Source organism: Seminibacterium arietis, assembly GCF_042675725.1.
Lineage (GTDB): Bacteria > Pseudomonadota > Gammaproteobacteria > Enterobacterales > Pasteurellaceae > Seminibacterium > Seminibacterium arietis.
Genome location: NZ_JBHTJN010000004.1, coordinates 230,687 through 288,357, shown reverse-complemented (window position 1 = coordinate 288,357; position 57,671 = coordinate 230,687). Strand labels below are relative to the sequence as shown.

The window sequence follows — 57,671 nt, the reverse complement described above, 5'->3', positions numbered from 1 at the left end:
GTATTATTGCGATTCCGTTATCAATGGCGTTGGCTATTGCAAGTGGAGTTGCACCGCAACATGGGCTATATACCGCAATTGTAGCAGGCATTGTGATTGGAGTAACGGGTGGCTCACGGTTTAATATTTCGGGTCCAACTGCCGCCTTTGTGGTGATTTTATATCCAATTACTCAACAATTCGGATTAAGTGGCTTGCTAATGGCAACTTTGCTATCAGGTATCATTTTGATTCTAATGGCATTACTTCGTTTAGGGCGATTAATTGAATATATTCCGCTACCTGTCACTTTAGGATTTACTTGCGGTATTGGTATTGTCATTGCAACCTTACAAATCAAGGATTTTTTAGGCTTACAGGTTACACAGCTACCCGCAGATTATATCGGTAAAACACAAGCGATTTTTACCGCACTTCCAACTGTCAACTGGGCAGATGCAATAGTGGGTGGCGTTACATTATTAGTGTTAACACAATGGTATAGATTGCGTTTACGAATACCAGGACATTTGATTGCGGTAGTAATTGGTACATTGCTTTCGTTGTTGTTAGCGTCAATGGGATTTGAAGTAAAAACGATTGGCACCGCCTTTAGTTACACTTTATCCGATGGCACAACAGGCTACGGCATTCCCGATGTATTGCCTGAATTTGTGTTGCCATGGAATATTCCCAACTCGCAAGGAGAAACGATTAATTGGGATTTGCACAGCATCCAAACCTTATTACCTGCCGCTTTTTCGATGGCAATCTTAGGGGCGATAGAATCTTTACTATGTGCGGTGATTTTAGATAATATGACAGGTACTAAACATCATTCTAATAACGAATTATTAGCACAAGGATTAGGCAATATTGTATCGCCTTTTTTAGGCGGAATTACTGCAACTGCCGCGATAGCACGTTCTACGGCAAATGTGAAATCGGGCGGATTTTCACCACTTTCAGGCGTGATACATGCTTTGTTGGTGCTGTTTGCCTTGTTGTTTTTTGCTCAAGCCTTATCTTATTTGCCACTATCTTCTATGGCAGCATTATTGTTATTAGTGGCATGGAATATGGCGGATATTCCACAAATCATTCAATTGATTCGCCGTTCTGGTCCTAATGAAGTTGCGGTATTGATCACTTGTTTAATTTTAACAGTGATATTTGATATGGTCATTGCGATTACTGTTGGTGTGTTGTTTGCGAGTTTATTATTCATTCGCACTATTGCGGAAATGACGAAATCTTTAGAACAAGCCGTGCCAGAAGATCTGGCTGAAACAGTAATATATCGTATTAGTGGTCCTTTGTTTTTTGCGGCTGCTGATAACTTATTTGCAGATTTACACGAAAAAACTTGCACTTCTTCACACTCAATTAAACATATTGTATTGCAATGTGATGCGGTGACAGTATTAGATATGGGAGGTATTCAAGCTCTTACTCGGTTTGTACAGCATATGCAACCACAACAGCAGCTTTATATGTGCAATATGCAGTTTCAACCGCTACGCATGATTGTACGTTCTAATAAAATAAGTGAAATTAATCGAATAAATTTTGCCTCTAATCTTGATGATGTGTGCAATAAAATTCGATCTTTACAGTAAGTTTTTAGTTTGGCGTAAAATACAATTTTGCTAGTTTACTAGTTTGTATTTTACTGTTTTTTTAAACAGTATGTTCTTGCAAATATTGTAATTTACGCTACACTAGCCCGCAATTAAATAAATATTGAAAAGCACCGCACTTTATGAGCTATTTTAATCTTAATATTCCAACTCAAGCGAAAGATCACAAAATTATTGCTAATGTGATCGCCAGCAGTGAAGCCTTAACTATTACCGAAATCGCCCAACGCTATAAAGGTTTGACTGTAGTTGTTACTGATGAAGTAAAAAGTGCGGTACATTTAGAAAAAGTGTTGCGAGAGCTGTCAGATTGTCAAGTGACGCTATTTCCAGATTGGGAAACATTACCTTACGACAGTTTTTCGCCTCATCAGGAAATCATTTCGGCTCGCTTAAGTGCGTTATTTCATCTACAACAGAGTAAACAAGGCGTGTTTATTGTGCCTATTACTACGCTAATGCAGTTAGTTTGCCCGCCTGAATTTTTACAACACAATGTGCTGTTAATTAAACGTGGTGATACTTTGGTAATCGATAAATTGCGTTTACAGCTTGAAAATGCTGGTTATCGAGCAGTAGAGCAAGTGTTGGAACATGGTGAATATGCGGTGCGAGGAGCGTTGTTAGACTTATTTCCTATGGGAAGTGACGAGCCTTTTCGCTTAGACTTTTTTGATGATGAAATTGATAGTATTCGCACTTTTGACGTGGATTCACAGCGTACTTTAAAAGAAATTAATGCTATTAATTTATTGCCAGCAAGAGAATTTCCTTCTGATAGTAAGGGTATCGAATTTTTTCGTGGTAAGTTTCGTAGTACTTTTAGTGAAATTCGCCGTGATCCTGAACATATCTATCAGCAAATCAGTAAAGGTACTTGGGTGTCAGGAATTGAATATTGGCAACCTTTATTTTTTGATCGTATGGCAACATTATTTGAATATTTGCCAGCGGATACATTGTTTGTTAATTATGAGCATAATCAAACTCAAGCAGAGCGTTTTTATCAAGATATTTGTAAACGCTATGAGAGCTATCGAGTCGATCCTATGCGACCTTTACTTGAACCTAATCAGCTTTGGATTAACATTCAACAAATTCAGAGTTTGTTGAAAAATTATCCTGTTATCAATTTACGAGCAGAAAAAATTGTACGTCAATCAATCAAACAAAAGAATTTACCTGTTTCTCCATTGCCTGATGTGGCTTTACAATCTCAACAAAAAGAACCGCTAAAAGCATTACGCCAATTTATTGAACAATTTGAGGGGAATATTATTTTTGTTGTGGAAAGTGAAGGAAGACGTGAAACGTTACTTGACTTACTATCACCACTCAAATTAAAACCAAAACAGCTTCAACAACTAACAGCAAGTGAAACAAAGTGCGGTCTATTTATCGCAAGTTTAGAAAAAGGTTTTATTTTACATGCTGATGAAAATGATCTTGCGATAATTTGTGAAACGGATTTATTGGGTGAGCGGGTACAACAACGTACGAGAGATAAACGTAAAATAGTAAATCCTGATACATTGATTCGTCATCTTGCGGAGTTGAAAATTGGGCAGCCAGTGGTGCATTTAGATCATGGCGTTGGTCGTTATGGTGGTTTAGTTACATTAAAAAATAGCGGTATTAATGCAGAATTCTTATTATTGGAATATGCAAATCAATCTAAACTTTATGTGCCTGTTACTTCATTGCATTTGATTAGCCGTTATGTAGGTGGTTCAGATGAAAATGCTCCGTTACATAAATTAGGCAGTGACGCTTGGGTACGAACTCGTCAAAAAGCAGCGGAAAAGATTCGGGATGTAGCGGCAGAATTACTTGATGTGTATTCTCAAAGAGAAGTGCAAAAAGGCTTTGCTTTTCATTACGATCGTGATGAATTTTCACAATTTGTAGCCACTTTCCCTTTTGAAGAAACCGCAGATCAAAAAATGGCAATTAATGCGGTAATTTCTGATATGTGTCAAGCAAAAGCAATGGATCGCTTAGTTTGTGGTGATGTTGGATTTGGTAAAACAGAAGTAGCAATGCGAGCAGCTTTTTTAGCTGTAATGAATCACAAGCAAGTGGCAGTATTGGTCCCTACTACTTTATTAGCACAACAGCATTATGAAAATTTTAAAGATCGCTTTGCTAACTTGCCCGTTAATGTAGAAGTCCTTTCTCGTTTTAAAACAGCAAAAGAACAAAAACAGATTTTACAGAACGTTATTGATGGCAAAGTGGATATTTTAATTGGCACACATAAGTTAATTCAAAATGATGTCAAATTTAGCGATCTAGGATTGCTCATCATTGATGAAGAACATCGTTTTGGCGTACGACAAAAAGAAAAAATCAAACAATTGCGTGCTAATATCGATATTTTAACGTTAACGGCTACGCCGATTCCACGAACTTTAAATATGGCGATGAACGGTATTCGCGATTTATCTATTATTTCTACTCCACCCGCTCGTCGTTTAAGTATTAAAACTTTTGTGCGACAAACAGATGATTTAATTATTCGTGAAGCTATTTTGCGAGAGATTTTGCGAGGGGGACAAGTTTATTATTTACATAACGATGTTGCCAGTATTCAAAATTGTGCAGAAAAACTGACCGCACTTGTGCCAGAAGCTCGCATTATTATTGGTCATGGGCAAATGCGGGAACGTGAACTTGAACGGGTTATGTCAGATTTTTATCATCAGCGATTTAATGTGCTAGTTTGTTCTACTATTATTGAAACAGGGATCGATGTACCCACTGCGAATACCATTATTATTGAACGAGCGGATCATTTTGGATTAGCTCAATTGCATCAATTGCGTGGAAGAGTGGGGCGTTCTCATCATCAAGCCTATGCTTATTTATTGACACCACATCCAAAAATGATGACAAAAGATGCAATAAAACGTTTAGACGCTTTAGAAAATTTAGATAATCTTGGGGCTGGTTTTGTGTTAGCAACTCATGATCTTGAAATTCGAGGAGCAGGAGAATTACTTGGTGATGAACAAAGTGGTCAAATTGAGAGCATAGGTTTTTCTTTGTACATGGAATTACTAGAAAGTGCGGTTGATACATTGAAAGCAGGAAGAGAACCCTCCTTAGATGAACTCACTCGCCAGCAAGTTGAAATCGATTTACGAATACCAACGCTTTTACCTGAAGATTATTTAGGTGATGTGAATATGCGTTTGTCTTTTTATAAACGTATTGCAGGAGCAGAAAGCAAGCAGGAACTAGATGATCTCAAAGTTGAATTAATTGATCGTTTTGGCTTATTACCAGAACCTGCAAAAAATTTATTAAAAGTGGCAGAAATACGTTTATCAGCAAAATCACTTTTAATGACAAAAATCGACTTTACTGCACAAGGTGGATTTATTGAATTTAGTGCTAACGCAGAACTAGATCCAATGAAATTTCTACAACTAATTCAACAAGATCCTAAGGTGTATCGATTTGATGGTCCAACTAAATTTCGTATAAATAAAAATTTAGAGAGTCATCAAGAGCGGTTGAATTTTATTGCAGATTTAATACAAAAATTAGCTGATTAAGCCTAAATATGTACTGTGAGTGAATAGAACAATCAAATCAGTAAGAAAAAATGTTGATAGATCGCAATACAGGAATAGTTTAAAATGATTTCGCTTAGTTATAATCCTTTGTTGGGAGAAGAGAATGTATTTAACTCAAATTAAAGCAGAACTTGTGGAAGCACAAGAAGTATTAGCTCAATTTGTCAATGATGAGAACAATATCCGTTTAATTCAGCAAGCGGCGTTGTTGATTTCAAATAGTTTTAAACAAGGTGGAAAAGTGCTGTCTTGTGGTAATGGCGGTTCTCATTGTGATGCAATGCACTTTGCCGAAGAATTAACAGGACGTTATCGAGAAAATCGCCCAGGGTATCCAGCGATCGCTATTTCTGATGTTAGTCATTTAAGCTGCGTAAGTAATGACTTTGGTTACGAATATGTATTTTCTCGTTATGTAGAAGCAGTAGGACAAGCTGGCGATGTGCTGTTTGGTTTGTCAACGTCAGGTAATTCAAAAAATATTTTGAATGCGATTGCAGCGGCAAAACAGAAAGGAATGAAAGTAATTGCTTTAACAGGTAAAGACGGCGGTAAAATGGCAGGGTTAGCCGATGTTGAAATTCGTGTGCCACATTTTGGATATGCAGATCGTATCCAAGAAGTGCATATTAAAGTGATTCATATTTTGATGATGTTAATTGAATTTGAAATGGCTAAATAGAAATCATGTATTGATGTTAAAAGTGCGGTAAGTTTTGAGAAAATTTACCGCACTTTTTATATTTTAGTTCACAGGAATAATGACAGCTGGGGCGTCTGCCGCCTCAATTTTGTCAATTTGTTTTTGTAGTCCGTAATCGTTTTGATCTGCTTGATTGCTGAAAAGATCAATATTTGTATTGAGTAATGGATTTTTAATACCAATCCAATTTGCGATACCGTCGGTGAAATTTAGACCTGATTTAAACACATGATACACTTTTCTTTGCTGATCATCACTAGAGATTTTAAACAGCGGTATATTAAAATGTCGTTTACTTTTTCCATTGCTATTGTGAATTGAAATATTGTCTTCCGTAATTTGATGAGCTAAACCATGATCAGAAAAATAGATTATTGAAAAAGTGCGGTTATTTTTTTGATAATTATCAGTAAGCTTTTGATAGACTCGTTTAAGGAGTTCATCTGTTTTTTTAATAGAAGAAATATAACAATTTACATTGAAGTACTTTTTAGCAATTTTATTATCATCATAAATTTTATGGTAATCAGTTAGACGATCACAAGCAATAGGATGTGAACCATATAAATGTAAAATGATAAAGCGTTTTCCTTGATGCGGTTGTTGAATGAGCTGTGTAAACTTAGGCAATAATTCAAAATCGCTTATATTCTGGTTTTGAAAATCACCGCTCTTTAGAAAAATTTTTTCATCACTTTTATCTGCAATAGCAGAAATAGGAGTGTTAAATTGTCCAAAATACCCTTGATTAGATAACCAATAAGTTTTTATCCCAGCGGATTTAATTAGATCAATTAACGTTAAACTATAATTTCCTTCCCAATTTTTTGTATCAGCTTTAGTAAGCATTAATTTAAGTGAAGCAATAGTGTTTGTTCCTCCAGAAGTAAAACCATCAATTAATGTTCCGTTAGCAGAAGACATAAAAGGCGTATTTTCTATAGGATACCCATAAGCATGATGATAATCTTTTCTTGCACTTTCACCTATGATTAGAATGTAATCATCATATTTAGTTTGTTCGCTTAATTCTGATTTTCCCCAGCGACTTTCAATGCTTAAACTATTGAGCATAGACAATTCGTTTGTAACTTTATTGCCTGCTAAAATAGCCTCTTTCAATGGCGTAAAAGGAACATTGTCGAATAAAGCAAAAATAATTAACGCCGCAAGAAATATTTTATTTTTATGTAAATAGAGATGGAATTTTTGGGTACAAAAACGGAAAACAAACACTAAGCTAATGATTGCGATTGGCATTAAATAATTTATGACAGAAAGTTGTAAGAAAAACTCTTTACTTTCTTGCAAATTAGTTGCAAAGACAGAAGCAATATATTGATAAGATGGTGGTCCAAAATCTAAACCAATAGGTGAATAAAGTGCATAAACTAAAATTATTGGTAACAGAATAAGATAAAATAAGTGTTTTGATGAATTTAAGATAATAATTAAAGAAGCAAATAGCAGAATATTTGATAATGATGGATTCGGAAAATGACCCGATCCCATCAACGCTAATTTACTTGCAAAATACAAGGCGGTTAGTCCAATTATTGACATGATAAATCGGATTGCTAGCTTGTTTGTGTAATCGCTTTTCATTTTCTTTGTACTCAACAGAAAGATTAAACCGTTCGCTATTCTACTTGATTTTTTTCTGTGACTCTATGGGTTATTTTTGTCGGTCACCTATTTTCACAACGGAGATGTTGCTCTATAATAGGCGGAATTTTATATCCGATTTTTGTGAGGAAGAAATGAGCAAACCTGTCTATAAACGTATTCTACTTAAATTAAGTGGAGAGGCTTTACAAGGTGATGAAGGCTTTGGTATCGATCCTTCTATTTTAGATAGAATGGCTATTGAGATTAAAGAATTGATTGCAATGAATGTAGAAGTTGGAGTTGTATTAGGGGGAGGAAATTTATTCCGTGGTGCAAAATTAGCAAAAGCGGGTATGAATCGTGTGGTTGGCGACCATATGGGGATGTTGGCTACAGTAATGAATGGTTTAGCGATGCGTGATGCATTGCATCGTGCTGATGTTAATGCAAAACTGATGTCGGCTTTTCAGTTAAATGGAATTTGTGATACTTATAACTGGTCGGAAGCAATTAAAATGTTGCGTGAAAAACGGGTTGTCATTTTTTCTGGTGGCACTGGTAGTCCATTTTTTACGACTGATTCTGCAGCCTGTTTGCGAGGTATTGAAATTGAAGCAGATGTAGTACTGAAAGCAACTAAAGTTGATGGTGTTTATAATTGTGATCCAACAAAAAATGCTTCAGCTGTATTGTATCCTCATTTGACTTACGCTGAAGTAATTGACAGAGAGTTACAAGTAATGGATTTAGCAGCATTTACTTTGGCACGGGATCACGGCATGCCAATTCGTGTGTTTAATATGGGTAAAGCAGGGGCGTTACGCAAAGTCATTTTGGGTGAAGCTGAAGGTACGCTAATTTGTAATAAAAATTAATTAAGATTTAAGGAAATATTGTGATTAACGAAATTAAAAAAGATACGCAACAGCGTATGGAAAAAAGTCTTGAAAATTTTAGACATCATATTGCGAAAGTGAGAACAGGGCGAGCTCAACCAAGTTTGTTAGACGGCATTCAAGTGGAATATTATGGTTCTCCAACGCCATTACGTCAATTAGCAAATGTAGTTGCAGAAGATGCCAGAACATTAGCAGTTACCGTATTTGATCGTAGTTTAATTAGTGCTGTTGAAAAAGCGATTTTAACTTCTGATTTGGGTTTAAATCCATCTTCTGCTGGAACAACGATTCGTGTGCCGTTACCTCCGTTAACAGAAGAACGTCGTCGTGATTTAATCAAAATCGTGAAAGCAGAAGCAGAACAAGGCAGAATCGCGGTGCGTAATGTTCGCCGTGATGCTAACGATCAAATTAAAGCTTTATTAAAAGATAAAGAAATTAGTGAAGACGAAGAGCGTAAAGCACAAGACGAGGTTCAAAAACTAACTGATTCATATGTGAAAAAAGTTGATGAAGTGCTAGCAGATAAAGAAAAAGAGCTACTAGCCTTCTAATTTTAATAACGCTCAGAGGGGACGCTGTTGCGTCCTTTGTTTTGTCAGCATGAGATACATTGAAAATCAGAAAGTGCGGTGAAAATTAATGAAAAAACAACAAATTGTGATTTTAGGATCAACTGGCTCAATTGGTAAGAGTACCCTTTCAGTGATTGAACATAATCCTGAAAAATATCAAGTCTTTGCTTTAGTTGGAGGTCGAAATGTTGATCTTATGACTGAACAATGTATAAAATTTCAACCGCACTTTGCTGCTTTAGATGATAAGTTGGCTGCTAAAAAATTATCGGAAAATTTGACCGCACTTAATTCTAAAACGCAAGTGTTGTCAGGGCAGCAAGCCATTTGTGAATTGGCGGCTCATGATGAGGCAGATCAAGTAATGGCGGCTATTGTTGGAGCAGCAGGTTTGTTACCAACGCTTTCCGCTGTACAAGCAGGTAAGAAAGTGTTGCTGGCAAATAAAGAAAGTTTGGTGACTTGTGGGCAGTTATTTATTGAAGAAGTGAAAAAAAATAACGCCAAGTTATTGCCTGTAGATAGTGAACATAATGCAATTTTTCAATCTTTACCTCCACAAGCTCAGCAACAAATTGGTTTTTGTCCTTTATCGCAGTTAGGGATTAGCAAAATTGTGCTGACGGGATCAGGAGGACCTTTTAGAAATAGAACGATAGATACATTTGATAACATTACACCAGAACAAGCAATAGCTCATCCTAATTGGTCTATGGGGAAAAAGATTTCTGTCGATTCTGCTACGATGATGAATAAAGGGTTGGAATATATTGAAGCTAGATGGCTATTTAATGCTGATGCTGAACAAATAGAAGTGATCATTCATCCACAATCTATTATCCATTCTATGGTTCGATATGTTGATGGTTCAGTGATTGCCCAAATGGGTAATCCTGATATGCGAACGCCTATTGCGGAAACTATGGCATATCCTGATCGTATTTTCGCAGGAGTAGAACCACTTGATTTTTATCAATTGAACGGATTGACTTTTTTACAACCAGATTTTGCTCGTTATCCTAACTTAAAATTGGCAATGGATGCTTTCGCCGCTGGGCAATACGCTACTACCGCTATGAATGCTGCAAATGAAGTGGCAGTAGAAGCATTTTTAAATAGACGGATTAAATTTACTGATATAGCTAAAGTTAATCGAACTATAGTAGAAGAAATACCCGTACAACAAATTTACAGTATTGATGATGTACTTGATGTAGATTATAGAGCAAGAAAAATGGCATTAGCATTGTGTTAATTTTGAGCAATGATAACGGCTTGTACATAGCCACTATAGTGAAGTTGTGATATAGTCGTGAATAATTAACTTGATATAGAGTTTGTAGTAAATAATGACAAATATAGCTGTAGAGCCTATTCCCCAACATGTTGCTATTATTATGGATGGTAATGGTCGTTGGGCTAAACAGAAAGGAAAAATGCGTGTTTTTGGTCATAAGAATGGAGTGATTGCTGTACGAAATGCAGTTTCTTATGCTCGAAAAATTGGCGTTAAATTTTTAACTTTATATGCTTTTAGCAGTGAAAACTGGAATCGTCCCGAGCAGGAGATCACTGCGTTAATGACATTATTTATGCAAGCGTTAGATCTTGAAGTAAAAAAGTTACATCAAAATAATATACGTTTGAAAATTATTGGTGATACGTCTCGTTTCAGTGAAAGTTTACGTCGTAAAATTGCTAGGGCGGAAAAATTAACTGAAAATAATACCGCACTTGTGCTAAATATTGCCGCTAACTATGGTGGACAGTGGGATATTGTGCAAGCGGTTCAGAAAGTGGCTAATATGGTAAAAGATCAACAATTAGAAGTGGATCAAATTTCACCACAGTTGTTTGAACAATATCTAGTGACACAAGATCAACCAGCTGTGGATTTATTAATTCGCACGAGTGGTGAATTGCGAATTAGTAATTTTTTATTATGGCAAATTGCTTATGCGGAATTATATTTTTCACAAGTATTATGGCCAGATTTTAATGAAGAAGAATTTGAACAAGCAGTACAGGCTTATCAAAAGCGTCATCGCCGTTTTGGTGGGATAGAATAAAGGAGTAAATTGTGCTTAAACAACGCATTATATCAGCTGTCGTACTAATTGTTGCAGTATTGATTGCTTTAATTTGGTTTTCCCCTTTTTACTTAGCTTTGACTTTGGGTGTCGTTGTTACTTTAGGGGTGTGGGAGTGGACTCAATTCGCTCAGATTAAGACGGGCTTTTGGCGATTATTAATTGCAGGATTAGTAGGTTGTTTTTTATTTATTTGGATTTTCGGTGAAGCTCGTTATTTACGAGTTGGACGAGTTTTTGAAAATTACTCTGCTTTATTGCTACTTTCCTCTGTTTTATGGTGGGCAGCAGCATTAATTTTCGTCGTTAACTATCCAAATAGTGCGAATATTTGGGGAAAATCTGCGTTTTTACAATTAATTTTTTCTTTTCTCACTTTAATTCCTTTTTTTACAGCTGTTTTACGTTTACGTTTAGAGCATTATTATGTCGAGCAATATCAGGGATTATGGCTATTGCTTTATGTATTTATATTGGTTTGGGCAGCGGACTCAGGAGCATATTTTGTAGGTAGGAAATTTGGTAAACACAAATTAGCACCAAAAGTCTCTCCAGGGAAAACTTGGGAAGGTGTATTTGGAGGGTTAATAACCGCTGCAGTTTTAGCAACTCTTTTTGTTCAGCTTACACCACAAAATTTATTTCGTTTACCAACCGCACTTTTTATAGGACTCTCTGTTTGTACTGTCGCAATTTCTATATTAGGTGATTTAACAGAAAGTATGTTTAAGCGAGAATGTAAAATTAAAGATAGTAGCCAGCTTATACCAGGGCATGGTGGCGTGTTGGATCGCATTGATAGTTTAACCGCGGCAGTTCCCTTTTTTGCCTATTTTTATTTTTACGTGTTATAGAGAGTTATAAGATATTTATGTCATTTTTGTGGTCTTTGTTTTCATTTTTGATAGCCATCTCTATTTTAGTTTTTGTTCATGAGTATGGTCACTTTTGGGCTGCAAGAAAGTGCGGTATTAAAGTAGAACGTTTTTCTATTGGTTTTGGTAAAGTGCTATGGTCTAAAATTGATAAAAAAGGGACAGAATTTGCAGTTTCAATTATTCCGCTTGGTGGATATGTAAAAATGCTAGATGAGCGGAATCAGAGTGTACCTACAGAATTAAAAGCTCAATCTTTCAATAATAAAACGGTATTACAACGATCCTTTGTGATCGCTGCTGGTCCGCTTGCGAATTTTATTTTTGCAATTTTTGCTTATTCTATAGTGTATTTGATCGGAATTCCTTCCGTTAAACCTGTTATCGAACAAATCCGACCTCACTCTATTGCTGCTAAAGCTGGAATGCAAGCGAATGTTCAAATTTTAGCGGTTGATGGTACACCAGCTCCTGATTGGGAAACTATCAACATGCTATTAGCTACTAAGTTGGGTGAGTCATCAGTTCAATTATCAGTGTCTCCCTTTGGTTCGAGTGTTGAACAATATAAAGTATTAGATCTCACAAATTGGCAATTTAATCCAGAAAAACAGAGTGCCTTTGATTCTTTAGGTATTGAACCTGTAAGAACTAAAGTTGAAATGAGAGTGTCTAACGTTGCAGAAAATTCACCAGCAGCACGAGCTGGAATATTAATTGGTGATCAGTTGTTCAAAGAAGATGGATCTTCCCTTGAATGGATGGAATTTGTTAAAACTGTTCAAGAAGGTAAAACGATTAAGTTGCAAGTTGAGCGAGCGGGTGAATTTTTTAAAATACTATTGCAGCCTGAATTAAATGCTAAAAAGAAATATTATGTTGGTATTTCACCTACAGTGCAACCGATTGCTAATGAGTATCAAACCGAAATAAAATATGATATGCTTGATTCTCTTTTGAAAGGGGTTGAGAAAACATTTCAGCTATCTTGGCTGACAATAAAAGTTATAGGTAAATTGTTTACTGGTGATTTGTCGGTGAATAATTTGAGTGGTCCGATTTCTATTGCAAAAGGTGCGGGAATTTCTTCACAAATTGGTTTAGTGTATTATCTTAGTTTTATGGCGTTAATTAGTGTTAACTTAGGTATAATGAATTTATTCCCTTTACCAGTATTAGATGGAGGACACTTGATATTTTTATTAGCCGAAGCTGTGAAAGGAAAACCTATCTCAGAATCTGTGCAGAATGTTGCATATCGGATTGGTGCGACGTTGTTGTTAATGCTAACTGCTTTAGCATTATTTAATGATTTTTTACGTCTATAATTTATTTTTAATAACAAGGACAAAGGTAACGATGAAAAAACTTTTGATTGCTAGTCTTCTGTTGGGTTCGACGGCTACTATTGCTGCACCTTTCGTGATACAAGATATTCGGATTGATGGTATTCAATCAGGAATGGATGATAATGTCTTGTCTAGCTTACCTGTTCGAATAGGACAGAAAGCAACGGATAATGATATTGCTAATGTAGTAAGAACTTTATTTTTACGTGGCTATGAGAATGTCAGAGCTACAAGGGAAGGGAATACGTTATTAATTTCTGTACAACAACGCCCGATTATCAGTGAAGTTGTATTGGAAGGAAATGATTCAATTCCAAGTGAAGCAATTAAAGAAAACTTAAATGCTAATGGTTTTGCTATTGGAAATGTATTGGATCGTGATAAATTAGAAGCGTTTCGCCAAAGTATGCTAGATCATTATCGTAGCGTAGGACGGTACAATGCAACTATTGAAACTATTATTACGCCAATAGCAAATAATGGTGCTGAATTAAAACTAAAATTTAAAGAAAATGACGTTGCACTATTAAAAGACATTAAATTTGAGGGCAACAAGGCTTTTAGTGCAGGAAAACTAGAAGAACAAATGCAATTGCAATCTGATGCTTGGTGGAAGTTTTTTGGTAATAAATTTGATTCTGTACAATTTGGTAAAGATTTAGAAGCATTACGTAATTTCTATCTTGAAAACGGATATGTAAAATTTCAGATTTCTGGAACGGATGTTCAATTGAATGAAGATAAAACGGAAGCTAGAGTTCGAATAGCAATTAATGAAGGTGAGCAGTATCGAGTCACTAATGTTCGAATTGTAGGCGATGTTGGAGGCATGTCGGAAGAATTAGAACCATTACTGAAAAAAATTAGAATGAATGATACTTATCGTGTCAGTGATGTTTCCTATGTAGAAAATGCTATTAAAGCAAAATTAGGTGAGCAAGGTTATGCAACCTCGACAGTGAACATTAGTCCTCAATTTAATGAGAATGATAATACGATGTCAATAACATTTGTAGTTGATGCTGGTCGTCGTTACTCTGTTCGTCAAATTCGTTTTGAAGGCAATACAGTAAGTGCGGATAAAACTCTACGACAAGAAATGCGTCAACAAGAAGGAACATGGCTGTCTTCTCAACTAGTTGAATTAGGTAAATTGCGATTAGAACGCACGGGATTTTTTGAAACAGTAGAATCTCGTACTGAAACAGTACCAGGTGTTTTTGATCAACTTGATGTTATTTATCGAGTAAAAGAACGTAACACAGGTAGTTTGAACTTTGGTATCGGTTATGGTACGGAGAGTGGATTCAGTTATCAAGCAAGTGTTAAGCAAGACAATTTCTTAGGAATGGGATCATCTATTAGCCTTGCTGGTTCCCGTAACGACTATGGTACTAGTTTGAATTTAGGTTATACTGAACCTTATTTCACCAAAGATGGCGTTAGTTTAGGTGGAAATATCTTCTTTGAAGATTATGACAATTCAAAAAGTAAAACCTCTTCTACTTATGGTCGAACCATGTATGGAGCGAGTGTAAATTTAGGTTTCCCAGTAAATGAAAATAACTCTTATTATATTGGTTTAGGTTACATCTACAATAAACTAAAAAATATTACACCAGAATATAACCGCTCTTTATATATGAAATCCATGAATTTTGACACATGGAAAATTAAAGCGAGTGATTTTGAGCTTTCTTTTGGTTGGAATTATAATAGTTTGAATAGAGGTTACTTCCCAACTAAAGGAACAAGAGCTTCTGCTAGCGGTAAAGTGACTATTCCTGGATCAGATAATAAATATTATAAGTTGAGTGCTGATGTACAAAGTTTCTATCCATTAGATCGTGATCACACTTGGATTGTATCCGCTAAGGCAACAGCTGCTTATGCTGATGGATTAAGTGGTAAACGCTTACCTTTCTATCAAAATTATTCTGCTGGAGGAATTGGTAGTTTACGTGGTTTTGCTTATGGTGCAATTGGACCAAATGCAATCTATTTAGCACAAAATTGTCAAAATAGCACGGCGGGCTATTGTAATGTGAGCAAAGATATTATTGGTGGTAATGCGATGGTTACAGCAAGTGCTGAATTGATTGTGCCAACGCCTTTTGTTGCTGATAAGAATCAACGTTCAGTGAGAACTTCATTGTTTGTTGATATGGCTTCTGTGTGGAATACTCGTTGGAAAGCAGAAGATAAAGCGAAGTTTGCTAATCTTAAATTACCAGATTACAGTGATCCTAGTCGTATTCGTGCATCTGCTGGTGTCGCATTCCAGTGGCAATCACCAATAGGACCTTTAGTATTCTCTTATGCGAAACCAGTTAAAAAATATGAAGGTGATGAAATTGAGCAATTCCAATTTAGTATTGGTGGCTCATTCTAACCCGAACTTATATTAGATCTAAAAGTCTAATTTTGAAGTTACACCACTACTTGTCAGTGGTGTAACAGCAAGTAGTTTAAATTAATTTTTAAGGAAAATTTCAGTATGAAAAAAGCAGTAAAATTGACCGCACTTTCTTTAGCATTAGCATTAGGTTCATCTGTTGCAATGGCTGATGATAATATTGGATTTGTTAATGTGGATTATTTAATTATTAACCACCCTACACGTCCAGCAGAATTAGAAAAATTTAATGCGGAAATTAAAGCACCATTGGAAAAATTGAAAAATTCAGAAAAAGCGTTACAAGAGAAAAAAATGTCTTTCGAAAAAGAAATCGAAGGAAAAGTTAAAGCATTAGAAAAAGATGCAAAAAAATTACGTCAAGCAGATATTAAAAAGCGTCAAGATGAAATTAATAAGTTAGCTGAAAAACGTAATGCTGAATTGAATGCTTTAGTAGCAGAACATCAGAAAAATGTAGCTAAGTTTGATCAAGATAATCAGAAACGAGATCATGAACTAACAAAACGATTTTTGAATGATATTGCCGAAGCAACTAAAAAAGTAGCAAAAGAGAAAAATTTCACTGCGGTTTTAGAAGAAAGAAATGCTGTGTATATAGCTGATGGCAAAAACATCACTCAAGATGTTTTGAAAGCACTTCCAGCTCCAGCTAAGGCAAAATAATGCAACAATATTCACTTAGAATATTAGCGGAAAAAGTCGGCGGCACTATACGAGGTAACGCCGATGTTTTGGTTGATAGCATTGCTCCGCTAGATAAAGCATTGAAGAATCAGCTTACTTTTATTTCCAATCCTAAATTTCGTGAGCTATTGCGTGATTCCCAAGCAGGGATTTTAGTTGTAGCTCAAAGCGATGTCGATTTTTGTTCCTCAGATAGCAATTTATTAATTGTTAATGATCCTTATGTTGCTTATGCGGTGTTAGCTCAATTTATGGATAATACGCCAAAAGCTGCTTGCGAAATCGCATCGAGTGCGGTCGTTTCATCAACTGCAAAATTAGGTTGTAATGTATCAGTTGGAGCAAATGCTGTAATTGAAGATAATGTCGAATTAGGCGACAATGTAGTGATTGGAGCTGGTTGTTTCGTCGGCAAGAATGCAAAGATTGGTTCGAATACTCAGCTTTGGGCGAACGTAAGTATTTATCACAACGTACAAATTGGTAATAACTGTTTAATTCAATCAGGGGCAGTGATTGGTAGCGATGGATTTGGTTATGCTAACGATCGTGGTCGCTGGATAAAAATTCCTCAAACAGGTACAGTGATCATTGGTGACAATGTAGAAATAGGTGCCTGTACTTGTATTGATCGTGGAGCATTAGAGGCCACTGTAATTGAAGACAACGTGATTATTGATAATCTTTGCCAGATTGCTCACAACGTACATATTGGTACTGGTACGGCGGTGGCTGGTGGGGTAATTATGGCTGGTAGTTTGAAAGTAGGTCGTTATTGTTTAATTGGTGGTGCTAGTGTCTTAAATGGACATATGGAGATCTGTGATAAAGTTACTATTACGGGTATGGGGATGGTAATGCGTCCAATTACTGAACCAGGAATATATTCATCAGGTATTCCATTGCAAACTAATAAACAATGGAGAAAAACAGCTGCACTTACATTAGATATAGAAAAAATCCATAAGCGATTGAAAACATTAGAGAAGAAACTAAGCTAAAGTTAATATGTGATGTTGTTCTAAGATAGCTTTTTTTGTATTGATTAATTAAATATCGTATAATTTTCTTCAAGCTAGTTTTTATTATTTTTATTCGAAGGATATTATTTTGAAATCTGAACGTACCCCAAGAATTATTGAAGCCAAAGAAATTATGTCATTGCTTCCTCATCGTTATCCTTTTTTACTTGTTGATCGTGTAGTAGATTTTGATGAAGGAAAATGGTTAAAAGCAATCAAAAATATAAGTGTTAATGAGCCTTGTTTTACGGGGCATTTTCCAGAGCAACCTATCTTACCTGGTGTCTTAATTTTAGAAGCACTTGCTCAATCAATGGGTATTCTTGCATTTAAAACGCATGAATTAAAAGGCGATGAATTATTTTATTTTGCAGGCGTTGATGAGGCTCGCTTTAAACGCCCAGTTTTACCTGGTGATCAAATGGAATTATACGTTGAAGTGATTAAGGAAAGACGAGGAATCACTGCATTTACTGGTGTAGCTACTGTAAATGGAGAAGTTGCCTGTGAAGCTAAATTAATGTGTGCCCGTAGATAAGGAGTAGCTATGATTCACCCAAGTGCAAAAATCCATCCATCTTCAATTGTGGAAGAGGGAGCAAAAATTGCTGAGAATGTTGTTATTGGTCCATTTTGTATCGTAGGAAACCAAGTTGAAATTGGTAAAGGCACAATATTACACTCTCATGTAGTAGTGAAAGGCGTTACTACAATCGGTGAAGATAATCAGATTTTCCAGTTTGCTAGCATTGGTGAAGTGAATCAGGATCTAAAATATCGTGATGAGCCGACAAAAACTATTATTGGTCATCGTAATCGTATTCGTGAGAGTGTAACTATTCATCGTGGAACTGTTCAAGGTGGTGGGGTTACTCGTATTGGTGATGATAATTTATTTATGATCAATGCTCATATTGCTCATGATTGTAAAATTAAGAATCGCTGTATTCTAGCTAACAACGCAACTTTAGCTGGACATGTGCAAATGGATGATTTTGTTATTGTTGGCGGTATGTCAGCAATTCATCAGTTCGTAGTAATTGGTTCGCATGTGATGCTTGGAGGAGGAACAATGGTGAGTCAAGATATTCCGCCTTACGTACTTGCTCAAGGGAATCATGCTCGTCCGTTTGGAGTGAATATTGAAGGATTAAAGCGACGTGGGTTTGAGAAGCCAACTATGCGTGCTATTCGTAATGTGTATAAACTGATTTATCGTAGTGGTAAAACTCTCGAAGAAGTTATTCCTGAAATTGAACAATATGCACGTACTGAAAGTGCGGTAAGTTTCTTTTTGGATTTTTTCAAACGCTCTACTCGCGGTATTATTCGCTGATAAAATTGAGAATCTCACCGCACTTTTTAGAAATATAAAAGTGCGGTGTTTTTTTATAAGGATTAATGAAAATGCGGAACAATCCAACAATTGCAATTGTTGTGGGAGAAGTATCTGGTGATATTTTAGGAGCAGGGTTAATTCGTAGTTTAAAAGCACATTATTCAGAAGCTCGTTTCATTGGTATCGCAGGTAAACAAATGCTTGCTCAAGGCTGTGAAACTTTAGTTGATATGGAAGAGCTGTCAGTTATGGGGTTAGTGGAAGTCGTTAAGCATTTACCACGTTTGTTGAAAATTCGACGCTCAGTAATTGACTATATGTTGCAACAGAAGCCAGATATTTTCATTGGCATTGATTCCCCTGATTTTAACTTAGATATCGAATTAAAAATGAAAAAGAACGGTATTAAAACCGTACACTATGTTAGTCCTTCAGTATGGGCGTGGCGACAAAATCGAGTGAAAAAAATTGCCGCTGCAACTAACTTAGTGCTTGCTTTTCTACCTTTTGAAAAAGCCTTTTATGACCGATTTAACGTACCTTGTCGTTTTATCGGACATACTATGGCAGATGCTATTCCAATTGAACCAGATCATCTTGCAGCTTGCCAATTTTTACATCTTGATCCTAATCAACGTTATGTATCTTTATTAGTAGGCAGTCGTAGTTCGGAAGTAGAGTTTTTAGCTGAACCTTTTTTACAAGCAGCTCTTTTACTTAAACAAAAATATCCAGATTTGCAGTTTTTAGTACCTTTAGCCAATTCAAAACGTCGCCAGCAATTTGAGCAGATTAAAGCAAATATAGCACCTAATTTAGCGATGATTTTATTAGATGGATGTGCTAGACAGGCAATGATTGCTAGTCAAGCCACATTACTAGCTTCAGGAACCGCAGCTCTAGAATGCATGCTGTGTAAATCTCCAATGGTTGTTGGCTATAAAATGAAACCTTTTACTTATTTTTTAGCTAAGAGATTAGTAAAAACATCTTACATTTCACTACCGAATTTACTGGCGAATGAATTGATTGTACCCGAACTAATCCAACAAGATTGTGAACCAGAAAAATTAGTAGAAAAACTATCAATATATTTAGATCAAAATCAACGAGCGATACGGCATCGTAATAATCTAATTCAGCGTTTTACAGAGCTTCATCGCTTAATTAAATGTAATGCAGACGAGCAGGCCGCTCAGGCAGTGATAGAATTACTGGAGAGTAAATAGTGGCTGAGTTTGTTTATCCTAATTATGAATTGATAGCAGGTGTGGACGAAGTAGGAAGAGGACCTCTAGTAGGGGCAGTTGTTACTGCCGCCGTCATTTTAGATCCTAGCAATCCTATTATTGGATTAGCAGATAGTAAAAAATTATCAGAAAAAAAACGTTTGTTGCTAGCTAATGAAGTCAAGCAAAAAGCACTCGCCTGGTCGCTAGGACGTGCTGAAGTAGAAGAAATTGACGAACTTAATATTCTACATGCAACAATGTTAGCGATGCAAAGAGCGGTAAAAAATTTAAAAATTCAACCGCACTTTGTGTTGGTGGATGGCAATCGTATCCCTGATTTGCCTATGCCTGCTCAATCAGTAGTAAAGGGTGATAGTCTTGTCGCAGAGATTAGTGCTGCTTCTATTTTGGCAAAAGTGGCGCGGGATCAAGAAATGATAGCATTAGATCAACAATATCCTCAGTATGGTTTTGCACAGCATAAAGGTTATCCTACTAAATTACACTTAGAAAAATTGCAGCAATTTGGTGTTTTGCCTCAGTATCGTCGCAGTTTTGCCCCTGTTAGAAAATTATTAGAATCATTATAATAGAGCCAATTACACTCAAATTTGGAGTAAAAATGTCTGAATTATTTAATTATGCTTATCAGCTCATCTTCTCAAATGCTTTATTTTGGGTTGTTTTTTTCTTAGCAATAACAATTTTTTTGTTCGTTCGCAGTAAAGTAAGAATGGATGCTGTAGCATTATTAGTGATCTTAGCTTTCAGTTTGAGCGGTATCTTAACTACAGAGGAAGTTCTTTCAGGATTTAGTGATCCAAATATTATTTTGATTGCTTTGTTATTTATTATTGGGGAAGGACTAGTGCGAACAGGGATTGCTTATCAGGTAAGCGAATGGTTAATGACAGCATCAAAGAATAGTGAAACTAAAGTTTTAGTGCTATTAATGCTTGCTGTTGCTGGTTTAGGATCATTTATGAGTTCTACTGGTGTAGTAGCGATTTTTATTCCTGTAGTGTTGATGATTTGTCGGCAAATGAATATTTCAACAAGACGCTTGATGATGCCTTTAAGCGTAGCTGGTTTAATTAGTGGTATGATGACTTTAATTGCAACTCCTCCCAATCTTGTTGTTAATGCAGAATTAATACGTGAGACTCATCAAAGGTTGAGCTTTTTTTCCTTTACACCAATTGGAGTTTTTATTCTTGTCATTGGTATTGTTTACATGTTGTTTGTTCGACATTGGCTAGCTGGAACAGAATCAGAAAAAGGCGAACAACCAAATCAATATTCTATGAAAGAATTGATAGAAGGCTATCAATTAAGTGATCGTATTAAGCGTGTAGTAGTACGGACAGGTTCAGACTTTGTAGGTAGGAATCTTGAAGAATTAAAACTGCGGTCACTTTATTCAGTAAATGTTTTAGCTATTGAACGTTGGAAGCATTTTCGTCCTGTATTTTATTCTTCTGAATTAGGTAAACGAGAAGTCAAAGAAAAGGACATTTTGTTAATTGACATTAGCGATCCTAAATTTGAACTTAGTCAATTTTGCCAATACCATAATTTAGAAGCAGCAGAAATTCGTAGGGCGAATTTTAGCAACCAATCTAAATCTATGGGGATGGTTGAAATAACCCCAAAACCTGAAAGTAATTCACTTGGAAAAACTTTAGCTGAACTACAGTTTCGTTCACGTTATGGTTTGAACGTAGTTGGAATTAAACGTAATAACGAAGTTTTAACAGGCAATCTAATTGATTTGCCGATTACAGCAGGAGACTTATTGTTAGTCGTTGGTGCATGGAAGTTGATTCAAGACATGCGGAGCAAAGCGAGTAGTTTTTTTATGCTTGATTATCCTGCGGAAATTGAAAGAGCTGTGCCTGCACAAAGTCAGGCACCACATGCTATTTTTTCAATAGCCGTGATGGTGGGGTTGATGGTGACAGGTATTGTACCAAATGTTGTAGCAGCATTAATTGCTTGCTTATTATTAGCAAAATTTCGTTGTATTGATGCGAAAAGTGCCTATAATTCAATTCATTGGGCTAGTATTATTTTAATCGTAGGCATGATGCCATTTTCGATTGCACTTGAAAAGACGGGAGGAATTAAACTGATTGTAGATTTTATGGTGCATACAGTAGGAACAATGGGAAAACATTGGATTTTAGTAAGTTTGTTTACTCTCACTGCTGTAATTGGGTTGTTTATATCTAACACAGCAACTGCAATTTTGGTTGCACCTATTGCGATTAGTTTGGCTCAATATCTACAATTATCACCAGTGCCTTTTGCAATGACCGTAGCAATTGCAGCCTCTGCTGCTTTTATGACGCCAATTTCATCTCCTGTAAATACTATGGTTTTAGGTGCAGGCAATTATAGTTTTAGTGATTTTGTAAAGATTGGTGTACCTTTTACTATTTTGATTATGCTGGTCACAGTTTTTTTAGTGCCAGTGCTTTTCCCATTTTAAAAGAGAGAAAAAAATGACCGCACTTTTGAAAATTGGTTTAGTTTCGGTGTCAGATCGTGCATCACAAGGTATTTACCAAGATCAAGGTATTCCTGAATTGATAGATTGGTTACAGAACGTATTAACTGAACCCTTTGAGGTTGAAACTCGTTTAATTCCTGATGAAAAAGAAGTGATTGAACAAACATTATCCCAATTAGTGGATGACTATCACTGCCATTTAATTTTAACTACAGGAGGGACAGGACCTGCTAAGCGAGATGTGACTCCAGATGCTACATTAGCTATAGCTGATCGTGAAATGCCAGGATTTGGTGAACAAATGAGGCAAATTAGTTTGCATTTTGTTCCTACTGCTATTTTATCTCGTCAAGTAGGTGTCATTCGTAAAGAATGCTTGATTCTGAATTTACCAGGTCAACCGAAAGCGATTAAAGAAACCCTTGAAGGGGTAAAAGATAAAGAAGGTAATGTATTAGTAAAAGGTATTTTTTCAGCTGTGCCATATTGTTTGCAATTACTTAGTGGAATTTATATTGATACGAAATCTGAGATTATTGCTAGTTTTCGACCTAAATCAGCAAAAAAATAACTTTAACATGAATATTAAAATGTTGAAGATTAAATATCATGGAGAATATGAAAATGAAAAAAATCGAAGCTATTATTAAGCCTTTTAAACTTGATGATGTACGTGAAGCCCTATCCGATATTGGTATTACAGGTATGACGGTAACCGAAGTCAGAGGTTTTGGACGACAAAAAGGGCATACTGAACTCTACCGTGGTGCTGAGTATATGGTGGATTTTTTGCCTAAAGTAAAAATGGAAATCGTGATCGCTGATGAGTTAGCTGGACAATGTATTGAAACTATTATTGAGGTAGCTCAAACTGGTAAAATTGGTGACGGAAAAATCTTTGTTTATGACGTAGAACGTGTAATTCGTATTCGTACAGGTGAAGAGAACGAAAATGCGGTGTAATCTATGAAAAGAGAATTCAGTTTTACCCGTTTTTTAATGGCAACCGCTGCAATTGTAATTATCTTCGCTGGAATAAAGCTGGCTAGTGAAATAGTTGTTCCTTTTTTACTTTCATTATTTATAGCGATTATTTGTTCGCCTGTTATTCGTTTCATGACTGAACGTAGGATTCCTCGTTGGCTAGCTATCAGTGTGCTATTTCTATTAATCGTTATTGTTTTCTTCTTATTAGTAGGTTTAATTAATAACACTATTCATGAATTTACTCAATCAATTCCTCAATATCGAATTTTACTTTCTGAGCGACTTAAGGATCTTAGTGTAATTGCAGAACGCTTTCATTTGTCGCTTGATGTTTATCGAGAACAAGTTATTGAGCAATTTGACCCCAGTGTAATGATGAACCTAGTAAGTAAATTGCTACTGAGTTTTTCGGGAGTGGTGACTAATGTGTTTGTTTTATTTTTAGTAGTGATTTTGATGCTATTAGAAGCACCTAGTGCAAAACATAAATTTTCTGTAGCATTTAGTCGTCAAGATCAAATTGTTCAGCAGGAAAATTACATTGATCGTATTTTACAAGGGGTAATTAATTATCTGGGAGTAAAAACTATTATCAGCCTAATCACAGGTGTAGTACTATTTATACTGTTAAAAGTTGCTAACGTACAATATGCTATTTTATGGGCAACACTAACGTTTTTACTTAATTACATTCCTAATATTGGGTCAATCATTGCGGCTGTTCCAATTATTTTACAGACTTTACTGCTAAACGGTTTTGCTACTTGTTTTGGCGTCTCTGTTGGTATTATTGTTATTAATATTGTGATTGGTAATATCCTTGAGCCTAAGATGACAGGGCGATCACTTGGTTTATCAACTTTAGTAGTATTTCTTTCCCTTTTATTTTGGGGCTGGCTACTAGGTACTGTAGGAATGCTCCTTTCAGTTCCGCTAACGATGGTGTTAAAAATAGCACTTGAGGCTAGTCCAAGTACACTAAAATACGCTGCTTTACTTGGCGATGTAGAAGAATCGTAAAAAAATGACCGCACTTTTTATTCATATTGCGATCTAGATCGTAAAAAAGAGCGGTCATTTTTCATTTTCTTTGTAATAACAGTGAAAACTGCTAGATTAATAGGTACGAAGTCAGTACAATCGCAACCTAATTTTTATTGCCATAAAGTGTAATAACGAGGCACAGATGTCAGATAAAATAAATCTAATGAATTTAACTCGTCAACAAATGCGAGAATTTTTTAAAGAATTAGATGAGAAACCTTTTCGTGCGGATCAATTAGTCAAATGGATTTATCATTTTGGTGAAGATAATTTTGACAATATGACCAATATAAATAAAAAGTTACGTGATAAATTAAAAAGTGTAGCAGAAATTAAAGCTCCTGAAGTAGCAGTAGAACAGCGTTCTACTGATGGCACGATCAAATGGGCAATGCAAGTGGGAGATCAACAAGTTGAAACCGTGTATATTCCAGAAGTCGATCGTGCAACTCTCTGTGTGTCATCACAAGTTGGATGTGCATTAGCTTGTACTTTTTGCTCTACCGCACAACAGGGTTTTAACCGTAATTTAACGGTGTCTGAAATCATTGGTCAAGTATGGCGAGCCTCAAAAATTATTGGTAATTTTGGTGTGACAGGGGTAAGACCTATTACAAATGTGGTAATGATGGGAATGGGAGAGCCACTGTTAAATGTAGCAAATGTTGTTCCAGCAATGGAAATTATGTTAGATGATTTTGCTTATGGTTTATCTAAACGGAGAGTTACTTTATCCACTTCAGGAGTTGTACCCGCATTGGATAAGTTGCATGAGATGATCGATGTTGCCTTAGCAATTTCATTGCATGCACCAAACGATGAATTACGTGATGAAATTGTACCGCTTAACAAAAAATATAATATTAAGATGTTGATGGACGCAGTAAATCGGTATTTATCAGTGTCAAATGCGAATCATGGGAAAGTAACAATTGAATATGTTATGCTCAATCAGATAAATGATAGCGTTGAACATGCTCATCAACTAGCAAAAGTATTGAAGAATACACCATGTAAAATTAATTTAATTCCTTGGAATCCGTTTCCACAAGCACCTTATGCGAAAAGTTCAAATTCAAGAATTGATCGTTTTCAAAAAACTTTGATGGAGTATGGGTTTACTGTCATTATACGAAAAACAAGGGGTGATGATATTGATGCAGCTTGTGGGCAGCTGGCGGGTGATGTGATTGATAGAACTAAGCGAACAGCTCAGAAAAAACAATTTGGTCACTCTATTTCAGTTGCACAAGTGTCTTAGTTAAACTAAATAAAGATATAAAGGAGAAAGTAATGAAAATGATGAGATTTAACCTATTGATTTCACTTTCTCTTTCTATTTTTCTTTTCGGTTGCGTGAGTTCGAAAGATAGTTCTCTTTTTGACAGAAAATTAGCAGCTAAAGCTCGTGTAGAATTAAGTTTGGGTTATTTATCTCTAGGCGATACGGCACAGGCTAAATTAAATTTAGATAGAGCTTTGTCTTATGCACCAAATTACTATTTAGTGCATGGTGCGTTAGCATATTTTTATCAATTGCAAGGCGATAATGAAAAAGCACAAAAAAGTTACCAACAAGCTATTAAGCTAGATAATCAGCAAGGTGATCTATTTAATAACTATGGAGCTTTTCTTTGTTCACAAAGACAATTTAAGCTTGCTTATCAGCAATTCCAGACCGCACTTTCCATTGCTACTTATTATCATCAAGCAGATACTTATGAAAATATTATGCTTTGTGCTTTATCAGAGAATAATAGTCCGCTTTATCAAAAATACTATTATTTATTAGAAAAAATTGCCCCTGAAAGAGCAAAAAAGTATAAAAAATTATGATCTAAGTCTTAATTTAAGATCCGAATAGATTTATTTTGAATAAAGGTTGCAAAACAAAGCATTCAACTTTAAACTTTATCAGTTAAATAAAACGTAAATATTGGGTAGATTTGTTATGAATATTGCAACTGAACAAGAGCAAACGCAGTTAACTTTAGGTGAACAACTACGTCAAGCGAGAGAAGCACAAAATCTTTCTTTTGAACAAGTATCTGAGCAAATTAATTTACGACCTTCAGTTTTGCAGCATATTGAAAATAATGAGTTTTCTCAAAAATTTATCCCACCTGCTTTTATGAAAGGATATGTGCGTAATTATGCTAAATTTTTACGTTTGCCTGAACATATCTGGTTGCCTGCTTTAGAAGTTATTGATGCAGATATGCAAGTGGATTTAAATAAAAGCAGTAAAGTGAAAAAAGTAACTAATAAACATAGTCATAATCATCGTTGGATTGGTTGTTTAACTATTATTATTTTAATTATTTTATTTGGATTGACCGCACTTTGGTGGTGGGAAAATCATCAAAAGACTACAGCAGAACGTGAAACATTGGTGCAAAATTATATGACTACTAATGAAAAGAACAATAATGATACAAATAAATTAGCTGTGGATATACCAGTGCAAAATCAGCATAGTACTGTGGCTTCAGAAGTAAGTGAAGTAGAGATGGCTAAAACCTCCGTTAATGAACAAAAAGACCAACAAAATCCAAAACAAGAAAATTTAGTGAATAACTTAGTTGTTGATTTAAAATCAAACGAACAGTCTGTTGAAAATAAAAATAATGTTGCAACCAACTCAGCAAATTCAGCTCAAGAAAATATAGAGAAAACTAATCCAAATCATCTTAATGATGATGTAAGTGCGGTAGAAAATTCAGCTGTTTTGAACAGTAATTTAGTTATTGAGATCACTAATGCCAGCTGTTGGCTTAGTGTAAAAGACAGTAAAGGTAAAGTATTAGCTGAAAAAGAATATAAAAAGGGTGAAATTTTAACTTTTAATCAATCAGCTTATTCGCTGATTATTGGAGCACCTGCTAATGTAAAAATTACTTATAAAGGGCAATCGTATCCATTAACAGTGGATGGACGTGTAGCAAAATTTAGATTGCAATAAGGATTTCAACGATTAAAGAGAAAATATGTCAATAAAATCAACTATTAAACGTCGAGAATCGACAAAAATTTTTGTTGGAAATGTGCCGATTGGAGGAGATGCTCCTATAGCTGTACAATCAATGACTAATACTCGTACTACTGATGTAGAAGCTACAGTGAATCAAATTAGATCGTTAGAACGAGTGGGAGCTGATATTGTTCGAATTTCCGTTCCCACAATGGATGCAGCGGAAGCGTTTAAAGTTATTAAGCAGAAAGTAAGCGTTCCCTTGATTGCAGATATTCATTTTGATTATCGAATCGCCTTAAAAGTCGCAGAGTACGGTGTAGATTGTTTGCGGATTAACCCAGGTAATATTGGACGTGAGGATCGTATTCGTGCAGTAGTGGATTGTGCTAAAGATAAAAATATTCCTATTCGCATAGGTGTAAATGCAGGCTCACTAGAAAAAGATATTCAAGAAAAGTATGGTGAACCCACTGCTAAGGCTTTACTAGAAAGTGCATTACGGCATGTGGAGATTTTAGATCGTTTTAATTTCGATCAATTTAAAGTTAGTGTAAAAGCATCGGATGTTTTTCTAGCAATAGAAAGTTATCGTTTATTAGCTAAATCTATTAAACAGCCATTACATTTAGGTATTACTGAAGCTGGTGGAGCAAGGGCTGGTGCGGTGAAATCTGCAATTGGCTTAGGGATATTACTTGCAGAGGGTATTGGCGATACTTTGCGAGTGTCACTGGCAGCAGATCCTGTGGAAGAGATAAAAGTTGGGTTTGATATTTTAAAATCATTGCGGATACGTTCACGTGGTATTAATTTTATAGCTTGTCCAACTTGTTCAAGACAAGAATTTGATGTGATTGGGACGGTTAATGCATTAGAACAGCGTCTTGAAGATATTATTACTCCTCTTGATGTGTCTATTATTGGTTGTGTAGTAAATGGACCTGGTGAAGCTTTGATTTCAGATTTAGGAGTAACAGGCGGTAACAAAAAGAGTGGTTATTATTTAAATGGTGAGCGGCAAAAAGAGCGGTTCGATAATGATGCACTGATCGAACAGCTAGAAGCTAAGATCCGAGCAAAAGTTTCTCGGCAGGATCCAAATAAACGAATTATTTAAGGAGTAAGGTGTGGCAAAAACGATTCAGGCAATTAGAGGAATGAATGATTGTCTGCCAGTAGAAACCCCATTGTGGCAATGGGTAGAAGATAAAGTCCGTAATACCATGTCGTCTTATGGCTACAATGAAATCCGTATGCCGATAGTGGAGAAAACTCCATTGTTTGCACGAGCTATCGGTGAAGTTACTGATGTAGTAGAAAAAGAAATGTTTACTTTTGAAGATAGGGATGGGGAAAGCTTATCTTTACGTCCAGAAGGAACGGCAGGTTGTGTTCGGGCAGGTATTGAACATGGTCTACTTTATAATCAAGAACAACGCTTATGGTACATGGGATCGATGTTTCGTTATGAACGCCCACAAAAAGGTCGTTATCGTCAATTTCACCAAGTTGGCGTGGAAGTTTTTGGTATTCCAAATGCGGAAATTGATGCTGAACTTATTTTATTAACCGCACGTTTATGGAAAGAGCTAGGTATTTTTGAACATGTTACTTTGCAGCTCAATAGTATTGGCTCATTAGAAGCTCGTAAAAATTATCGTCAAGCATTAGTTGATTTTCTGCAGAATCATCTAGATATTTTAGATGATGACTGTAAACGTCGTCTAACTACTAATCCATTACGGATTTTAGATAGTAAAAATCAGGTGGTGCAGGAAGTATTAAATAATGCTCCTAAACTGCATGATTATTTGGACGATGAAAGCCGTGAACATTTCCGTCATCTTTGTACGTTGTTAGATGCAGTAGGTATCAGATATGAAATAAATCAGAAACTCGTACGTGGTTTAGACTATTACAATAAAACAGTATTTGAATGGGTAACTCAAAGTTTAGGTGCACAAGGAACGGTTTGTGGTGGTGGACGATATGACGGATTAGTCGAGCAACTTGGCGGACATGCTACTAGTGGAGTTGGGTTTGCAATGGGATTAGAACGTTTAGTTCTACTCGTTCAAGAAGTAAATAAAACTATTGACTTGCAGAAAACAGTAGATGTTTATTTGATTCATTCGGGACAAAATACTACGACACCAGCATTTGAACTAGCCGAAAGAATTCGTTCTACACTACCACGTTTGCGAGTACAGTTAAACTGTAGCGGTGGAAGTTTTAAAAAGCAATTTAAACGAGCAGATAAGAGTGGTGCAAAATTAGCTTTAGTGATTGGTGAAGCGGAAGTACAACAACAACAAGTTATTATTAAAGATTTATTAAATGATACAGAGCAACGTAGTATTGAGCTAACCAAAATAACAGATTATTTAAGAAACTATTTTAACGGAGAAAAAAATGGCTTACAGTGCTGAAGAAGAACAAGAACTGAATGAACTAAAATCTTGGATTAAAGAAAATTATAAATCTATGATTGTCATTTTTGTATTAGTTTTTGGTGGCGTATTTGGATGGCGTTATTGGCAAGATTATCAAGTGGCAAAAATGCAACAAAGTTCTGTAGAATATAATCAATTGATTCACTCTAAAAACAAAAATAATCAAATTGAACAATTTGGGATTCAACATTCTGGAACGGGTTATGCGGTATTTGCTTATTTAGATGGTGCAAAATCTGCAGTACTTGAGCAAGATTTCAAAAAGGCAGAAAAATTACTACTTCTTGCGTTAAAAGATCCTGCTGTAACAAATAATGAGATTCTTTTATCAATTACTGCGTTACGTCTTGCGAGTGTACAATTTCAATTGCAAAATTTTGATGGAGCGGCAAACTCTCTTAATATAGTAAAAGGAGAAGCTTGGGAAAGTGGGAAAAATTTATTGCTAGGCGAAATTTTATTAGCAAAAAGCGATAAAGAGGGTGCAAAAGCAGTCTTTGAGAAAGTATTGAAATCTGGTAGTCAAGCAGAGATTCAATCTGCACAAGTGCGGTTAAATAATCTGTAAATTTATCTATCTAAAAGAAGATTTGTATAATATTTGGGTGCTATTAGTACTCAAAAAAGGCGGTAAATATCAATTTACCGCCCTTTCATATAGCTTGCTAGTTTTTCTCAAAGAAAGCTTTTTTCAGACCTAGCTCTAAGCCACGAAACTCCGCTAACCCTCTTAGGCGACCTATTGCTGAGTAACCTGGATTAGTTCTCTTATTTAAATCATCAAGCATTTGATGACCATGGTCTGGACGCATTGGAATTAACCGAGTAATACCTGCATCTTTTCGACGATATTCTTCAGTTAATAACGCCTTAACCACACCATACATATCTACATCACCATCTAAATGATCTGCTTCATGGAAGCAAAGTTGATTTTCTTCACGAGCAGTTGAACGTAAATGAGCAAAGTAAATACGATCTGCGAATTGCTCAGTCATTTTTACAAGATCATTATCTGCACGTACGCCATATGAACCTGTACACATAGTAAAACCGTTGGCTGATAGTGGCTCTACATCAACAAACCATTGCATATCTTCAATAGTTGATACGATTCTTGGTAGTCCTAAAATTGGTCTAGGAGGGTCATCTGGATGAATCGCCATTTTAATTCCAACTTCTTCAGCTACAGGAATAATTTCATTCAAGAAATATTTTAAATGAGTGCGGAATTTTTCGGGTGTAATATCATTATAACGATCTAATTGTTTTTGGAATTCCTCTAATGTATAACCTTCTTCTGCTCCTGGTAGACCCGCGATAATGTTATTAGTAAGCAACTTAATGTCAGCTTCAGTCATGTTATCAAAATATGTTTTAGCCGCTTTACGATCTTCTTCTGAATAGGTTGCTTCAGCTCCTGGGCGTTTTAGAATATGTAATTCAAAAGCTGCAAAAGCAATATGATCAAATCTCAATGCTTTTGAACCATCAGGCATTTGGTATGCCAAATCTGTTCTTGTCCAGTCAAGAACAGGCATAAAGTTATAGCAAACAGTATCTATTCCACATTTTGCTAAATTTCTCAAAGTCTGTTTATAATTATCAATCCAAGTTTGATATTGACCTGATTGAGTTTTGATTTCTTCGTGAACTGGTACACTTTCAACTACTGACCAAGTTAATCCAGCTTCTTCAATCATTGCTTTACGTTTTTCAATTTCTTCGATACTCCAAATTTGACCATTTGGGATATGGTGAAGAGCAGTAACAATACCTGTTGCCCCTGCTTGTTTAACATCAGCTAAAGAAACAGGATCTTTAGGTCCGTACCAACGCCATGTTTGTTCCATTTTTTATGTCCTCTCTATATTGTTTAAGGAAGTTTGATTAGGGTGTTTTCTGATTTTTTTCATTATAATGTAAAAAAACAAATTGGTAAACCACAAAAATATTTTTGTGATCAAGATCACATTTTTAGTAAAAATTGGTATACCTATAAACCAAAAAAAGGTAGAGTAAGAAACATAAACTCAAGATTTATGTCATCATTGCAAATTGTATTGAGTACGATTCAAAAATTATTTATATAGGAGATTATCGTAATGACTATTGCAAAAAATCACAATTTTAAAGATAAAGTTGTTGTTGTAACTGGTGCTGGTGGTGTGCTTTGTGCGTATTTCGCAAAAGAGATTGCTAAAACTGGTGCAAAAGTTGCACTTTTAGATATTAACTTAGAATCAGCAACAGCTTATGCAGATGAAATCGTAAAAGAAGGTGGTATTGCGAAAGCTTACCAAACCAATGTGCTTGATTTAGTAAGCATTCAAGCAACACGTGATGCTATTGCAACAGATTTTGGAACTTGTGATATTTTAATCAATGGTGCTGGTGGTAACAATCCAAAAGCAACTACTGATAACGAATTCCATGAAATGAATTTAGCAGAAAGTACGAAATCTTTCTTTGAACTAGATAAAGCTGGGGTTGAATTTGTATTCAATTTGAATTATTTAGGTACATTGTTACCAACTCAAGTATTTGCTAAGGATATGATTGGTAAAAAAGGAGCTAATATTGTAAATATTTCAAGTATGAATGCTTACACTCCATTAACTAAAATTCCTGCATATTCAGGTGCTAAGGCTGCGATTAGTAATTTTACCCAATGGTTAGCAGTTTATTTTTCACATGTGGGAATTCGTTGTAATGCAATTGCACCTGGATTTTTAGTTAGTAACCAAAATCGTGGTTTACTATTTGATGCGGAAGGAAAACCGACAGCTCGAGCTGGGAAAATTTTGAATAATACTCCAATGGGACGCTTTGGTGAAGCTGAAGAATTGATGGGGAGTATTTTATTCTTAATGGATGAAAATTACGCAAGTTTTGTAAATGGTGTTGTATTGCCAATTGATGGCGGATTCTCTGCATATAGTGGGGTTTAAAGTGAATCAGTCATTTAAAAAACAAAAAGACTTTATTGTTTGTATTGATTCTGATGGTTGTGCAATGGATACAATGGATATTAAACATCAGAAATGTTTTGGTCCTTACTTAGTAGACGTTTTTGATTTAAAAGATAGTGAACGTTTTATTGAGATTTGGGATCGCATTAATTTGTATTCACAAACTCGAGGTTGTAACCGTTTTAAAGGTCTAGTACTTTCTTTAGAAGAATATGGCTATGAGGGCGATTTTAGTCGCTTACAGAATTGGGTAGCAACAACTAATGAGTTATCAAATCGTTCTTTAGTCAAAGAGATTGAAAAGTGCGGTGGAAAAGACTTGGAATTAGCATTGCAATGGTCTGAGAAAGTTAATATTGGAATAAAAACACTGCGTGAACATGATGCTCCTTTCAATAATGTACTACGTTCAATGGCTATAATTAAACAGTTTGCTGATATTGCGGTGGTGAGTTCAGCGAATAACGAAGCTATTATAGATGAATGGACTCGTCATGGTTTACTTCCTTTTGTTGATCTAGTATTTGGGCAAGATCAAGGTACAAAAGCATTTTGTCTTAATCATTTGAGAGAATATGGTTATCAGTCAAAAAATATTTTAATGGTTGGTGATTCACCTGGTGATTTGGATTCTGCACAGCAAGCTCAGACCAATTTCTTTCCAATTTTATGCAAAAAAGAAGATGAATCTTGGGATCAGCTTGTATTAGAAGCTTTAGGTAAATTAGTTTACCAAGATTTTAATGAAGAATATCAACAACAACTTATTACTAAGTTTAATAAAAATTTAGTGGTATAAAAGGAGAAAAGAATGGCGGTAGATTTAACTAAAAAGCCTTTTAATTTGAATGCGGAACAAATTGCTTGGGTAAATGATACTATCAAAAATATGACTCTTGAAGAGAAAATTGGTCAATTGTTTGTCAATATGGGATCAAGTCGCACAGAAGAGTATTTAACTGATATGGTTAATAGATATCATATTGGGGCTGTGCGTTATAATCCAGGTAAGGCTGAAGAAGTTTATGACCAAAACTATATTTTACAAACAAAAAGTAAAATTCCATTACTAATTGCAGCTAACACTGAAACGGGTGGCAATGGTGCTTGTACAGATGGAACTGAGATTGGGTTGCAAGTTAAAATTGGAGCAACAGGCGATGCTAAATACGCTTACGAAATGGGACGTGTAGCAGGAATTGAAGCTGCTGCTATAGGTTGTAACTGGAGTTTTGCACCAATTGTAGATATTAGCTATAACTGGCGTAATCCAATTATTTCAAATCGTGTTTTTGGTTCGGATCCTGATACGGTGTTAGAGATGGCATTAGCTTATATGAAAGGAATTCAAGAAAGCGGAATTTTACCAGCAGCAAAACATTTTCCTGGTGATGGTGTAGATGAACGAGATCAGCACCTTTCTTTTAGTGTTAATAGTTTTTCTTGCGAAGAATGGGACCGCACTTATGGTAAAGTATATCAAGGTTTGATTGATGCGGGGTTACCGTCATTAATGGCAGGCCATATTCACTTACCTGCTTATGAACAATATTTTGATCCAACACTAAAATTTGAAGACTGTTTACCTGCTACATTGTCTAAACCAATTTTGACTAACTTGTTACGTGAAAAATTAGGATTTAATGGCGTTGTTGTTACTGATGCAAGTCATATGGTAGCGATGACTTCTGCAATGAAACGTAGCGAAATGTTACCAACTGCAATTGCAGCAGGTTGTGATTTGTTCTTATTCTTTAATGATCCTGATGAAGATTTTGGCTACATGATGGATGGTTATCGTAAAGGTATCATCACTGATGAACGTTTACATGACGCTATCACTCGTACTTTAGGTCTGAAAGCTAAATTAGGCTATCACAAAATAACTAAAGAGAAAATTTTACCATCTAAAGAAGAAGCTCTAGCAAAAATTGGATTACCTGAATATAAAGCTATTTTTGCTGAAGTAGCGGATAAGGCAATTACCTTAGTAAAAAGCAAAGAAGATGTATTCCCAGTTACAACTCAAAAGTATCCTCGTGTACTTTTAGTTAATGTGAAAGGCGTTGATGGTGGTTTTGGTAAAATGGTTGCGGGTAGTCAGAAAAGTGCGACTGAAATTTTACAAGAAATTTTAATTGAGAAAGGTTTTAAAGTTGAGATTTATAAATCACCGATGGATGATATTTTGAAAATGTCAGATGAGGATCAAGTTAAAACTATTCGAAATGAATACTCACAAAAACGTCCAATTGCAGATTTAGTGAATAAATATGATTTAATCATCAATGTGGCAAATGTACAAATGAGTACTGTACAACGTGTTGTCTGGCAAGCTACTAAAGGTACACCAGATATTCCGTTCTATGTTCATGAAGTGCCAACTATTTTTGTATCGGTACAATGTCCATTTCATTTAGCTGATGTACCACAAGTAAAAACCTACATCAATGCATATGATGGAAAACAGATGACAATGGAATTGCTTGTAGATAAGTTAATGGGTAAATCTGAATTTAAAGGTAAAAGTCCAATTGATGCTTACTGTGGCTTTAAGGATACCTATATTTAACTTTCTAATTCTTAGGGCTGAAAATCTTTTGGGTTTTCAGCTCTGATTTTATTATCCGTTAATTAATTTTTAGGAGTTTTTATGAATGGTCAATCGATTACAAAAAAAACTTTCTGTCTGAGAGATAAGTTAGCTTATATGGCTGGCGATATGGCAAATGACTTTAGCTTTATGATGTCGGCTTTTTTCTTAATGTTGTTCTATACAAACGTGCTTCAAATCGAGGGTTACGTAGTTGGTATTATCTTTCTAGTATCTCGTGTTATTGATGCTTTTACTGATATTGGAATGGGGCGTATTGTTGATACAATTAAACCTTATCCAGAAGGTCGCTTTAGAGGTTTAATTCGTAGAGCCTCCCCATTTATTTGTGTCATGGGATTCTTGATGTTTTTACACGTTGTAAAAGATTGGGATTATGCTTATAAATTAGCATATGTTGCAATTACTTACATTGTATGGGGAAGCTTTGCTTATACGGCAATCAATATTCCTTACGGTTCAATGGCAACAGTAATCACAACAAAACCAGAAGAACGAGCCGCACTTTCTGTATTTCGCACTGTAGGAGCAAATATTGCGTTACTCTTCATTTCTTTTGGCGTTCCACTTTTAATTTATAGAGAAGTTGATGGTAAGCAAGAAATCATACCAGAAATGTTTACTTACATTATGGCTGTATTTATGATTGTTGCATTTGTTTTATATCAAATTTGTTGGCGTTTCAGCACAGAACGTGTGCAAGTAAAGAATGAGGGAAGAAAACATAATAAAGAGCATTGCATGGACGATGTAAAAGCTATTTTTTCTAGTTTGTTAAGTAATACTGCATTACAAATCTTCATCTTAATTGCCATTATTTTGCTATTAGCGAATTTATTGATCGGTACAATGAATCCATATCTCTATGTTGATTACTTTAATAATAAATTAGCTCTGTCTATTGGTGGTGTATTTAGTGCGATTACGACGTTTGTTGTTGCTCCATTTGCTCAAGGTTTGGTGAAACGTTTTGGTAAAAAAGAATCAGCCACGGTAGGATTATTATTTTCTGCTATTATTTATGTTGTATTGTACTTTGCTAAATTAGAAAATGTCTGGCTTTATTTAACTTTCGTATTCTTTGGTTTATTAGGTCTGAGTTATTTTAATATTATTGTTTGGGCATTTATTACTGATGTTATTGATCACCAGTATCTAAAAACTAAACGTCGTGAAGATGGTACAATTTATGCAACTTATTCTTTTGCACGAAAAATTGGACAAGCATTAGCTGGTGGTTTAGGTGGCTTTGCTTTGAGTTTTATAGGCTACAATGGAGCATTAGCTTCTCAGCCGAAAGAAGTATTGGATAGTATCTATACATTCTCAACATTAACTCCAGCCGTATCTTGTTTAATTATTTGTATTTTATTGAAATTTGTATATCCACTTTCAAAAGATGTAGTTTTGAAAAATGCGGAAGAATTAGAGAAATTGTCACAACAATCTTAATAGAACAGCTAAGATTGCTAGTTATAGCAATCTTAGTTTATTTTAATAATTATAAGGAAAAAATATGTTATATCCAATTGCAACACAAACAAGACAGCTTATTGATTTAAGTGGTATTTGGCAATTTAAATTTGCGGAACAAGATTGGCAACCAATGGCTGTGCCTGGTTCATTTAATGATCAGTTAGTATTGAGTGAATATAAGAATTATATTGGTGACTTTTTTTATCAAACTAAATTTTTTGTAACGGAAGAAATGCTGAAGCAACGAGTGTTTCTTCGTTTTGGTTCAGTAACACATTATGCTGAAGTATCGATCAATCATAAGAATGTCGGTAAACATAGTGGTGGTTTCACACCGTTTGAGTTTGATATTACTGATGCCGTGGTACTTGGTGAAAATATTGTAACAGTAAAAGCCAATAATATTTTAGATGATACTACATTACCAGTAGGGAATTACACTGAAATAGAAGGAGAAAATGGTAAAATCATTAAAAAAGTTGATGAAAACTTTGATTTCTTTAATTATGCGGGGATTCATCGCCCAGTAAGAATTTGGACAAAACCATTAAACTATATTGACGACATTACAGTTACTTATGAATTAAAAGGCGATCAGGCTAAAGTCAATTTAATTGTGGATGTGATTGGAAAAGCAGAACAAATTAGAATTTCTATTTTAGATGAGCAAGATCAGGTAGTTGCAACTTCAATTGGTGGAAAAGAGCAATGTCTTAATATTGAAAATGTGATTCGATGGCAACCAATGAATGCTTATCTGTATCGTGCAGTAATAGAAATTTTAGAGTCAGGTAAGGTTGAAGATAGTTATATTGAACCTTTTGGAATGCGTACAGTTGAAATCAAGAATAATCAGTTCTTAATTAATGATAAGCCATTTTATTTTAAAGGTTATGGTCGTCATGAAGACACGCATATCAATGGGCGTGGTTTAAGTAATACAGCAAACGTAATGGATATTAATCTAATGAAATGGCAGGGAGCAAATTCTTTCCGCACATCTCATTATCCATATTCAGAAGAAATGATGCGTTTAGCTGATCGTGAGGGTTTTGTTGTCATTGATGAAACAACTGCTGTTGGGTTGATGAATAACTTTGGTTTTACTTTACAAATAGATCAATCTCGTAATACTTGGGAAACATTGAACACTCATGAAGCTCATCGACAAGTTATTCGTGAATTAATTAAGCGAGATAAAAATTATGCGTGCGTAGTAATGTGGTCAATTGCAAATGAACCGTCTACTGCAGAAAAAGGTGCTTATGATTATTTTGCACCGCTCTTTGAGTTAGCTAGAGAACTTGATCCTCAAAAACGGCCTTGTTGTTATGTCAATATTTTATTGGCACCAGCAGGTAAAGATGAGGCAATGGCATTAAGTGACGTGATCTGCTTAAATCGCTATTATGGTTGGTATAAAAATACTGCTGATTTAGTAGGAGCTAAAAAGGCTTTACAAGAAGAGATTGAACATTGGCATCGTCTTTTCCCTGAAAAACCAATAATGTTTACTGAATATGGTGCAGATACTATAGCAGGTTTACACGATATGGATTTCAACACTCCTTTCACAGAAGAATATCAGGTCGAATATTATAAAGCAAATCATGAAGTGATTGATGCAATTCCTTATTTTGTTGGAGAACATGTCTGGAATTTTGCTGATTTTCAAACTAAATATGGTATTTTCCGAGTACAAGGTAATAAAAAAGGTTTATTTACTCGTACACGTGAACCTAAATTAGCGGCTCATTATTTCAAAGATCGTTGGAATAGCGTTCCAGATTTTGATTATAAAAGCTAATTTTTTTATTAAAAAATAAAACGTAGTTGTAGAGATGAGGGAAATTTAAAATTTCCCTTTTCTATTTATGTGGCTGGGATTAATTGGTGCTGCTTATGCAGCAGGGCTAAAGCAACATTTAGCAATTGATTTGCTTTTGCTCAAACAAAAAGGAAAACGTAAATTAATATTAGAGCTAATTATTTTAATAATTACTGTATTATTTACTAGCTTAGTGTTGATTTATGGAGGCTTCACTTTAGTAAAAGATACTTATGCTACAGGACAAATTTCTCCTTCTTTGGGAATAAATATGGGATTGGTATACCTTTGTTTACCAATTTCTGGTATAATCATCTTACTTTACTCACTAGTTGAGTTAGTGAAAAAAGTAGCTGATTTTAATGTGGTAGAGAAAAGCGAGGTGTGATATGGAATTAACATCAATTTTAACGTTGTTTGGTAGTTTTGCTGTTTTATTAATATTATCTGTACCAATTTCATATTCCATTGCTATATCGACACTATTAACTATTTGTGTGTCATTGCTTTTTGAATCTGCATTGATGGTTGTTACACAAAAAATGGCATCAGGGCTAGATAATTTTGCTTTATTAGCTATTCCGTTTTTTATTTTGTCGGGCAATATTATGAACCGTGGTGGTATTGCAATCCGTTTAATTGAGTTAGCGAAAGTGCTAGGAGCGAGATTACCAGGTTCACTATTTCACTGTAATGTATTAGCAAATATGATGTTTGGCTCGATTTCAGGATCAGCGGTAGCATCAAGTGCAGCGATGGGTGGAATTATGGCACCACTGCAAAAGAAAGAAGGATACCAACCAGAACTCTCAGCAGCAGTCAATATTGCCTCTTGTCCGACAGGATTGCTGATTCCGCCAAGTAATACTTTAATTGTATATTCTTTAGTTTCTGGTGGTACGTCAATTTTTGCTCTTTTTTTAGCAGGATACTTACCAGGTATTCTAATGGGATTAGGCGTGATGCTTGTCGCAGGTTTTATTGCAACAAGACGTAAATATCCAAAAAGCGAAAAAGCAACCTGTAAACAAGTGTTAGTAAAAACTATTGATGCAATTCCATCCTTATTGCTAATTGTTATAGTAATTGGAGGCATCATTGCTGGGATTTTTACTGCAACAGAGGGCTCTGCTATAGCTGTGGTTTATACTTTGATTTTATCAGTCTTTATTTATAAAGAATTAAAATTAAGTGAATTACCTCGAGTGATTTTGGAGTCGGCTGTGACAACCGCTATAGTATTATTGCTAATTGGAGCATCGTCGGGAATGTCTTGGGCAATGGCAAATGCAGATGTTCCCTATTTGATTCAAGATGCATTTACTTATATCTCGGATAATCCAATTATCGTGTTACTGACTATTAATATTATTTTATTAGTAGTAGGTACATTTATGGATATGACTCCAGCGGTGTTAATTTTCACTCCTATTTTCTTGCCAATTGCAGTAGAAATGGGGCTTGATCCTGTTCATTTTGGGATCATGATGACTTTTAACTTATGTATTGGTATTTGTACTCCTCCAGTAGGTAGTGCGTTGTTTGTCGGTTGCTCAGTTGCTAAAGTGGGTATTGATAAAGTCATCAAAACAATGATTCCTTTTTTCTTCGTATTATTTGCTACTTTAATGTTAGTAACGTTTATTCCTAATATTAGCTTAATTTTACCAAAACTATTTCTTAATTATTAATAGAGGTACATAATGAAACCATTTATGAATTCTGATTTTTTACTTTCTACAGATACAGCACAACGTTTATATCATGAATATGCAAAAGATATGCCAATATTTGATTATCACTGTCATTTGAGTCCAAAAGAAATTGCAGAAAATCGCCAATTTAAAGATTTGGCAGAAATTTGGTTAGAGGGTGATCATTACAAATGGCGAGCGATGCGTACTGCTGGTGTAGAAGAGCATTTTATTACAGGTGAAGCCTCTAATTTTGAAAAATATCAAAAATGGGCAACAGTTGTGCCTCAATGCATTGGCAATCCTATTTACCATTGGGTTCATTTAGAATTAAAGCGACCTTTTGGTCTCACCGATACTATATTTAGTCCTAAAACGGCTCAATCTGTATGGGAACATTGTAATGCTTGTTTGAGTGAAACAGAGTATTCTGCTCGCGGTATTATGAAGCAAATGAATGTTGTAATGGCTGGTACGACGGACGATCCGATTGATAGCTTAGTTTATCATCGACAAATAGCAGAAGATAAATCTTTTGATGTTGAAGTTACGCCGACTTTCCGCCCCGATCGCGTATTTAAAATTGAGCGTACGGACTTTGTAGAATATATCGCTAAATTAGGTGAACAGGCAGGGAGTAAAATCAACAGTTTTAGTGAATTAAAACAAGTTTTACTTACACGTTTAGCTCATTTTGATGCTCATGGCTGTAAAGCAGCTGATCATGGTATTGAAATTGTTCGTTATGCTCCAATTCCAGCAGATAATGAATTAGATCGCATTTTACAACGTCGTTTATCAGGTCATACCCTTTCTGAAGTAGAAATTGCTCAATTTAGTACCGCAGTTCAAGTGTGGTTGGGAAAACAATATCACAAATTAGGTTGGGTAATGCAATATCATATTGGAGCAATTCGCAATAATAACAGTCGTATGTTTAAGTTGCTTGGTGCGGATGCAGGATTTGATTCTATAGGAGATCGTAATTATGCAGAGCAACTTTCAGCATTATTAGATCAAATGGAACGCACTGATCAATTACCTAAAACTATTCTTTATTGCTTAAATCCACGTGATAACGAGATGATTGGTACAATGATTGGCAATTTCCAAGGTGGAGGTGTAGCTGGCAAAATTCAATTTGGTTCTGGTTGGTGGTTTAATGATCAAAAAGATGGAATGGAACGTCAGCTTCAACAGCTCTCTCAGCTTGGTTTGTTAAGTCAATTTGTTGGGATGTTGACAGATTCTCGTAGTTTTCTTTCTTATACCCGTCATGAATATTTCCGTCGTATCTTATGTGAAATGCTGGGTAAATGGGTTGAAAATGGTGAAGCACCAAATGATATGGAATTGATTGGTGGAATGGTGAAAAATATTTGCTATAACAATGCAAAAGGTTTTTTTAAATAAAAATTAGCTTGTTTAACGTGTAGTCATTTTCTAAAAATGACCGCACTTTAAGCAGCATTATATAATTGGTATAACACCTATATTGGGGTAATCAAAAAATAGGCAGATATGTTAGAATAATTCAACTATCTTTTATTTGTGTGGTTTAATTTAGAAATGAAAATTGAAGAAAATTCTCTCAGATCTTACAAAAAAATTGGTGAGCTACTTAAACAAGATTTGAGTAGAAATGTTTATAAAATTGGTGAACGTTTACCTCCAGAGCGAGATTTTGCTGAGCAATTTGGCGTTAGTCGCACAGTAATTCGTGAGGCTATTATTATGCTCGAATTAGAGGGATTAGTAGAAGTAAAAAAAGGTTCGGGAGTATATGTAATTGGCTTACCAAATCAACAAAGACAGCCTGCTCCTTACATTGAATCTGATGATATTGGTCCTTTTGAATTGTTGCAAGCTCGTCAATTGTTAGAAAGTGGTATAGCTGAATTTGCAGCTATTCAGGCTTCACGTAATGATATTATTTCACTGCGAAACATTTTACGACGAGAGAGAGAAAATCTTCAATTGGGTAGCCAGGGATATGTAGAAGATGAAGAGTTTCATTGTACTATTGCTGAAATTACACAAAATGAAGTGCTTATTCGTATGCAAAAATGCTTATGGGAATATCGCACAAACAGTCCGATGTGGAAAGGTTTACATGCACGAATTTCTAATTTTGATTATCGTAAACAGTGGCTGTTTGATCATGAAAGTATTCTTAATGCTATTCAGCGTAAAGACCCAGCTTTAGCCCGTAAAGCTATGTGGCAACATTTAGAAAATGTAAAACAAAAACTGTTTGAATTATCTGATATTGATGATCCTAACTTTGATGGTTATCTATTTAACAGTAGTCCAGTTGTAGTTGGATTATAAAATTACTCATATTAAACTAAAACAAATAAGGTTAAAAAATGGCATATACAACAGTACAAATTGTTGAAAAACTTCGTCAAATTAAAGTCGTTCCAGTCATTGCATTGGATTACGCAGAAGACATCTTACCTTTAGGTAAAACATTAGCAGAGAATGGTTTGCCTGTAGTAGAAATTACTTTTCGTTCAGCTGCAGCAGAGGAAGCAATTCGTCTAATTCGTCAACATCACCCTGAAATTTTAATTGCTGCAGGTACAGTGTTGACACCTGAGCAAGTATTCCAAGCGAAAAATGCAGGGGCGGATTTTATTGTCACTCCAGGTTTTAACCCACGTATTGTACAACTTTGCAAAGATCTGAATATTCCAGTAACTCCAGGTGTGAATAATCCGATGTCTGTGGAAGCCGCGTTAGAAATGGGGCTAACAGCAGTTAAATTTTTCCCAGCAGAAGCCAGTGGCGGTGTGAAAATGATCAAAGCTTTGCTTGGTCCTTATAATCAATTACAGATTATGCCAACAGGAGGAGTAAATTTAAATAATATTAAAGATTATTTAGCAATTCCAAATGTTGTAGCTTGTGGTGGTTCTTGGTTTGTTGAGAAATCGCTAATACAGTCGAAAAATTGGGTTGAAATTGGTCGATTAACTAAAGAAGTTGTAGAATTAGTTAATGCCTAATATTTACTTATCAATTTTGCTAGCTTAATTACAGTAGCAAAGAAAAATATTATTATAAAAGTGCGGTGAAATATTTTATTTTTTTACCGCACTTTTTCTTTTCTCTCCCCATTAATTTGGTAAACCAAAACCTGAGAAAATCTGTGATATGGTTCACAGATTTGAGATCTTTTGGTGTTCAGTTGTTTTTTTTTTGTACAATTTAAGTCGATAAATAATAAATAAAATTTTATTTCTGAAAATTCATTTAAATGTAAGGAATATTATCTATGTGCAAAAAAGTTAAAGCTGTGTGCCTTTCCGAGCCAGAAAATGTTTCTGTTAAATCAGTAGATTTCCCATTGAAAGGGGAAAGAGATGTGTTGATTAAGGTAGAAAGTATGGGGATATGTGGTTCAGATATTGGAGCATATCGTGGTACAAACCCACTAGTTACTTATCCAAGAATTTTAGGTCATGAGATAATTGGAACAATTATAGAATCTGGAATTGGTATGCCGAAAAATATTAAAGTAGGTGATAAAGTAATTGTAGATCCTTATATCTATTGTGGTAATTGCTACCCTTGTAGTATCGGTAGAACTAATTGCTGTGAAAATTTACGTGTAATTGGTGTGCATATTGATGGTGGTATGCAAGAGGTCATTAGGCATCCTGCTCACTTAGTCGTAAAAGTACCAAATATGCCAGTTCAGGAATTAGCCCTAGCAGAACCACTAACAATTTCTTTGCATGCAATTCACCGTACTAAAGTAAAAGAAGGCGAGCATGTTGTCGTTATTGGTGCTGGTGCTATTGGATTAATGGCTGCATTGGTGGCTCAAATTTATGGTGCAACAGCAATATTAGTCGATATTCTTGATAAACGTTTGGATTATGCTCAATCTTTGGGTATTAAACATGTAATTAACCCATCAACTGAAAATGATTTAGAGCGTATTAAAGATATTACTCAAGGCAAAATGGCTGAAGTAGTCATTGAAGCATCAGGAGCAAATGTGGCTATTCAAAATACGTTGAAATATGTTTCTTTTGCTGGTCGTATCGGTTTCACTGGTTGGCCAAAAACGGATACATCATTGGCAACAAATCTAATTACTTTTAAAGAATTAAATCTTTATGGAGCAAGAACAAGTAAAGGAGAGTTTGAAGAGGCGTTGGAGTTATTAGCAAATGGAAAAATCAGACCAAATGACATGATTAGTAAAGTTATTACGTTTGATGATATTCCAAAATATGTGAAAGAGCTTTCAGATAATCCAGAAGATTATTTGAAAATTAATGCAGTATTTTAATTTAGTTAAATCAATGAGGGTATCATAATGAAAATTAAAAATTTAACAAAAGCAATGTTAATTTTAGGTTGTTTAGTTAGCACTCAAACATTGGCAAAAACAATTATAAAACTAGGTCATTATAATTCTGACTTACATCCATCGCATATTGTTTTGCAAGAACACTTCAAGAAAATTGTAGAAGAAAAAACAAATCATCGTTATGAAATTCGCATTTTTCCAAATAATCAATTAGGCGGTGAAGATCAAGTCTTAAATGGCTTGCGTAATGGTACCATTGAAATGGGAATTACGGGCTGTTTACTACAAAATGTCGATCCAATATTTGGCGTGTGGGAGTGGCCTTATTTATTTAAAGATAATCTTGAAGCTAAAAAAGTATTTGATTCTCCAGTTGCACAAGAAATTGGGCAAAAAATGGAAAAATATGGAATTAAATTATTAAGCTTTGGAATGAATGGTTTTCGTGTCATTTCATCAAATAAAAAAGTCGAAAAATTTGATGATTTTAAAGGATTACGCTTAAGAGTTCCGCTAAATTCATTATTCGTTGATTGGGCAAATTCAATGCATATAAATCCGCAAAGTATGCCATTGAGTGAAGTTTTTACCGCACTTGAGCAGAAAGTAATTGATGGACAAGAAAATCCGTATATGTTAGTCAAAGACTCTGGTTTATACGAGGTTCAAAAATATATTATTGAAACTAATCATATATTTACTCCTGGTCTATTACAAATGAGTTTGAAAACTTGGAATAAAATTCCAAAAGAAGATCAAGCTATCTTTTTAGAAGCTGCCAAAGTTTATACTGATAAAGAATGGGAATTAGCGATTAAATACGAGCAAGAAGTGAAAGATTTTTTCCGTAAGAATGCTAAACAAATTATTGTTCCAAGTGATGAATTTAAAGCAGATATGTTAAAAGGTGTTGAAGGCATGTATCAGAATCTTTATAACAAATATGATTGGGCTAAAGATGTCGTCCAAAAAATTAATGATGCCAAATAAATTATTTAGTAGCGACTCGATAGGGTCGCTATTTTAATTTTGTAAAGAGAGGTTAATATGGAAATATCAAAATACCTAGATAAAACACTAAAATTCTTGTCCGTATTAGCATTAATTATCATGGTTACTTTGGTGTTTTTTAATGCTTTATTGCGATATTTCTTTGATTCAGGTATTGCATGGTCAGAAGAATTCGCACGGATTTGTTTTGTTTATATGATTTTTCTTGGAATTATCTTAGTTGCCAAAGAAAGAGGGCATTTAACTGTTGATGTCATAGTTTCAGCACTTCCCGCTAAACTTCAAATGTACATCATATTTTTAGCTGATTTTTTAGTATTAATTGGAACAGCAATTATTAGTGTAGGGGCCTATCAATTAATGTTATTAACACATACACAGCAAATGCCCGCCACAGAAATTTCCTCAGCATTTTTATATTTAGCTGCAGTGATTTCATCAATATATTATTTTTTTATCGTGTTTATCAATTTAGCAAAACATATAAAATGGGCATTACAAGGGAGTGATAAATAATGTTGTTTTTATTCTTAGGTAGTTTATTTTTACTCTTATTTTTAGGGGTGCCAGTTGCTTTATCAATGATATTAAGTGCAAGTATTATGCTAATAAAAATGGATATGTTTGATGCCCAATTAATAGCAGAAAATGTCGTAATGGGAACAAATAATTTTCCTTTAATGGCAATCCCATTTTTTATGCTTACAGGCGAAATTATGAAATATGGAGGTATTTCTGAAAGAATTATTAATTTTGCTATGAGTATGGTAGGGCATATTAAAGGTGGATTAGGCTATGTTGCAATTATTTCAGGTTTAATTTTCGCAGGGCTATCAGGTTCGGCAGTAGCTGACACAGCAGCACTAGGTGCAATTCTAATTCCAATGATGGTTGCAAGAAAATATGATACAGCACGATCTACAGGGCTAATTTGTGCAGCAGGAATTATTTCTGTAGTGATTCCCCCGAGTATTCCAATGATTGTTTATGGAATTACTGCGGGTACTTCAATTACAAAATTATTCATGGGGGGAACGGTACCAGGGTTATTAATGGTGATTGGGTTGTGGTTAATGTGGAAATTTTTATATCGCAATGAACAACAAAATCTTGAGCCTAAACAAACGGGAAAGCAGCGTTGGATTGCTTTCAAGAAAGCATTTTTGCCATTAATGTTACCGATGATTATTATTGTTGGGTTACGTGGTGGAATTTTTACTCCAACAGAAGCTGGAGTAGTTGCTGCAATTTATGCGACATTAGTTAGTATTTTGTACCGCTCTTTAAATTGGAAAACGTTGCAAGAAGTTTTTCTGAATACTATAAAAACCACGTCAATGGTTATGTTTGTAGCAGCTGCTGCGATGATTTCTGGTTTTGCTATTACTGTGGCACAAATTCCTACTGATTTAGTAAGTATGATTAAAGGGATGACTGATAGTCCAATGGTATTGATGTTAATCTTAACTTTTTTCTTATTATTAGTAGGCTGTGTAATGGACTTAATTCCAGCAGTATTAATTTTTGTTCCAGTCATTACGCCATTACTAAGAGCCTATAATATTGATATTACTTATTTTGGAATCATGATGGTAATTAACTTATCTATTGGTCTGATCACACCACCTGTTGGCACAGTGTTATATGTGGGATCAGGTATAGCAAAAATTGGTGTTACTAGATTATCAAAAGGAATTCTACCATTTTTAATAGTATATTTTGCAATTCTTTTCTTACTTACTTTATTCCCTGATATTGTAATTGTACCGATGAATTGGCTATCTTAACAAAAGCAAATATAGCATAGCATTTATGCCCAACATTATGATGAGTTTTATGTGTTGGGTATACCTAGTTTATTTAGATTGGTTGAATGACCGTTATTGAGATATTTGAAGATTTCGTTGATTTGTATAATTTGGTTGCGGGGGCTGGATTTGAACCAACGACCTTCGGGTTATGAGCCCGACGAGCTACCAAGCTGCTCCACCCCGCGTCTGATGAAGCTGATACTATACGCTATTTTTTTATTTATGCAAGAAAAAATAAATTTATCAGTTTTGATTGTTATAAAAATAGTCAAAAGATTCATTTTAAGCTAATTAATTGTTTATATACTATCGTTTTCATGTCTTTTTTGTTAGCGTATAATATTTTCCAATTGCAGTGATGTCAGGAGATACTAATGTATATTGGTTGGCAAAATATGAAAAAAGTGACCGCACTTTTTAGTTCGATCTTATTGTTAGGCTGTGCTAGCAAAACAGCTCAAGATTCTACTCTAGCTATGTTTGGAGCAAAATATCAAAATCGTAGTTATCAACATAATGTGCTACAGCCAGTAAAGGTAGTAGATAATCAAAGTGCGGTTGTTAATCAAGGTGATTTTTTAACGCAACTTTCTAGTATAAGAGAATATTCTGTAGGTTTGACTAATAAATTTCATTCAGTCTATAGCAAAATCACTAATTGGGTATTAGCGGGAGCTGAAATTAATGCCCTAGTAGAATTTGGTATTCAACCACAATTAATGCAGGGACAAGATGGTTATCAAAATGTGTTGATGACGGGATATTATTCCCCTGTTATTCATGCTCGTCATAAACCTACAGGTAAATTTAATCAACCTATTTATGCTTTACCAAGTCAAAAACGAGTAAGTCGTGCGGATATTTACGCAGGAGCATTATCTGGTAAAGGTTTGGAATTGGCATATAGTGATTCGATGATTGATAATTTTTTACTTGGTGTACAAGGCAGTGGATACGTTGATTTCGGTAATGGTGAGCTACGTTATTTTGCTTATGCAGGACAAAATGGTTTTGAATATGTCGCTATTGGGCGTTTGTTAGTGGAAGAGGGGGAAGTGCCTAAGGAAAAAGTGTCTATTCAAGCTATCCGTAACTGGGCAGCGGCGAATCCTGAGCGTTTACAAGCTTTGCTTGAGCGTAATCCTTCTTACGTATTTTTTAAAAATGATCCTGAAGGCAAAGTGAAAGGTGCCGCTGGAGTACCTCTGATCCCAATGGCAGCAGTAGCCGCAGATCGTAATTTAATTCCATTAGGGTCAGTATTATTAATGGAAGTGCCGACTATTAATAACGATGGTACATGGGGTGGTGAACATCATTTACGTTTAATGGTTGCATTAGACGTAGGGGGGGCTGTTAAAGGTCAGCATTTTGATTTATATCGTGGTATTGGTGATAAAGCTGGACATATTGCAGGTTTAGCAAAACACTACGGACGAGTTTGGTTGTTACAATGATAGAACGATTAGATAATTATGAACAACGATTCGGTGGTATTGGGCGATTGTATGGCAAAGTAGCTTTACAAAAATTATCACAAGCACATGTTTGTGTGATTGGAATTGGTGGCGTTGGATCTTGGATCGTGGAAGCATTGGCTCGAACAGGTGTTGGGCAAATTTCTATGATTGATATGGATGATATTTGTGTTACTAATATTAATCGTCAAATCCATGCGTTGAGTGGTTCAGTTGGTCAATTAAAAACAGAAGTGATGAAACAAAGAGTGATGTTGATCAATCCACAATGTAAAGTAAATATTATTGATGATTTTATCTCTCCTGATAATTTGGCGGATTGTTTGCAATGTAACTATGATTATGTGATTGATGCAATTGATAATGTACGTACTAAAGCGGCATTGATTGCTTATTGCAAAAGACATAAAATTCGCATAATAACAGTGGGAGGTGCTGGTGGAAAAACAGATCCTAGTCAAATTCAAATAGCAGACTTAACTAAAACAATTCAGGATCCATTAGCGGCAAAAGTGCGGTCAGTTTTACGAAAAGAATATGGATTTAATCAAAATGGAAAGCGTAAATTTGGTATTGATTGTGTTTTTTCTAGCCAGCAATTGATCTTTCCAAAAGTTGATGGTGATTGTGAAGTATCTGCAACTATGAACTGTGCCAATGGGTTTGGTGCGGTGACTATGGTTACTGCAACATTTGGTTTTTTTGCTGCATCCAGAGTAATTGATAAATTGTTATCAAAAAATTGATAGACTTATTTTTTTTAAAAAAAAAAGATAGAAATTTATAACAAAAACCTTTAATCTAAGCAAGTTTTGAACTCCATTTCAAAAGGATAAATTTATGAATCTAACAAAAACTTTTGCTAAATCAATTGTCGCAACAGCTGTTATGTCTGTTTCTATGGCTGCTAGTGCAGCTGTTTTAACCTCAATAAAGCCTTTAGGTTTTATTGCTTCATCAATTGCTGATGGAGTAACTAGTACTGATGTATTAGTGCCTAAAGGGGCATCACCACATGACTATAGTTTAAAACCTTCTGATGTACAAAAAATTAAGTCAGCTGAATTAATCTTATGGATTGGTGAAGATGTAGATATGTTTTTAGACACGTCAGTGCTGCGTGATGTTGATCGTAAAAAAGTCATTACTATTACAGAGATGTCAGAGATTTCTGATGATATGCTACATAAAGGCGAACATCATCACCACCATGATGGAGATGACGACGATCATGACCATGCTCACAAACACGATCACGATGATGAACATGATCACGACCATGCTCACAAACACGATCACGATGATGACCATGATCATGACCATGCTCACAAACACAATCACGATGATGATCATGACCACGACCATGCACATAAACATGATCACGATGATGACCATGCTGACAAACATGATCATGGACATGAACACCATAATCATCAAGGCTTAAGCACTAATTGGCATGTATGGTATTCTCCTGATATTGCGGGATTAGTTGCTAAAAAAGTAGCGGTAAGATTAAGTGAAATTTATCCTGAGAAAAAAACGCTTATTGAGAAAAATTTAGCGGAATTCAACCGCACTTTAGATGATGTAGATGACAAAATTGAAAAGCAATTAAAACCTGTTGAGAAAAAAGGGTTTTACGTATTCCATGACGCCTACACTTATTTCAATGAGGAATATGACTTAAATCAAGTGGGATATTTCACTATTAATCCATTAGTTGCACCAGGCGCTAAAACTTTAGCAAAAATTAAGCATGAAATTAAAGAACATAAAGTACAATGCTTATTTGCTGAACCACAATTTACACCGAAAGTAATAGAAGGTTTGAAAAAAGCGACTGGCGTAAAAGTAGGAACACTAGATCCAATGGGGGATGCTGTAAAATTAGGTAAAAATTCCTATGCTAACTTCTTACAATACACTGCAGATAGCTATTTGAAATGCTTAAAATAATTAACTTTAAGTAAAATAGATAAAACAAACGCCACATTTAAGTGGCGTTTTTGCTGAATGATTAATTTTTTAATCTACTTTCTTAGTTTTTTTGTTTCATTGCAGGGAATAGAATAACATCTCGAATTGATGGTGCATTGGCGAATAGCATCGCTAGGCGATCAATTCCTAATCCTTCACCTGCAGTAGGTGGTAAACCGTGTTCAAGTGCGGTTACAAAATCATCATCTTTGAACATCGCTTCATCATCACCTGCTTCTTTGGCTGCCACTTGAGCATCAAATCGTTCAGCTTGATCTTCTGCATCATTTAATTCTGAGAAACCATTTCCGATTTCACGACCGCCAATAAATAGCTCAAAGCGATCTGTTACTTCTGGATTTTCATCGTTACGACGGGCAAGAGGGGAAATTTCTGCAGGATGAGCCATTAAAAATGTAGGCTGAATTAGATGATGTTCCGCCACCTCTTCAAAAATAGCATTGACAATACTACCTAGCCCCCAAGATTTTTGCACTTCAATTCCCAGTTTTTTTGCTACCGCACATGCACGTTCAAAATTATATAAATCTTCTTTTACGATGCCTTTATCTGCACCATATTTTAATACAGCATCATGCATAGTGATACGTTCAAATGGTTTACCAAAATCAAATTCATATTCACCGTAAGGTACAACTGTTGTGCCTAAAATATCTAAAGCTAATTGACGCAATAATTCTTCAGTATTGTCCATAAGATCATGATAATCAGCATAGGCTTGATAATATTCAAGCATAGTAAATTCAGGATTATGGCGTACAGAAACCCCTTCATTGCGGAAGTTGCGGTTTAGTTCAAATACGCGTTCTAAGCCACCTACCACTAACCGTTTTAAATAGAGTTCAGGGGCGATACGTAAATACATATCAATATCTAACGCATTGTGGTGGGTGATAAATGGTCTAGCAGATGCTCCGCCTGGTATCACTTGTAGCATAGGTGTTTCAACTTCAATGAATCCTTTATTAATGAAATAATTACGAATGCCAGCTACTACTTTTGAACGAATAATAAAAGTGCGACGTGATTGTTCATTAGAAATTAAATCTAAATAACGTTGGCGATAACGCGTTTCTTGATCAGAAAGTCCATGGAATTTATTCGGAAGAGGACGTAATGCTTTAGTTAGTAATTGTACTTCTGAAGCACGTACAGTTAATTCGTTTGTTTTAGTTTTAAACAATGTGCCTTTTACACCGACAATATCACCTAAATCCCAATTTCCTACGTCATCAGAGTAAACTCTTTCTGCTAAAGCATCTCGAGCGATATAAAGCTGAATACGACCGCTCATATCCTGTAGAGTAATAAAAGTGGCCTTTCCCATCACTCGACGGGTCATAATACGACCAGCGACTTTTACTTCAATTTGTTGGGATTTTAGTTCATCACTTTCTATTTCACTATACTTATGATGCAAATCTTGTGCTAAAGCATCACGGCGAAAGTTATTTGGAAAAGGATTGCCTTTTTGACGAAGTGCGGTCAACTTTTCACGGCGAACAGCTATTTCACCGTTAAAATCTAATTCTGTTGTTTGTTGTTCTGACATTTTTTCACCCTTATGTTTTTGATAATTATTCATAGAAAGCGACTGCTAGAGCCATTTTCTATAAAAACTGTTATAAACCTGCTTTCAAGCTTGCTTCGATGAATCGATCTAAATCACCATCTAGTACCGCTTGAGTGTTACGATTTTCTACACCTGTGCGTAAGTCTTTAATGCGTGCATCGTCTAACACATAGGAGCGGATTTGACTTCCCCAACCAATATCGGATTTAGTATTTTCCATTGCTTGTTTTTCTGCATTTTTTTTCTGTAATTCCATTTCGTACAGTTTTGCTTTTAACTGTTTCATACATTGCTCTTTGTTCTTGTGTTGAGAGCGATCATTTTGACATTGCACTACGATACCACTTGGAATATGCGTAATCCGCACCGCACTTTCAGTACGGTTAACGTGTTGACCACCTGCACCAGAAGCACGATATACATCTATGCGTAAATCGGCGGGATTGATTTCAATATCAATATCATCATCAATTTCAGGATAGACAAATACTGCACTGAATGAAGTGTGACGACGATTATTGGAATCAAAAGGACTTTTTCGGACGAGACGATGAATTCCTGTTTCTGTACGCAACCAGCCAAAAGCGTATTCTCCAGAAACTTTGATTGTAGCGGATTTTATTCCAGCTACATCACCGTCAGAAGCTTCCATCAGTTCGGTTTTAAAACCTTTGCTCTCTGCCCAGCGTAAATACATACGCAACAACATTTCTGTCCAGTCTTGGGCCTCTGTACCACCTGAACCCGCTTGCAAATCTACATAGCAATCTGCAGCATCGTTAACGCCACTAAACATGCGATGAAATTCGAGTTGAGACAATTTTTTCTCAAGAATATCTAGTTCTGCAACAGCTTCATTAAATGTTTCTTGATCTTCCGCTTCTATAGCAAGCTCCAATAAACCGTCTACATCTTCAAAGCCCTGTTCTAGCTCTCTAATAGTGCCAACAACTTGTTCTAATGTTGAGCGTTCTTTGCCTAAAGCTTGGGCTTGCTCTAGATTATTCCAAATCTCAGGTTGTTCAAGTTCTGCATTAACTTCTTCAAGACGTTCTAGTTTTGTCTCAAAGTCAAAGATACCCCCGAAGCAACGAAGTGCGGTCGGCTAAATTAAGGATTTTGTTTTTGATTGGATTTATTTCAAACATAATTGATTTAAGAAAATAACTCTTGATCTTAAATTATATGCTATTTTGTAGCGATTGGATAGTGCAAATAAGTTGTAATAAAGTTTATTTTCTCCACGGTTACTATGTAATTTGACCAGTAGTGAGCAATTGGCGATAAGGATTTGCTTGTGATAGAATGCGGAGGCTTTTAGTAAAAAAATTTGTTTTGAAAATAGGATCTAGCATGAAAAAATTTTTAATCGCATTTGGTATTTTTGCGACTTTTTCTGTGATAGCAAATGATGCTTTGATTAATCGCTTCACAGCTCTTGGAATGAGTGGTGTAGAAATCAAATCTTCGCCGTTAAGCGGTATAAAAACAGTGATAACGGATCAAGGTGTTTTTTATAGTTCAGAAGATGGACAATATGTTTTACAAGGAAAATTATTTAAGTTGACTGATAAAAGTGCGGTGGATTTAACAGGGAAAGTGTTAACAGATAAGTTAAATGTATTGCAAAAAGAGATGCTAGTGTATCCTGCAAAAAATGAAAAATATGTTGTTACAGTATTTATGGATATTAGTTGCCATTATTGCCATTTATTGCATCAGCAAGTAAGTGAGTATAATAAATTGGGTATTACAGTTCGATATTTAGCATTTCCACGAGCGGGTCTAAGTAGTAAAACTGCAAGTCAAATGGAAGCTATTTGGACAGCGGAGGATCCTATTTTTGCCTTAAACGAAGCTGAAAAAGGTAATTTTCCAAAAATGTTGAAAACACCTTTAATCGTCAAACGTCATTATAATTTAGGCACACAGTTTGGTGTGCAAGGTACACCAGCAATTGTTACCGCAGAGGGGAATGTGATAGGCGGTTATTTAAAACCTGCTGATTTATTACGGGCTTTGGAAATAAAAGATTTTTAAATTAAAAAGAGTGATGATGTGAATAAAGTGATTCAACGACGTACTATTCCAAAAGGCGAAAAAGTAAGTGACGATCCGCTACTAGATCAATTGTATCGTTCTCGTCAAATTGAGAATACACAACAGTTAGATCACACTTTAAAATCCATGCTTGCTCCAACGCTGCTGCAAGGTATTGAAAGTGCGGTTGATTTATTGATTAATGCAAGGGAACATTCGTTGAATATTGTCATTGTCGGCGATTTTGATGCGGATGGTGCAACTAGCACGGCATTAATAGTATCTGCTTTACATCAATTAGGATTTAACTGTGTAGATTATTTAATCCCTAATCGTTTTGAGCAAGGGTATGGATTAAGTCTTGATGTCGCAAAAGTAGCGTTGCATAAAAATGTTGACTTACTAATTACGGTAGATAATGGAGTGTCTTCTCATGAAGGTGTGGCTTTTTTAAAGCAGCATGGTGTACAAGTGTTAATTACTGATCATCATTTACCACCCGAAACGCTCCCCAATGCTGATTCGATTGTAAATCCTAATCTAGAGAATTGTTGTTTCCCATCAAAATTTTTAGCTGGCGTCGGAGTTGCATTTTATGTGATGTTAGCATTGCGAGCAAAATTACGAGAAATAGGAAAAATTGATGAAAAATCTCAACCAAATTTCGCTAATTTGTTGGATCTTGTCGCATTAGGTACTGTTGCGGATGTTGTACCATTAGATCAAAATAACCGTATTTTTGTACATCAAGGGCTACAGCGTATTCGAGCTGGTCATTGTTGTTATGGCATTAAAGCGTTAATAGAAGTTGCCCATCGTCAAGCTGAATATTTGTCTGCCTCTGATTTGGGATTTTCTATCGCTCCACGATTAAATGCTGCTGGACGATTAGATAATATGACGATAGGCGTAAAACTATTACTCGCTGAAAATATTGAGATTGCACGAGCTTTAGCGTTAGAGTTAGATAGTTTAAATCAGACTCGTAAAGAAATTGAACAAGGAATGAAAACAGAAGCTCTTGAAATTTGTCGTAAAATCTCAGCACAACAACCCAATTTACCTCTTGGTATTGCATTATATCAATCAGATTGGCATCAAGGTGTATTAGGAATTGTAGCTTCACGTTTGAAAGATCAATTTCATCGCCCCGTTATTGCTTTTGCAACAGATCAAGAAGGCGTGCTAAAGGGATCTGGTCGTTCAATAGAGGGGATTCATATTCGAGATATTTTGGAGCGGATTTACTCTCGTAATCCAGAAATGATTTTGAAATTTGGTGGACATGCAATGGCGGCTGGTTTGAGCATTCAAGCTGATTTGTTTGTAGATTTTCAACGAGAATTTAATAAAGTAGTTACAGAATTTATGAATTCTCAACCAGTTAAAAATATAGTATGGACAGATGGTGAATTAACACCACAACGACTAAATTTACACACCGCTGAAATATTGCAGCAAGCTGGACCTTGGGGGCAGGCTTTCCCAGAACCTTGTTTTGATGGTGAGTTTACAATTTTACAGCAGCGTTTAGTCGGTGAACGGCATTTAAAGATGATAGTAGAACCTAAGCATGGTGGACCATTACTTGATGCCATTGCATTTAATGTAGATACTCGCTATTATCCTGATTTATCAATTAAAAATGTCAAATTGGCCTATAAATTAGATATTAATGAATTTCGTGGTAGTCGTAATTTACAACTGTTAGTAGATTATATTGAGCCGATGGTAGGGTGATGATGAACGGGCAAAAAGTGCGGTGGATTTTATGGGGATTATGTTATTTTTTTAGCATTTCTACTGCTTTTGCACAAAAAATATCAAATTCTAGCTCTAGTACGCCTGATGCAGTAGCATTCCAAGATGGGAGAGATTATTTTAGTTATCAGGAACCGATTAATTTACCTGAACGTGAAGATCATAAAATTCTGATTCAGTTTTTTTTTTGATTATGATTGCCGAGTATGTTCTTTCGCACAAGAAATTTTAACTCTTTATAGTCAAATAAATCGAGATAAAGTCGTATTTGTGGAAATGCCCGTAGCAACTGTAACGGCAACTAAATCTGCACAAATTTTTTTCACATTACAAATCCTAAATGCGTTACAAGTTTCAGATTTATTGTTATTTGAAACATCGGAAAAACGTCGCTTTATTGAGTTAATGCGAAAAAATCAATTTGCTAGTTGGTTAACACAACAGCAAGTTAATTTACAAGAGTTTGAAAAGTTGTCTCACTCATCTCAAGTGAAAAAATTAGTGAAAAGTGCGGTGAAAATGACGGAAGATTATGGTGTATTCACTTATCCATACGTGATTATTAATGGTAAATATGTACTCACTGCCAGCACATTGTACAATGATGAATATAGTTTCGCAGTGTTGGATTTTCTACTTAATAAAATAGAAAGAGAAGCTAAATGAAAATAGGTATTGTAGGAGCGATGGCTCAAGAAGTTGAAATTTTGTCAGCTTTAATGACGGAAAAGAATGAAATAAAAATTGCTAATTTTGTGATTTATCAAGGCAAAATCGATGGTAAAGAGATTGCTTTATTGCAATCTGGTATTGGTAAAGTGGCGGCAACTATTGGAACTACAGCACTTTTACAGATAATTAAGCCAGATCTTGTTATTAATACTGGTTCTGCGGGAGGTGTTGCGACAGGATTAAAAGTCGGTGATGTGATTATTTCTACAGAAACAGCTTATCATGATGCGGACGTAACAGCATTTGGTTATGCTAAAGGGCAACTACCAGCGTGTCCAAAACGTTTTATTTCTGATAAAAAACTAACCGCACTTGCCGCTCAAATTGCTAAACAACAAGGCTTGAATGTACAGTTTGGTTTAGTTTGTTCAGGTGACTCTTTTATTAATAG

General features: G+C 35.3%; 50 protein-coding genes, 1 tRNA gene and 1 pseudogene (2 of these 52 running past the window's edge). 47 read left to right on the top strand and 5 right to left on the bottom strand.

Annotation, left to right across the window (positions count from 1 at the left end; all coding sequences use genetic code 11):
• The 3 genes from dauA to lpcA all read left to right on the top strand — a co-directional run.
• Window positions 1-1,598, top strand: the 3' portion of a protein-coding gene (gene dauA, locus ACFQ02_RS02285; RefSeq protein ID WP_380818739.1) for a C4-dicarboxylic acid transporter DauA. Its footprint begins 133 nt before the window's first position; 1,598 of the gene's 1,731 nt are visible here — the last part of the coding sequence; its start codon lies off the left edge, out of view; it ends in the stop codon at window positions 1,596-1,598.
• Between the two features lie 143 nt (window positions 1,599-1,741).
• The gene (gene mfd / locus ACFQ02_RS02280) at window positions 1,742-5,179 is read left to right on the top strand and encodes a transcription-repair coupling factor (protein WP_380818736.1); all 3,438 of its coding nucleotides are present in this window, start codon (window positions 1,742-1,744) and stop codon (window positions 5,177-5,179) included.
• Between the two features lie 124 nt (window positions 5,180-5,303).
• A complete protein-coding gene (lpcA, locus tag ACFQ02_RS02275) occupies window positions 5,304-5,882 on the top strand; it encodes a D-sedoheptulose 7-phosphate isomerase (RefSeq protein ID WP_380818734.1) in 579 nt (192 codons plus the stop codon).
• Window positions 5,883-5,945: 63 nt separating this feature from the next.
• Here the strand turns inward: lpcA and ACFQ02_RS02270 are convergent, their stop codons facing one another.
• Window positions 5,946-7,508: a phosphoethanolamine transferase gene (locus ACFQ02_RS02270; RefSeq protein WP_380818732.1), complete on the bottom strand. Its 1,563-nt coding sequence runs from the start codon at window positions 7,506-7,508 to the stop codon at window positions 5,946-5,948.
• A gap of 155 nt (window positions 7,509-7,663) precedes the next feature.
• On the opposite strand from ACFQ02_RS02270, the gene pyrH reads away from it, so the two are divergent.
• The 23 genes from pyrH (at window position 7,664) to ACFQ02_RS02155 (ending at window position 30,533) form a co-directional block, all read left to right on the top strand.
• Entirely contained in the window at window positions 7,664-8,386 is a 723-nt protein-coding gene (gene pyrH / locus ACFQ02_RS02265) for a UMP kinase (protein WP_380818731.1), read from the top strand.
• 20 nt (window positions 8,387-8,406) lie between these two features.
• On the top strand, window positions 8,407-8,964 hold the full coding sequence (frr, locus tag ACFQ02_RS02260; protein WP_380818729.1) for a ribosome recycling factor: 558 nt from the start codon (window positions 8,407-8,409) through the stop codon (window positions 8,962-8,964).
• 88 nt (window positions 8,965-9,052) lie between these two features.
• The gene (ispC, locus tag ACFQ02_RS02255) at window positions 9,053-10,240 is read left to right on the top strand and encodes a 1-deoxy-D-xylulose-5-phosphate reductoisomerase (protein ID WP_380818727.1); all 1,188 of its coding nucleotides are present in this window, start codon (window positions 9,053-9,055) and stop codon (window positions 10,238-10,240) included.
• A gap of 94 nt (window positions 10,241-10,334) precedes the next feature.
• A complete protein-coding gene (uppS, locus tag ACFQ02_RS02250) occupies window positions 10,335-11,054 on the top strand; it encodes a polyprenyl diphosphate synthase (RefSeq protein ID WP_380818725.1) in 720 nt (239 codons plus the stop codon).
• An 11-nt stretch (window positions 11,055-11,065) separates the two neighbouring features.
• The gene (locus ACFQ02_RS02245; protein WP_380818723.1) at window positions 11,066-11,929 is read left to right on the top strand and encodes a phosphatidate cytidylyltransferase; all 864 of its coding nucleotides are present in this window, start codon (window positions 11,066-11,068) and stop codon (window positions 11,927-11,929) included.
• 17 nt (window positions 11,930-11,946) lie between these two features.
• Entirely contained in the window at window positions 11,947-13,278 is a 1,332-nt protein-coding gene (gene rseP, locus ACFQ02_RS02240) for a sigma E protease regulator RseP (protein WP_380818721.1), read from the top strand.
• A 31-nt stretch (window positions 13,279-13,309) separates the two neighbouring features.
• A complete protein-coding gene (gene bamA / locus ACFQ02_RS02235) occupies window positions 13,310-15,691 on the top strand; it encodes an outer membrane protein assembly factor BamA (protein WP_380818719.1) in 2,382 nt (793 codons plus the stop codon).
• A gap of 105 nt (window positions 15,692-15,796) precedes the next feature.
• Window positions 15,797-16,381 (top strand): OmpH family outer membrane protein, encoded by a 585-nt coding sequence (locus tag ACFQ02_RS02230; protein ID WP_380818717.1) that lies wholly within the window; start codon window positions 15,797-15,799, stop codon window positions 16,379-16,381.
• Window positions 16,381-17,403 carry a UDP-3-O-(3-hydroxymyristoyl)glucosamine N-acyltransferase gene (lpxD, locus tag ACFQ02_RS02225; protein WP_380818714.1) on the top strand — a complete coding sequence of 341 codons (1,023 nt, stop codon included), beginning with the start codon at window positions 16,381-16,383 and terminating at the stop codon, window positions 17,401-17,403. The genes ACFQ02_RS02230 and lpxD overlap by 1 nt, the downstream gene beginning before the upstream one ends.
• 109 nt (window positions 17,404-17,512) lie before the next feature.
• A complete protein-coding gene (gene fabZ / locus ACFQ02_RS02220) occupies window positions 17,513-17,962 on the top strand; it encodes a 3-hydroxyacyl-ACP dehydratase FabZ (protein ID WP_380818713.1) in 450 nt (149 codons plus the stop codon).
• Between the two features lie 9 nt (window positions 17,963-17,971).
• Window positions 17,972-18,760 (top strand): acyl-ACP--UDP-N-acetylglucosamine O-acyltransferase, encoded by a 789-nt coding sequence (gene lpxA / locus ACFQ02_RS02215; protein WP_380818710.1) that lies wholly within the window; start codon window positions 17,972-17,974, stop codon window positions 18,758-18,760.
• Window positions 18,761-18,825: 65 nt separating this feature from the next.
• A complete protein-coding gene (lpxB, locus tag ACFQ02_RS02210) occupies window positions 18,826-19,992 on the top strand; it encodes a lipid-A-disaccharide synthase (protein WP_380818708.1) in 1,167 nt (388 codons plus the stop codon).
• Window positions 19,992-20,585, top strand: a complete 594-nt coding sequence (gene rnhB, locus ACFQ02_RS02205; RefSeq protein WP_380818705.1) for a ribonuclease HII — start codon at window positions 19,992-19,994, stop codon at window positions 20,583-20,585. The genes lpxB and rnhB overlap by 1 nt, the downstream gene beginning before the upstream one ends.
• A gap of 32 nt (window positions 20,586-20,617) precedes the next feature.
• A complete protein-coding gene (locus tag ACFQ02_RS02200; protein WP_380818702.1) occupies window positions 20,618-22,486 on the top strand; it encodes an SLC13 family permease in 1,869 nt (622 codons plus the stop codon).
• 13 nt (window positions 22,487-22,499) lie between these two features.
• Window positions 22,500-23,078, top strand: a complete 579-nt coding sequence (mog, locus tag ACFQ02_RS02195; protein ID WP_380818699.1) for a molybdopterin adenylyltransferase — start codon at window positions 22,500-22,502, stop codon at window positions 23,076-23,078.
• 53 nt (window positions 23,079-23,131) lie between these two features.
• Window positions 23,132-23,470 (top strand): nitrogen regulatory protein P-II, encoded by a 339-nt coding sequence (gene glnB / locus ACFQ02_RS02190; protein ID WP_380818696.1) that lies wholly within the window; start codon window positions 23,132-23,134, stop codon window positions 23,468-23,470.
• Between the two features lie 3 nt (window positions 23,471-23,473).
• The gene (locus ACFQ02_RS02185; RefSeq protein WP_380818690.1) at window positions 23,474-24,514 is read left to right on the top strand and encodes an AI-2E family transporter; all 1,041 of its coding nucleotides are present in this window, start codon (window positions 23,474-23,476) and stop codon (window positions 24,512-24,514) included.
• 166 nt (window positions 24,515-24,680) lie between these two features.
• Entirely contained in the window at window positions 24,681-25,799 is a 1,119-nt protein-coding gene (locus ACFQ02_RS02180) for a bifunctional tRNA (adenosine(37)-C2)-methyltransferase TrmG/ribosomal RNA large subunit methyltransferase RlmN (RefSeq protein WP_380818687.1), read from the top strand.
• Between the two features lie 32 nt (window positions 25,800-25,831).
• Window positions 25,832-26,374: a type IV pilus biogenesis/stability protein PilW gene (gene pilW, locus ACFQ02_RS02175; protein ID WP_380818685.1), complete on the top strand. Its 543-nt coding sequence runs from the start codon at window positions 25,832-25,834 to the stop codon at window positions 26,372-26,374.
• A 115-nt stretch (window positions 26,375-26,489) separates the two neighbouring features.
• On the top strand, window positions 26,490-27,500 hold the full coding sequence (locus ACFQ02_RS02170; protein WP_380818682.1) for a RodZ domain-containing protein: 1,011 nt from the start codon (window positions 26,490-26,492) through the stop codon (window positions 27,498-27,500).
• 25 nt (window positions 27,501-27,525) lie between these two features.
• Window positions 27,526-28,629 (top strand): flavodoxin-dependent (E)-4-hydroxy-3-methylbut-2-enyl-diphosphate synthase, encoded by a 1,104-nt coding sequence (gene ispG / locus ACFQ02_RS02165; RefSeq protein WP_380818680.1) that lies wholly within the window; start codon window positions 27,526-27,528, stop codon window positions 28,627-28,629.
• A gap of 10 nt (window positions 28,630-28,639) precedes the next feature.
• Window positions 28,640-29,941: a histidine--tRNA ligase gene (gene hisS, locus ACFQ02_RS02160; RefSeq protein ID WP_380818677.1), complete on the top strand. Its 1,302-nt coding sequence runs from the start codon at window positions 28,640-28,642 to the stop codon at window positions 29,939-29,941.
• On the top strand, window positions 29,925-30,533 hold the full coding sequence (locus ACFQ02_RS02155) for a YfgM family protein (protein WP_380818675.1): 609 nt from the start codon (window positions 29,925-29,927) through the stop codon (window positions 30,531-30,533). Before hisS ends, ACFQ02_RS02155 begins: the two co-directional genes overlap by 17 nt.
• Window positions 30,534-30,630: 97 nt before the next feature.
• Here ACFQ02_RS02155 and uxuA read toward each other — a convergent pair whose 3' ends face one another.
• Window positions 30,631-31,818, bottom strand: a complete 1,188-nt coding sequence (gene uxuA / locus ACFQ02_RS02150) for a mannonate dehydratase (protein WP_380818673.1) — start codon at window positions 31,816-31,818, stop codon at window positions 30,631-30,633.
• 252 nt (window positions 31,819-32,070) lie between these two features.
• On the opposite strand from uxuA, the gene ACFQ02_RS02145 reads away from it, so the two are divergent.
• The 14 genes from ACFQ02_RS02145 (at window position 32,071) to ACFQ02_RS02080 (ending at window position 47,674) form a co-directional block, all read left to right on the top strand.
• Window positions 32,071-32,916 (top strand): SDR family oxidoreductase, encoded by an 846-nt coding sequence (locus ACFQ02_RS02145; RefSeq protein ID WP_380818670.1) that lies wholly within the window; start codon window positions 32,071-32,073, stop codon window positions 32,914-32,916.
• A 1-nt stretch (window position 32,917) separates the two neighbouring features.
• Window positions 32,918-33,736 carry an HAD family hydrolase gene (locus ACFQ02_RS02140; RefSeq protein ID WP_380818669.1) on the top strand — a complete coding sequence of 273 codons (819 nt, stop codon included), beginning with the start codon at window positions 32,918-32,920 and terminating at the stop codon, window positions 33,734-33,736.
• Window positions 33,737-33,748: 12 nt separating this feature from the next.
• Complete coding sequence (locus ACFQ02_RS02135; RefSeq protein ID WP_380818667.1) at window positions 33,749-35,509, top strand: glycoside hydrolase family 3 protein; 1,761 nt, start codon at window positions 33,749-33,751, stop codon at window positions 35,507-35,509.
• Window positions 35,510-35,590: 81 nt separating this feature from the next.
• Entirely contained in the window at window positions 35,591-37,003 is a 1,413-nt protein-coding gene (locus ACFQ02_RS02130; protein ID WP_380818665.1) for an MFS transporter, read from the top strand.
• A gap of 64 nt (window positions 37,004-37,067) precedes the next feature.
• A complete protein-coding gene (gene uidA, locus ACFQ02_RS02125; protein WP_380818662.1) occupies window positions 37,068-38,834 on the top strand; it encodes a beta-glucuronidase in 1,767 nt (588 codons plus the stop codon).
• A gap of 67 nt (window positions 38,835-38,901) precedes the next feature.
• Window positions 38,902-39,243, top strand: a complete 342-nt coding sequence (locus tag ACFQ02_RS02120; RefSeq protein ID WP_380818660.1) for a TRAP transporter small permease — start codon at window positions 38,902-38,904, stop codon at window positions 39,241-39,243.
• 1 nt (window position 39,244) lies between these two features.
• Window positions 39,245-40,546: a TRAP transporter large permease gene (locus ACFQ02_RS02115; RefSeq protein WP_380818657.1), complete on the top strand. Its 1,302-nt coding sequence runs from the start codon at window positions 39,245-39,247 to the stop codon at window positions 40,544-40,546.
• A 12-nt stretch (window positions 40,547-40,558) separates the two neighbouring features.
• On the top strand, window positions 40,559-41,962 hold the full coding sequence (uxaC, locus tag ACFQ02_RS02110) for a glucuronate isomerase (RefSeq protein ID WP_380818655.1): 1,404 nt from the start codon (window positions 40,559-40,561) through the stop codon (window positions 41,960-41,962).
• A 162-nt stretch (window positions 41,963-42,124) separates the two neighbouring features.
• Entirely contained in the window at window positions 42,125-42,880 is a 756-nt protein-coding gene (locus ACFQ02_RS02105) for an FCD domain-containing protein (RefSeq protein WP_380818931.1), read from the top strand.
• A 38-nt stretch (window positions 42,881-42,918) separates the two neighbouring features.
• Window positions 42,919-43,560 (top strand): bifunctional 4-hydroxy-2-oxoglutarate aldolase/2-dehydro-3-deoxy-phosphogluconate aldolase, encoded by a 642-nt coding sequence (locus ACFQ02_RS02100; RefSeq protein ID WP_380818653.1) that lies wholly within the window; start codon window positions 42,919-42,921, stop codon window positions 43,558-43,560.
• Between the two features lie 269 nt (window positions 43,561-43,829).
• Window positions 43,830-44,855 carry a zinc-binding alcohol dehydrogenase family protein gene (locus ACFQ02_RS02095; RefSeq protein WP_380818652.1) on the top strand — a complete coding sequence of 342 codons (1,026 nt, stop codon included), beginning with the start codon at window positions 43,830-43,832 and terminating at the stop codon, window positions 44,853-44,855.
• Between the two features lie 24 nt (window positions 44,856-44,879).
• Window positions 44,880-45,866, top strand: a complete 987-nt coding sequence (locus ACFQ02_RS02090) for a TRAP transporter substrate-binding protein (protein WP_380818928.1) — start codon at window positions 44,880-44,882, stop codon at window positions 45,864-45,866.
• A 57-nt stretch (window positions 45,867-45,923) separates the two neighbouring features.
• Entirely contained in the window at window positions 45,924-46,403 is a 480-nt protein-coding gene (locus tag ACFQ02_RS02085; RefSeq protein ID WP_380818650.1) for a TRAP transporter small permease, read from the top strand.
• Window positions 46,403-47,674: a TRAP transporter large permease gene (locus ACFQ02_RS02080; RefSeq protein ID WP_380818647.1), complete on the top strand. Its 1,272-nt coding sequence runs from the start codon at window positions 46,403-46,405 to the stop codon at window positions 47,672-47,674. Before ACFQ02_RS02085 ends, ACFQ02_RS02080 begins: the two co-directional genes overlap by 1 nt.
• Window positions 47,675-47,806: 132 nt before the next feature.
• On the opposite strand, the gene ACFQ02_RS02075 is transcribed toward ACFQ02_RS02080, so the two are convergent.
• Window positions 47,807-47,883 (bottom strand) — tRNA-Met (locus ACFQ02_RS02075).
• 189 nt (window positions 47,884-48,072) lie between these two features.
• On the opposite strand from ACFQ02_RS02075, the gene mltA reads away from it, so the two are divergent.
• The 3 genes from mltA (at window position 48,073) to znuA (ending at window position 51,132) form a co-directional block, all read left to right on the top strand.
• Window positions 48,073-49,155, top strand: coding sequence for a murein transglycosylase A (gene mltA / locus ACFQ02_RS02070; RefSeq protein ID WP_380818645.1), 1,083 nt, complete (start codon window positions 48,073-48,075; stop codon window positions 49,153-49,155).
• On the top strand, window positions 49,155-49,922 hold the full coding sequence (gene tcdA / locus ACFQ02_RS02065; RefSeq protein ID WP_380818925.1) for a tRNA cyclic N6-threonylcarbamoyladenosine(37) synthase TcdA: 768 nt from the start codon (window positions 49,155-49,157) through the stop codon (window positions 49,920-49,922). Before mltA ends, tcdA begins: the two co-directional genes overlap by 1 nt.
• A 94-nt stretch (window positions 49,923-50,016) precedes the next feature.
• Window positions 50,017-51,132: a zinc ABC transporter substrate-binding protein ZnuA gene (gene znuA / locus ACFQ02_RS02060; protein ID WP_380818643.1), complete on the top strand. Its 1,116-nt coding sequence runs from the start codon at window positions 50,017-50,019 to the stop codon at window positions 51,130-51,132.
• 82 nt (window positions 51,133-51,214) lie between these two features.
• Here the strand turns inward: znuA and lysS are convergent, their stop codons facing one another.
• Both lysS and prfB read right to left on the bottom strand, forming a co-directional pair.
• Window positions 51,215-52,726 (bottom strand): lysine--tRNA ligase, encoded by a 1,512-nt coding sequence (lysS, locus tag ACFQ02_RS02055; protein WP_380818641.1) that lies wholly within the window; start codon window positions 52,724-52,726, stop codon window positions 51,215-51,217.
• 70 nt (window positions 52,727-52,796) lie between these two features.
• Window positions 52,797-53,895 (bottom strand): peptide chain release factor 2 gene (gene prfB / locus ACFQ02_RS02050; RefSeq protein ID WP_380818638.1). Its coding sequence is split into 2 segments (ribosomal slippage): window positions 52,797-53,819 and window positions 53,821-53,895, totalling 1,098 coding nucleotides; the frame shifts between segments, so codons are not numbered across the junction.
• 205 nt (window positions 53,896-54,100) lie between these two features.
• On the opposite strand from prfB, the gene dsbC reads away from it, so the two are divergent.
• The 4 genes and pseudogenes from dsbC to ACFQ02_RS02030 all read left to right on the top strand — a co-directional run.
• Window positions 54,101-54,787: a bifunctional protein-disulfide isomerase/oxidoreductase DsbC gene (dsbC, locus tag ACFQ02_RS02045; protein WP_380818636.1), complete on the top strand. Its 687-nt coding sequence runs from the start codon at window positions 54,101-54,103 to the stop codon at window positions 54,785-54,787.
• A gap of 18 nt (window positions 54,788-54,805) precedes the next feature.
• Window positions 54,806-56,527: a single-stranded-DNA-specific exonuclease RecJ gene (recJ, locus tag ACFQ02_RS02040; RefSeq protein WP_380818634.1), complete on the top strand. Its 1,722-nt coding sequence runs from the start codon at window positions 54,806-54,808 to the stop codon at window positions 56,525-56,527.
• Window positions 56,527-57,214 (top strand): annotated as a pseudogene (locus ACFQ02_RS02035) (thiol:disulfide interchange protein DsbA/DsbL). The gene recJ and the pseudogene ACFQ02_RS02035 overlap by 1 nt, the downstream one beginning before the upstream one ends.
• A protein-coding gene (locus ACFQ02_RS02030) for a 5'-methylthioadenosine/adenosylhomocysteine nucleosidase (RefSeq protein ID WP_380818631.1) crosses the window boundary here: on the top strand, window positions 57,211-57,671 show its 5' portion. 229 nt of this gene lie beyond the right edge of the window; 461 of the gene's 690 nt are visible here — the first part of the coding sequence; the start codon lies at window positions 57,211-57,213; the stop codon falls past the right edge of the window. The pseudogene ACFQ02_RS02035 and the gene ACFQ02_RS02030 overlap by 4 nt, the downstream one beginning before the upstream one ends.

Bases quoted from the DNA above. Each gene is read 5' to 3' on its own strand.
- glnB (WP_380818696.1), top strand. From the start codon at position 23,132: ATGAAAAAAATCGAAGCTATTATTAAGCCTTTTAAACTTGATGATGTA.
- lysS (WP_380818641.1), bottom strand. From the start codon at position 52,726: ATGTCAGAACAACAAACAACAGAATTAGATTTTAACGGTGAAATAGCT.
- mltA (WP_380818645.1), top strand. From the start codon at position 48,073: ATGTATATTGGTTGGCAAAATATGAAAAAAGTGACCGCACTTTTTAGT.
- mog (WP_380818699.1), top strand. From the start codon at position 22,500: ATGACCGCACTTTTGAAAATTGGTTTAGTTTCGGTGTCAGATCGTGCA.
- bamA (WP_380818719.1), top strand. From the start codon at position 13,310: ATGAAAAAACTTTTGATTGCTAGTCTTCTGTTGGGTTCGACGGCTACT.
- ACFQ02_RS02085 (WP_380818650.1), top strand. From the start codon at position 45,924: ATGGAAATATCAAAATACCTAGATAAAACACTAAAATTCTTGTCCGTA.
- lpxA (WP_380818710.1), top strand. From the start codon at position 17,972: ATGATTCACCCAAGTGCAAAAATCCATCCATCTTCAATTGTGGAAGAG.
- ACFQ02_RS02120 (WP_380818660.1), top strand. From the start codon at position 38,902: ATGTGGCTGGGATTAATTGGTGCTGCTTATGCAGCAGGGCTAAAGCAA.
- ispC (WP_380818727.1), top strand. From the start codon at position 9,053: ATGAAAAAACAACAAATTGTGATTTTAGGATCAACTGGCTCAATTGGT.
- uxaC (WP_380818655.1), top strand. From the start codon at position 40,559: ATGAAACCATTTATGAATTCTGATTTTTTACTTTCTACAGATACAGCA.
- mfd (WP_380818736.1), top strand. From the start codon at position 1,742: ATGAGCTATTTTAATCTTAATATTCCAACTCAAGCGAAAGATCACAAA.
- uidA (WP_380818662.1), top strand. From the start codon at position 37,068: ATGTTATATCCAATTGCAACACAAACAAGACAGCTTATTGATTTAAGT.
- lpcA (WP_380818734.1), top strand. From the start codon at position 5,304: ATGTATTTAACTCAAATTAAAGCAGAACTTGTGGAAGCACAAGAAGTA.
- ACFQ02_RS02230 (WP_380818717.1), top strand. From the start codon at position 15,797: ATGAAAAAAGCAGTAAAATTGACCGCACTTTCTTTAGCATTAGCATTA.
- ACFQ02_RS02130 (WP_380818665.1), top strand. From the start codon at position 35,591: ATGAATGGTCAATCGATTACAAAAAAAACTTTCTGTCTGAGAGATAAG.
- ACFQ02_RS02135 (WP_380818667.1), top strand. From the start codon at position 33,749: ATGGCGGTAGATTTAACTAAAAAGCCTTTTAATTTGAATGCGGAACAA.
- znuA (WP_380818643.1), top strand. From the start codon at position 50,017: ATGAATCTAACAAAAACTTTTGCTAAATCAATTGTCGCAACAGCTGTT.
- pilW (WP_380818685.1), top strand. From the start codon at position 25,832: ATGAAAATGATGAGATTTAACCTATTGATTTCACTTTCTCTTTCTATT.
- uxuA (WP_380818673.1), bottom strand. From the start codon at position 31,818: ATGGAACAAACATGGCGTTGGTACGGACCTAAAGATCCTGTTTCTTTA.
- dsbC (WP_380818636.1), top strand. From the start codon at position 54,101: ATGAAAAAATTTTTAATCGCATTTGGTATTTTTGCGACTTTTTCTGTG.
- ACFQ02_RS02200 (WP_380818702.1), top strand. From the start codon at position 20,618: ATGTCTGAATTATTTAATTATGCTTATCAGCTCATCTTCTCAAATGCT.
- ACFQ02_RS02095 (WP_380818652.1), top strand. From the start codon at position 43,830: ATGTGCAAAAAAGTTAAAGCTGTGTGCCTTTCCGAGCCAGAAAATGTT.
- ispG (WP_380818680.1), top strand. From the start codon at position 27,526: ATGTCAATAAAATCAACTATTAAACGTCGAGAATCGACAAAAATTTTT.
- rseP (WP_380818721.1), top strand. From the start codon at position 11,947: ATGTCATTTTTGTGGTCTTTGTTTTCATTTTTGATAGCCATCTCTATT.
- ACFQ02_RS02170 (WP_380818682.1), top strand. From the start codon at position 26,490: ATGAATATTGCAACTGAACAAGAGCAAACGCAGTTAACTTTAGGTGAA.
- pyrH (WP_380818731.1), top strand. From the start codon at position 7,664: ATGAGCAAACCTGTCTATAAACGTATTCTACTTAAATTAAGTGGAGAG.
- lpxD (WP_380818714.1), top strand. From the start codon at position 16,381: ATGCAACAATATTCACTTAGAATATTAGCGGAAAAAGTCGGCGGCACT.
- uppS (WP_380818725.1), top strand. From the start codon at position 10,335: ATGACAAATATAGCTGTAGAGCCTATTCCCCAACATGTTGCTATTATT.
- ACFQ02_RS02100 (WP_380818653.1), top strand. From the start codon at position 42,919: ATGGCATATACAACAGTACAAATTGTTGAAAAACTTCGTCAAATTAAA.
- ACFQ02_RS02080 (WP_380818647.1), top strand. From the start codon at position 46,403: ATGTTGTTTTTATTCTTAGGTAGTTTATTTTTACTCTTATTTTTAGGG.
- ACFQ02_RS02185 (WP_380818690.1), top strand. From the start codon at position 23,474: ATGAAAAGAGAATTCAGTTTTACCCGTTTTTTAATGGCAACCGCTGCA.
- ACFQ02_RS02115 (WP_380818657.1), top strand. From the start codon at position 39,245: ATGGAATTAACATCAATTTTAACGTTGTTTGGTAGTTTTGCTGTTTTA.
- ACFQ02_RS02155 (WP_380818675.1), top strand. From the start codon at position 29,925: ATGGCTTACAGTGCTGAAGAAGAACAAGAACTGAATGAACTAAAATCT.
- ACFQ02_RS02270 (WP_380818732.1), bottom strand. From the start codon at position 7,508: ATGAAAAGCGATTACACAAACAAGCTAGCAATCCGATTTATCATGTCA.
- ACFQ02_RS02180 (WP_380818687.1), top strand. From the start codon at position 24,681: ATGTCAGATAAAATAAATCTAATGAATTTAACTCGTCAACAAATGCGA.
- lpxB (WP_380818708.1), top strand. From the start codon at position 18,826: ATGAAAATGCGGAACAATCCAACAATTGCAATTGTTGTGGGAGAAGTA.
- ACFQ02_RS02145 (WP_380818670.1), top strand. From the start codon at position 32,071: ATGACTATTGCAAAAAATCACAATTTTAAAGATAAAGTTGTTGTTGTA.